Genomic DNA, 44,230 nt, shown 5'->3' on the forward strand with positions numbered 1-44,230 from the left:
TCGTGGTGCTCGATTGCCTGACCTATGCGGGCAACCGCTCGACCATCGCCGGGGTGGAGCAGGCCGAACTGGTGGTAGGCGATATCCGCGACACCGCGCTGGTCGAGAAACTGCTGGCTGAACGCGGCATTTCCACGCTCGTCCACTTTGCCGCTGAAAGCCATGTCGACCGGTCGATCAGCGGGCCGGATGCCTTTATCGACACCAATATCCTGGGCACGAACAGCCTGCTGAAGGCCGCACGCAAGGTCTGGCTGGACAGCGGTAGCGGCGTGCCCCACCGTTTCCATCATATCTCTACCGACGAGGTGTTCGGCTCGCTGGGGCCGCACGATCCGGCCTTCAGCGAAGCGACGCCCTATGCGCCCAATTCGCCCTATTCGGCCAGCAAGGCCGCGTCCGACCATCTGGTGCGCGCCTATCACCACACCTTCGGGCTGGAGGTGACCACCACCAATTGCTCGAACAATTACGGCCCCTACCAATATCCCGAAAAGCTGATCCCGCTGTTCCTGCTCAATGCGCTCCATGGCCGCAACCTGCCGATCTATGGCGACGGGATGAATGTGCGCGACTGGCTGCATGTGGAAGATCACTGCCGCGGGATCGAGGCGGCGCTGCTTCGCGGCAAGCCTGGCGAAACCTACAATATCGGCGGCGGCGAGGAATTGCCCAATATGGCGGTGATCGACCGGATTTGCGCCGAGGTCGACCGCGCCTTTGCCGAGATCGACGGGTTGGCCGAACGCTTCCCCGATGCCCCCGCCGCGCAGCGCCGCCCCACGGCAGAGCTGAAAACCTTCGTCACCGACCGCGCAGGGCACGACCGGCGCTATGCGATCGACGAGACCAAGGCACGCGCCGAGCTGGGCTATGTCCCCGCACATGATTTCGAAAGCGGCCTTGCGGGCACGCTGCACTGGTATCTGGACAACGAGGCCTGGTGGCGGCCGCTGGTGCGGGCGTGATGGGCAAAGTGGCCGGGCAGGGGGAAGAACGATGAAAATCGCCCGCAATGCGGCACTGAATGTCACGGGCGACCTTTCGCCCATTATAACCGCGCTCATCTCTGTCCCGCTGTTCCTCGCAGTGCTGGGGCAGGAACGCTACGGCGTCCTGGTGCTAGTGTGGACGATTACCGGATATCTCGGCTTCCTCGATCTCGGTCTCGGACTTGCGACTCGCTACGAAATGGCAAAGCGCAGCACGGTTTCGGCACAACACCAATTCGATGTACTGTGGACCTCCACGCTTCTCAGCCTTGGACTTGGCCTCCTTGCGGCACTCGCCATGTGTCTTGTCGCCTGGCTGGCTTTTGGAAGCCTCGTCACGATGACCCCGACCATCCGCGCCGAGGTGATGTCGGTACTGCCCTGGATTGGCGTGATTGTGGCGCTCAATATCCTAAACGGCGTAATGTTTGGCGCGCTGAGCGGGCAGGAACGTTTTCTGGCTGTCAGCCTGATGAAGCTGGCAAATTCCGCCCTTTCGCAATTCGTGCCGCTGTTCGCTGTCATGTGGCTGGGCGCAAGCCTTGTCTGGGCCGTACCCGCGTCGGCACTGGGCACTTTCCTTCTGACGTTGATGCTTGTTCCCAATGCCGCCGCCGGTTTCGTGGGCCGCCTGCGCCCGCGCTTCCTGCAAGAGAATGTAAAGCAGCTTTTCAGTTACGGCCTGTGGTCAAGTGGTGCCTCATTCGGGCGGCAGATGCTTTCGAATGGCGACCGCCTTTTCATCGGCTCGCTGATCGGCGCTGCATCCGTGGCGCTGTACACCGTGCCGATGAGCTTGATGCAGCGCGCGGCGACAATTCCCCGCGCGGTTACCGAAGTCATATTTCCTCGCATTGCCAAAGCGCATCCTGACGAACTGGCGCACATGGCCCGAAGGGTCACGGCGGCAAACATGGCGTTTGGAACTATGCTTTCCACTGGGGCGATTCTTGTCATTCATCCCTTTATCAGCATTTGGATCAATCCGCGCTTTGCCGATGAAGTTGGTATCGTGGCCGAACTGGCCGCCATTACCATCTTGTCGCGCACATCGTTTCAAGTCCCCGCCATGATCCTTAACGCATCTGGCCGTCCGCGCATCACGATGACTATCCTGATGTGGGAATTGCTGCCCTTTTTCGCGGGGATTTATGTCGCCACGCTGTATTTCGGGGCGGTAGGGGCAGTCAGCGCGGTGCTGCTGCGCAGCTTCATTGATGCCCTGCTGCTAAGTTGGCGCGCCGGCACACTCGACCGCATGTCCCCGATTCTTGCGCAATCGATCCTAATCGTCGCAGCGGCTCTGACCCTTGCGCGGACGATCCCGCAGATTGACCTCTGGGCGATCCTGGCAAAGTTTGGCTTTATCCTAGCGATTTGCGGCTGGGCACTGTGGATCGCTCCCGACCTTCGAAAGTTGGCAGCAGCAATTGCGCAAAAGACCCGGCCAAAGAGGAGCGTTTGAGCCGTGCCAAGCAAAACCTGTCTGGCAGTTGTCGGGAAGAAGCCCTCATGACCCTCTCCCGCTACATCCTGCACAAGCGGGCTGTCGGGCTGGCCCGCAAGGTGCAGCGCCGGGTGGGGCGTGCCTTGGGTTTTGCTCGGACGCATCAGCCCTTTGTTCCGGCACCCATTCCGCGCATCCTGTGGCTGTACTGGGATCAGGGCTTTGACCAGGCGCCCGGCATCGTGCAGGCCTGCGCCGCGCGCTGGCGGGCCTTGCATCCCGGCTGGGATGTGCGCCTGCTCGACCGGGATAGCATCGAGGGGCTGGTTGCCATGCCCCCCTTGCCCGATGGCATAATGAAGGCGCATTACGCCGATGTCCTGCGCACCCGTCTGCTGGCGACACATGGCGGGGTGTGGGCCGATCCCACGATCTGGGTGTCGCGCCCGCTGGGTGAATGGCTGCCCTTCGCCGCGCAAGCGGGCTTTTTCGCCTTCACCTGGATCGACGGCGACCGCCCCTTTATCGGCCACACCTATCGCCGCACCGTGGGCAACTGGTTTCTGGCGGCCGCGCCCGGCAATCCGCTGGTCAATGCTTGGGACAGGCAGGTGCTGGACTATTGGCAGGGGCGCGGCGCGACGGACAATTATTACTGGCACAACGATGCCCTGGAGTATGTCGCGCGCCGCAATGAAGCTGCTCGTGATGTCTGGCTGCGGATGCCGAAAATGGGGGCCATGCCGCCGCATCTGGTATTCGCCCTGTTCAGCGGGCGGATGGAGCAGGGCAGGGAAAGCGACGTGCAGCAGGCCATCGCCGATGGCACCATTCCACTGCACAAGCTGAGCTGGCGGATGGACGGCCAGTTTCCGGCCATTGCGGCCTTTCTGGAGCAGGCTGAACAAGTGGCGCAGTCTACCGGGAGAGCGCACACATGACGGTGCCAAATCTGTTCATTGTCGGCGCACCCAAATGTGCCACCACCGCGCTGACAAGCTATCTTGTCGCTCACGAACAGGTGGCAAACCTGCCCAAGGAAGTGCACTTTTTCGGGTCTGACCTGGATTACCGGATGCCCGGTGGCCGCTGGAACGAGTCACGCTACCTGAAACGCGCCGAAGAACTGGCCGAAGCGCACAAGATCGTGCTCGATGCATCGGTGTTTTACCTTTCCTCCCAGCGCGCAGCGGCGGAAATCCGCGCCTTCAATCCGGATGCAAAGATCATCATCATGTTGCGCAAGCCAGCCGACATGATCCGCTCGCTCCACCAGCAGATGCTGAAAAGCCGCGACGAGAATATTACCGATTTTGAAGAAGCACTGGCGGCAGAATCTGACCGGCAGGAGGGCCGACGCATCCCTGCCGGCGCCATCGGGGTGAACGGGCTGTTCTACCGCCGGGTGGGATCCTATGCCGACCAGGTCCAGCGCTATATCGACACGTTCGGGCCGGAACAGGTGCTGGTGATCCTGTATGACGATTTTCGCGCCGATACGCGCGGCACCTACGAACGCGCCTGCCGCTTCATCGGCATTGAGCCTGATCCGCAGGTCAATCTTGACCCGGTGAATGAAGCGGCTGTGGTTCGTTCACCGCTGCTGGTAGAACTGCAACGCCGGGTGATCTATCGTTACAATCTTTACGCGGTGGCAAAGAAAGTGCTTCCAGCCGGACTGCGTTCGTCAATATGGAAGATCTGGCAAAACCGCCTCTACCAGAAAGGCCGCGCCGAAGCTCCCGATGCCCGCGTGATGGCGGAGCTGACTGCCGAGTTCGTGCCCGATGTGACCCGGCTGGAGGCGCTGATCGGCCGCGACCTGAGCAGCTGGAAAGTGTGAGGCGCGCGTGATTGTCAGCGACACCTACCGCTTTGCCTTCATCCACATCCCCAAATGTGCGGGCACCACGGTGCGCGCCGCGCTGGAACAATTTGACGAGCGACAGGAGGTGATGACGCGCGGCCTGGATGCGCACCCCACCCGCCCCTTCACCTATGCGCCTGCGCCCGGCGCGCCCTTTGCCGATTTCCACCACCTGACGCTGGCGCAGGTGCAGCGCTGGTTTCCCGCCGAATTGGCGCGCGTTGAAGCCAGCCGTTCCTTTGCCGTGATCCGCGATCCGCACGAACGGCTGATTTCCGCGCTGTCGCAAAGGCTCAAACAGTTTCACGGCCTGGCGGTGGAGGACCTTCCGCCGGCCCGTATTGCCGATGCTCTGGAAGAGGCGCTGGCGCATCTCGATGACCTGCTGGCATCGGGGAATGATCTGCCCTTCGATTTCGTGCACTTTCAGCCGCAGGCCGATTATATCGCATTGGACGGGCGAAGGATCGTGCGGGAGGTTTACGGCATGAACCAGATGGTTCAGTTCCACGCCGCCATGGCCGCGCATTTTGCGCCACATGGCATTGCGATTGCCCCGTTTCACCTGATGCGTGAGAACACCTCCAAAACGCACCGCTTCAAGATGCTGCACAAGGTGATGACCGCCAGCGAAGGCGCGACGCGCGCCGCCAAGGCGATGCTGCCGGCGGCGGTGAAGAGGCGGCTGCGCGGCGCGCTTTACCGGGAGAGGGGAGACGCCTTGCGCGACCTGGTGCAATCGCCCCGTGTGCGCGCCTTTGTGGCGCGCCATTACGCGCACGATCTGCAATTATGGGCGCAAACGCAAAAGGGGCCGGCAAATGGCTGATGGCGATATGCGCGCGCACAAACGCAAGCTTGGCAAAGGGCAACGTGGCACCCGCCTGCTGCGTTCGATCCTCGATCCGCGCGCATGGCTTCATTTGCTCAAGATTGTCAATTATCACAATTACATGCATGTCGCGCCGCTGCGGCACATCACTCTGGGGAGCGATCCGGGCATCAGCCCCGATGCTGTGTTCAGTAATGCCGAACGCATCACGATCGGCAACCGCGTGCTGATCGGATCGCGCTGCCATTTGTGGGCCGGCCCGTCCACCGGGCGGATCATCATCGGGGACGATGTGCTGTTCGGCCCTGAAGTAATGGTGACGGCGGCCAGCTATGATTACAATCACGGATCGCCCGTAACCGACCAACCGATGAACGAGGCGGATATCGTGATCGGCAATGATGTGTGGCTGGCCACGCGCTGCATCATCCTGCCGGGTGCACGCATTGGCGACGGGGCGATCATCGCCGCGGGGGCGATCGTCAAGGGAGAGATACCACCCATGACGATCGCCGCCGGATCACCCGCCCGGGTGGTGGGCGAGCGCAGGATTGCCGGATCAGCCTAGACCTGGGTCAATGCGCCGGCCGGAGCCAGTTCCGCGCGCTTGAGATGCGTGCGGTCATACGGCACGACGGGGGTTTTCAGGTTTTCCAGCAACAGGCCGGCTGGGCGGAAGTCGCTGGCCAGATAATTGCCGAAAAGCGTTTCCGGGTTGCCGCCCGCGCTTGTTCCTGCCGCCCCGCTCAAATTGATCTGCCCGTCGTGGAAGTGGTTGTCCTTGACCACCATGTCCGGATCAGGCACGCCACCGCCAAACCACGCGAAGCCTTCCAGCGCATTGCACGCGGTCAAGGCATAACCGGCAATGTCCCAGTTCGTGCTATCGCTGCGCATTACCAGCTTCTGGTTCACCATGGTGTTGTGAACAAAGACAAGGTGGCCGCCCGTCCAGCCGCCCTTGCCATATTGGCTGAGCGCGGTGGCATCATTGCTGTTCTGGCGCACGATGTTGTTTACAAACATCATGTCATAGGATTGGCCCGGCACGCCGTTCTGCGCAATCGGCCCCAGGAAGAACGCCTGAACCTCTACCCCGTCACAGACATTGCCCCAGAACACGATGTTTTCCAGCAGACCGGTGGCGTGCTGGAAGAAGTCGGAGTGGCGCGCAAAGCGGGTGAACAGGCCAACGGTGGTATTCTTGACGTTGGTGGCGTCAAAGGCGCTGGACGGACGCCCAGCAGTGGAGATGCGCGCAGCCCGCCAGTCCTGCTTGTCAGGATCGGCGGTAAGCGTGGCGCTCCAACCCGGATCGACCGCAGCCAGCTCACTGTTGATCCAATTGACGAGATCGGTGGCGCTGTAACCGTCGCCGACTTCGCGCGTGTAATAGTTGAAACTTGAACCGGTCACGAAGCTGCGCGTTTGCCCGCCCCACTCGAACCAGAAAGTCACGCCATTGGCATCGGCACCACCCGTGCGGCGGATCGTGGCGGTGGATGCGCTGCCGGTATAGGTGACTTCCAGCATGGGGTGATCGACATAATAGAACGCAGTGGAATGGTCGGTAATCACGCAATCAATGCAGGCCCGCACGCCTGCCGCAATGTCATAGGTGATGCTGTTCGCGGTGCAGCCGCGGGCAAGCGATGCACCAATGAACGCGCCGGAAATATGGCTTACCTCGACTTCGGTCATCCAGGGTTTGCTGAGGATGCGTCCGCCGTTTCCATGGATCGGCCCGCCCCGCTGCATCTCGTAACGGCCTTCGGGGCTGGTGCTGGTCAGCCTGCACCCGTCAAGCCAGTGCATCCCGTCGCCCAGCGCCATGGTAGTGCCGGTAAGTTCGGTGACGCGGTGCAGGTCAATGGTCAGGTTTGCGCCACGGAAGCACCAAGGGAAGCTGTTGTTGCGTATCTTGGCGTCGGTGTCGGTGGTGTATTCGGTCCGGCCAATGCTGGCCTCCACGCCTTCGGCCACCTCCACGGTGATATAGCCTTTGTGCGTGGTGCGGCTGCCGCCAGTGTTTTCCAGCATCTCGTAAAGGCCCGGCTCCATAATCGTGATGCGCGGGTTCTTGTCGATCACCGGGTTGGCCTTGCACCACGCCGAAGCGGCATTGAGCGATTGAAACCGCTGGCCGGGGATTTCCGGAAGGCTGGGTGCCACCTGCAATTCGATCAGGTGTTTGGCAGGCTGCGCGGCATAGAGGAACGGTCCGATAACACGGCGCTGCATCGTGGTATCGCGCGGAATGGCTTCGAAATAGACATGGCCGAAACCGTTGCGCCCGTCATGTTGCAGCCAGGCCCACCACCCGAAATAGGTGCGCGGGATGCCGTTCGCGTCGCGGAAGGTCTGAAAAGTTGGGTGCAGCACGTCCGCGCTGTTGCCTTCATAATGCAGCACCACCTTTTCCAGCCCCAGATTGTTCATCAGGGTGCCGTTGTCGTTGGCCATCGCCACCACGCCCACAAGCTGGCGATCGGTGAACCATTGGCGCGGGGGGGTGATGAGGCGGATCGCGGGCTTGGCCGTGACACGCGCCGGATCGGTGGGAGGTGCCAAGGTCGCAAAGCCGCTTCCCTCGATACCCGTCCACGCCACACCCGGCTCAACCACCGTCATCAGCCCGGCACCCGTGCCCGGCGGCAGGCTGGCTGCTCCGCGACTCGCCCCAAATCCAAAGCCAAGGCGCCCCATCAGGCCATGCCCACAATGTCGGTTGCCGTGGTACCACTGGCCCGCACGAAACGCGCCCGCACATCCAGCACAGACCCGGCGGCAAGGTTGCGGAATGTGACATCGTCCGCTGCATTCAGCGCCCGCAGCACCACATCACCCGCAGAGCCGATATAGATTGCCTTGGTCGCCCGCGGTAATTCAGCCACATCGTCCGGGGTAATGGCAAAACATTGCGTGGCAGGGGCCATGGGCGAATCCGCGAAAGCCTGGAAGTCATCCTTGAGCATCGTCATGTTCCAATTCTTGGCTGCAAAAAGGGACTGGATGCCTGTTCGCTGCGAAAGCCTGTAGGAAAGGAAAATCGCACTTTTTGCTATCCTTTGCCGGGCCGGAAGTTTAGGTAAAAGTGTTTCAGACAGATGGGCCATAATATGGCAACGGTGCCTTTCGCGCATAATCCACCCGGCATCAGGCCAGTGTCCTCGGCTCCCGACTCCTCCAAAGGGGCGGTGGCTTTTGCCATCATTTTCTACCTTTTCCTGATGCCCCACCAGTTCAACCCCGAACTGGGTGGTTTCCTGATCACGCCGGCGCGCATTGGCGTCATGCTGGGCGCATTCTGGGCGCTGTCTGCCTATCTGCGCGGTGCGGTGCGGTTCCTTTGGCCCGATGGCCTGATCCTGGGCATGATGGTCTGGACTTACCTGTCGCTTTACGTGACCATGGATGCCGCAACCGCCGTAAGCGGAACGGTCAGCCAGATTCTGGATATTGCGCTGTCCTACTTCGTCGGCCGCGCGCTTATCCGGTCGCCCAGGGATCTGCGCGTCTTTCTCATCATCATCGCTCCTGGTATCGGGATTACCGGCTTCATCATCGCGGCTGAATCCATCCTGGGTTCGCCATTCATGCAGGAAGCGGCCTTTGCGCTGACCGGTATCGGCAGGCCGCCGCAGAACATCTTCCGCTTCGGCTTGCTGCGGTCGCTTGGGCCTTTCCCGCATCCGATCCTTGCCGGTGTCATCATGAGCAGTTTTCTGCCGATCTACGTCTTGTCGGGCCTTCGCGGCTGGCCGAAATGGGTGGGGCTGCTATCGCCATTCAGCGGCATCTTTACATGGAGTTCGGCCGCATTCGTCGCGCTGGCGATCAGCATCGTGCTGATTGCCTATAACTGGCTGGTCGAACAGATTGCCAATCTGAGCTGGCGCATATTCCTGCTCGCCCTATTCGCATCGGCCCTGATGATTGAGATACTTTCCCAGTCCGGGCTGTTCCGCTTCGTGATGCGGTATGCCGCGTTCAACCAGGGGTCCAGCTATAACCGCGTGCTGATCTGGAATTGGGGCACCGAATCGGTGATGAACAATCCGCTGTGGGGCATCGGTTTCAATGATTGGGTGCGGCCGCGCTGGATGAGGGATTCGATCGACAATTACTGGCTTTTGCTTACGATGCAGCACGGCTTCGTAATGCTGTTTCTGTTCCTTGGCGTGGTAACTTATGCGCTGGTAAAGATAAGCACGAATGCCACGCGGCTGCCGCTTGTCGACCGGCGGCTGCTGGTTGGTGTCGGAATCGCTCTGGGCGTTTATTGTGTCGGCATCTTTTCCGTGTCGGTGTGGCTGTCGGCCAAGCTGTGGTTCTTTGCGCTTATCGGGATCGCGGTCAGCCTTGGAACCATGCGAACCGATCAGCCCGGTCCCACTTCTTCGAGGTGAACGCAGGACCGACCCACCTTACAGGTGGGGCAATTGCCTGGTCAGCAACCCCTTCTTCGGATCGTATCCGTGCACCCACAGATGCGGCCACCGTGCAATCACGCGGTAGGCCTCGCCCAGCTTTGCCAGCCGAGTATTGCGCCGGCCCAGCAGCTTGCCGGCAAGATAGCGTTCAACCGCCGCAATCCAGATCAGCCCCGCGCCCACCAGCCAGCCCGGAAATCCCCAATGCTTGCGCACATATTCCATGATCCCGGTGGTCATATAGAGGAGCCGGCGCGGCGATGTACCCTGCCCGTGCGCGATCATATGTTCACCCTTGGCATCGGCAAGCCGCCACAAGGGATAGCCCATCGCACGCAGCCGCTGAAACAGGTCGACTTCCTCGCAATAGAGAAAGAAGCGGCCGTCAAAGCCCTCGGCCCGGTCCCAGGCTGTGCGTGACAGCATCACAAACCCGCCGGAAAGCACATCCACCCGCTCGTCCCGCGAGAGGTCAGGGACGGCGCGCCCCGCAATCGACAGGCCAATCGCTGCGCTTGCCAGTTGACGCAGCGTGGGTATGGCAATCGAATTGCTGGTATCCGGCACGCCCCGCTCATCGTACGACACGCCGCCCCATGCCCCTGCATCGGGATAACGCCGCGCGCCATCCATCAGCGCATCAACCGCGCCTTCCATCATGAAGAAATCGGGGTTGAGGAGAAGCAGATAGGGCGCTCGCGCATGGGGCGCCAAAAGGTTGTTCGCGCGGGCAAAACCGATATTCCCCTGCCCCGCAATGACCCGGACATGGGGGAATGTCTGCGCCACCAGCTCTCCGGTCCCGTCCTCTCCATTGTCCACCAGCAGGATTTCGACCGGGATGCGCTGCGCGCCAAGCGCCACTGCCTCGATGCAGCGCCGGATCGTAGCGCGCGAATTATAGGCCACGATCAGGATGGAAACCTGCGGCGCGTCTGTCGCGGCTTCTGCGCCCGGAGAGGTCGTCATGCTACACCTTGTGATGCGTACGCAGACGATGCGTCAAGCACCCCGGAAAACATCGCGGAAAGCGCCCCGGCATATGTCGCCCCGATGGCCTTGCGCGTGAAACGGCTGGCGCCGCCGCTGAGTTGCCATTGGGCCAGCGCATCCTTGATTCCCGCCTCCTCGCGGGCGAGATGCAGCATGGCGCTCGCAATCTCCGCGGGATCATGCGGGTCGACCGCGATCGCAAAGGGCGCGCCCTCGAAATAGCCCTCTATCGCGCGTCCCCGCGGATAGATCACCGGGCAACCGGCAAACAACGCCTCGACAAATACCATGCCGAAGGTTTCGCGCCGCGAAGGCAGCACCAGCCCGGTCGCCCGGTTCATGCGCGCAGCCATTTCCTCGCGCGGCAAGGGGCCTTCGAAGGCCAAACCCTGCACCGCGCCGGCGGCTGCCCGTGCGGATGCCTGATCGCTTGCCGAACCGCCTCCCACGACCGCAAGCGCGAGTTCCGGCCGTTGCCCTTGCGCGCGGTCGAGCGCACGCGCCATGCCCGCCAGATTCTTGCGGCGATGGCTGGCAAGATGAAAAACCGACAGCAGCGAATCCGGCACGATGCGGGGCGGCAAGAGCGTGTCGAGTTCGGTCGGGCAGGGCAAGATGCACACCGGCCCGTGGCGCTTGCCCAGCAGGTTTTCCACCGCCGCGAGCGACCATGGGGCAAAGGAACACACCAGCGCGGCCTCGTGAAAAATCCGGGCAAACCGCGCGCGAAGGTCCGGGCGCGCCGCCAGGATCTTCGTATCGGTGTCGCCCTGAATGGTGAGCGCGAAAGGAATGCCCAACCGCTGCGATGCCCGCGCAGCCGCGATCCCTTCGACCGTCAGCTTGTGCCCCACCACCAGATCGGCGCCGCCGCTCGCCTCCACGCGCCGGGCAATGACATCGCCCAGCGCGGCAAGCATCGTATGATGCCAAATCCCCTTGCCCGGCGCATGGTATGCCATCGCGATCCCATCAGGGAACGCTTGCTCCTCTATGTGCAGGGCAGGCGTGCCAAAGCCACGGATACACAGCGCTGCCAGACGCGCGGCCCCCACTGGTCGCCGGTTGAGCGAGATGACGCGATTGGCAAATTGCGTGTCGATCAGGTGAACAAGATTGCGGATGGCCGCCGTCTTGGCCGGCACGACCGGATCGGGATAATCGGCCGAAATGTGCACGAGACGAGGCTTCAGCATGGTCACATGAACCTTTCGGGGCAGGCCCGCGCCACCATGCCAAAGACGGGGTGGGCGGGCTTCAGGTCCATGCTGATGACCGTGCCCCGCGCCGTCCGTCCTGCGCTTAATCTTCGCGGCTATAGGAGTAGTAGCGGTACTGATAATTATAGGCCTGGCCGGCCTCCAGCGCGCGGAACTTCGTCAGAATGGCGCCCGCGAAGGTCGCGTTCACATCCTGCAAGCGGCGCACCGCAGCACGAGTCTCGCGCGCATGGGCGCGATTGGCTTCGATCACCATGACCACGGCATCGACAAAGCGCGAGAGCAAGGGCGCATCGGCAATACCCAGCACGGGTGAACTGTCGATCACGATCACATCGTAACGCTGCCGTGCCTTCTGCAGGAATTCGTAAACAAGTGCGGACGAGAGGATTTCCACCGGGAAAGGCGGAATCTCGCCCACCGGCAGGACGTCGAGATTGCCATCGCCCGGCTGGAACACCGCGTTTTCGAGCGCAACGCGGCCATGCAGCACATCCACCACGCCAACATCGGAGCGCGGCCTGTCGAACATTCCGGACAGAGCGGGGCGCCGCAGATCCATATCGATAAGCAGGACCTTGCGGCCAATCGCCGCATATTTCGTCGCAATCGCGGCCGAGGAGGTCGTCTTGCCCTCGCCCGGCTGGGTACTGGTGAACTGGATGACCAGATTGTTGCTCACACCGAGGCGGTAATCGAGCGATGCCCGAATCGATGCATAGGCTTCGCTGATCGGACTGAAGCGGTTCTCCAGCTCTGCCGCGGTTTCGTCGGGCGTGTAGGGGGTTTGCCCCAGCGCAGGCAGACCCAGCTTGTTTTCCACATCCTCGACCGAGCGGAGCCGGTCATCCAGCGTCTCGCGCAGCACCGCCAGGGCAACGGCCAGAGCCAGACCCAGAACCAGCGCAATCAGCAGGTTGCGGGTCAGATTGGGCGAGGAGGGGACGCGCGGAACGGTTGCTTCGTCAAGCAGGCTGAATCGCGAGCTGCGCAGGTTAGCCGCGGCGGAAAGCTGGTTGTAACGATCGAGCAGGCTGGCCAGCTGCGTCTGGAGCGAGGCAACCTGACGGTCGATCTGGTTGAATTCGACCCGGCGGTCCTGCTCTTCCAGCGAGGCATCGGATGCGCGCGCAAGCTCCTGCTGGAGCGCCGCTTCCTGCCGCCGCGCAATTTCGTATTGGCTGCGAATGCTGGCCTTGATCTCGGCGCTCAGCGTCGTGATCGACTGGTTGAGCGTCTGGATTTCGGATAGCAGCTCACGCACGGGCGGGTAATCGTCGCGGTACCTTTCGCGCAGCTCTGCAAGCCGCGTATTGCGGTCATTGAGCTGTGCGCGCAGAGTCTGGATCGCGCCGTTCTGCTGCACTTCGGGAATATCGGTCGCGGGCACATTTGCCACCGCGCGCCAACGCTCCTCCGCTGCGATGCGCGCGGCGCGTGCAGCGGTCAGTTGGCGGTTGACTTCAATGACATTTCCGGCCGCGAGGGTGGGCGCGGTGCCGCTTGCCGTTGCCGTCTCGCCTGCGGCTGTTGCACCACCGGAAATCGGCTGGCCAATAATGCGATTGCCGCGCGCATAGGCAATCGCCTGGCTTTCGGCATCCTGCAATTGCTGGCGAACCGTGGCAATCTGCTCTTCCAGATATTGCCGGGCAAAGGCATTGGCATCGATGGACTGGTCCACGTCATCCTTCATCACCCTTTGCGCATAGGCATTGGCGAGCCGCGCCGACAGGGCCGGATCGGTGGAAGTGAACGAAATTTCAATGATCTGGGTGTTGTTAATCATCGCGGCCGCAACCCCGCCGCGAAGGAAACCCGCCGCCAATTCGCGCCGTCGTTCGGGTGGTGCATCCGCCACATTGCCGACGATGTCCGGATTATCCTGCAAATTCAGTTCGTCGACCACGCGCAGAGCCATGGCGCGGCTCTGTATCCGTTCGGTCAGGGTGCGCATGAATTCCAGGTAGAAGCTGCCCGAATAATAGGGATTGGCAAGCTCCTGGCCCTCCACGATGACCGACGTGGACGGCTCAACCGCGAGTCTTGTTTGCGCCTGATAAAGCGGCGTGGCGAGCAAGGTAACGACAAAGCCAGCCAGCAAGGCCGCGCTCACGATGCCAATCAGGATCAGGCGCTGGCGCCAGATCATCGCGCGAATCATCGCCAGGTTGAACAGGGTTCCCTGTTGGCCTGCCGGACGGACCGTATCGGCACCCGGCATGAAGCGTTCGGTAAAGGCCGTAACGCCGGCGCCCGCAGCGCCAAGCGGTCCTTGCGGAGAATTATGCTGCATGGGGGAGCCTCAACCTACAAGCGGGTGAACAGGGCGAAAAGGGGAAGGGTTCGCAGCAAATCCTGCCAGAACTGCGACAGACCATCGGTCCCTACCACAATCCGGTCACCCGGCATCAGGACGGGGTCCAGCATGGTGCCGGCCTGGATTGCCGAATAACTGAACTTGGCAATTTCCATGCCTTGGGGCGTTTCGCGGAACACCGCAATTTCCTCGCGCGCGGCGACACGATCAGCACCACCGCCCAGCGCAATGCCACCTGACAGCCGGGTTCCGGGCAGGAAGGTGTAAACGCCCGGACGTTGGACGGCACCCTCCACCGTTACCTGGTGGGACGCGTAGGAGACGATATTCACCGTGACGCTGGGATTGCGCAGATACCGCGCGCCAAGTTCGGTCGCGATCTGCTGTTCAAGCTGCGACAGCGTGAGCCCGGCGGCGCGCACTTCCCCGATAAGCGGAAACGACACCGTGCCCTCGGCCGAGATGACCGCATTGTCGAGCGAGAGGTCTTCCTCGCGGAACACGCTCATGCGGATAACGTCGTTGGCGCGCAGCACGTAGGCGGCGGGACGATCGTTCGAGGTGATTTGCTGGTTCGCGGCGGTATCCGCACTGGTCACGGCCATTCCGGGCATCGCCTTGGGGCCGGTGGCACAGGCTGCGGCAAGACCTGCCAGAACACAGACCATTGCCGCTTTCATCAGTCGATCAAACATGGAAAGCGATACCCGCCCTTCGTACCACAAACTGTTGCCGCTCATCGAATAGGGTGTCCCTTGCAACGGCCAAACAGAAACTACGCAATTTTGCTTGGCTGATGTCCAAGCACGTTTGATGCTGCAATGCAATAGGCCCTCCTTGCCCCAAGCCGGCACGGTTCTGTATTGCTACGCATAACCACTTAGGGCAATTCCGTCCTGAGCCCAACCCTTTACTACGCAAGCGATCAGATTGGCTGGAATTCTGCCAACAGGAGCCCTTCCCTTCGTGACCATCCTTGCCGCTATCCTGTATGTTCTGGTTGCCGCTTGTGCGCTTTTTGCTGCGCACAATGCCGGTCGGCTGCACATGGGCGCTGTGGACCGAAGGGTCTGGCTGGTGGTGGCGGCGGCGTTCGGCATATTTGTGGTCCTGCGACTTGCAGGCGTCGAGGAAATCCTGCGCGATCATATGCGCGATATGCTGCGGTCGGGCGGTGTTTACGACGAACGGCGCGATATCCAGAAACCGCTGGCAGCCCTCGCCTTCGTTGTCGTCGGCGCAATGGGATGGCTGGCGCTGCGCAGTTGGCCAGGAACGCGGTCACGGTCGCGCATCTGCATATGGATTGCGTGCTGGGCCACGGCGGGTTTCGCGCCTCTTTACACCTTGCGCATCCTCTCGCTGCACGCGGTCGATGTGTTGCTGTACCGGGGCCCGGTCCGCCTGAATTGGGTGCTGGACGGGGCGCTATCGGTGCTCGCAGGCGGAGCGGCGGTGGCCTATGTCGTCTTCATCCTGCGGGGCGCGCGCCGGCGTCGGGTGAAGGAAGGCCGAGAGCAAGCGCATAGGCGCTGAGCAGCGGGGCGATCTGGTGGCCCCAGTTGAGCTCGGTCTCCACACGCCTCCGGCCAAAGGCGCCCATCGCTGCGCGGCGCGCGGGATCCGCCAGCAGTTCCTCAATCTTGTCTGCAAAATCAATGGGATCGTTGGCTCTCGCATACAGCGAGGCATCTTGCGCGGAAAAGCGCCCTTCGGTCACATCAAATTGCACGATGGGCTTTTCGAGGCTCATATATTCCATGATCTTGTTCATGGTGGACTTGTCGTTCATCGGGTTCACCCGGTCGGGGTTGACGCCAATATCCATGGTAGAGAGCACTTCGAACAGGTCCTGATCGGGCGCGCGGCCGGTGAAGTGAATATAGTTCTCCAGCCGCTTTTGCGCGGTCAGTTCCTTGAGTTTTGCAAGGCTCGGCCCGCCACCGACCAGGACGAACTGGATATCGCGCCGGCCCTTTTCGTGCACCAGATGGGCAGCAGCATCGATCAGCAGGTCAATGCCTTCCTGATCGCCCATCACCCCGACATACCCCACCAGATAGTCCTTGCCGCGCTTCCAGGCGGGCACCGGATCGACCCGTTTGAGGCGCGACAGATCGGGGCCAGAGCGCACCACAAAGACACGTCCCGGATCCATCCCGCCCCTCTCGATGGCAATCTGGCGGTAGGACTGATTGGTCGCCATCGACACATCGGCGCATTTGAACGTCAGCTTCTCGAACAAGACCATCAGCCGCCAGAAGAAGCCGCGCTTGCCGAACTTGGCCTCATACAGCTCCGGGTTGATGTCGTGGTGATCGAAAATGTATTTCACGCCCAGCAGCTTGAACGGCAGCGCCACGAGAAAGATCAGGTCGGGCGGATTGCAGCCCTGGATCACATCGATGCCGCGCGTGAAGTAGATTTTCCACGCCAGAACCGTTTCCCAGAACAGTGCCGCGCCATATTCGAGCAGGAAACCCAGCGCCCCGTCCGCCTCGATGGGAAGCGAATGGCGGTGGATATGGACCCCTTCGATTTCCTCGTAGCTTTTTTCAAAGCCCTTGCCCTTGGGGCAGATGACCGAGACCGTCGCGCCTGCTGCCTTCAGGGTGCGGGCTTCCTGCCACACGCGCCGGTCAAAGGGCAGCGGCAGGTTCTCGACCACGATGAGCACGCTTTTGCCCGCCAGCGGCTGGCCGGGAATGCGCGTGGGGAAGGCAAAATCGTCAGCCGAACCAGTCACGCAATCGCGCTCACATCAACAACCGACACCCCGCCCAGATCGAGCGTATCGACCAGCCGGTTGGTCGCCACCGCCAGCGCGTAATCACCGCTTTCGGCGGTCGCCTTGTCCACCAGCAGGCTTTCGATCGAGGGCAGGAAGGCGAAGGCATAGCCGAGATTGGCGCCGACCAGGTTTTCCGGCTTCAGCCCCGGATCGTAGACATGCAGCTTGTAGCCGGCATCGAGCAGCTTGCGCGCCATGTCCACCGCAGGGCTTTCACGCAGATCGTCGGTGTCCGCCTTGAAAGCAAGCCCCACCAGCAGCACTTTTGCGCCGGGTTCCAGCCCCTGCACGACCTGCTGGAACTGGTGATGCTTGTGCGCCTCATTGCTGCGCAGCAGCGAATCGACCAGATGCGTGTTTGCCCCGATATCGGCGGCAATGTGCTGCAGGGCGCGCACATCCTTGGGCAGGCACGATCCGCCAAACGCCCCGCCCGGCCGTGTGTAATAGGGCGAGATGTTGAGCTTGGTATCGGACACAAAGATTTCGTGCACCTTCCGCGCGGAAATGCCGAGGTTCTGGCACACCCGGCCAATTTCGTTGGCAAAGGCCACCTTCACCGCATGCCAGGTGTTGTCGACGAATTTGGTGATCTCCGCCTCGCGGATGCCGACATGGAAGACCGGTGCGTCGATCCCGTCATGCAGCTTTTCCATATTGGCAGACGGCGTCCCATCCAGCGTGCCGAGCACGATCTTGGGCGGATCGAAATAATCCTTGATCGCGCTCGCCTCGCGCAGAAATTCGGGGTTGTAGACCAGTTCGACAACCTTGGCCGTAGCGTCACCAAAGCGGGCGCGGAAGATCGGCAGGATGATCTGCTCGGTTGTGCCGGGGCGCATGGTGGAACGGTAGGCCAGTGTCAGCGGCGCGGCGCGGTCGGGCTTCAGCGCGCCGGCAATCGCGCGGGTGACCTGTGCGATATAGCTCATATTGTGCGCCCCATCGACGCCGCTGGGGGTGCCCACGCAGACAATGGCGATATCGCAATCGTCCAGTTCATCGCCGATCTCGCGCACCGCTGACAACCGCCCTTCGGCGCGCGCCTTGGCAATCAGATCGGCCAGGCCCGGCTCGTGCACAGGGGAACGGCCCTCATTGATCGCGGCAACCTTGCCTTCGGACACATCCACGCCGACAACCGTGTGCCCTTGCGCGGTAATGCAGCCCGCCGCCGTGCATCCGACATAGCCGAGGCCAAAAATCGCAACTTTCATGCGCTGTGTCCCTTTGCTGCGTCGTGCAGGAAGACGCAGTTCTCCTTGTCCCGCCGCACCAGCGTGTATCCGGCACGCTGCAAACGCTTCACAATCGGCCGCACGCGGGTGAGCGGCGCGGGTGAATCGAATTCGACGCACAACGTGGCGGGATGAATCCCGTCATCGAGCATCCGGCTCAGCACGGGCAGCCAGCTCCCCTCGATATCGATCTTGAGCAAGTCGATCCGGTCATGCCCCAATCGCTGCATGATCGTGGCGATCGTCAGGCATTCAGCCTCGAAATAGTCGGAGGTGTTGTGCAGGTTCTCGATAAAGAAATTGACGTGCCGGGGATCGGCGGGTGCGTGGAAACGCATCACCGCGTTCCGGTCAAGCAGACCCCAGGGGTGGAAATGCACCCGGCCATGGTTTTCCTGTTCGATATAGGCAATCGCACGCGGTGTGGGATCAAAGCTGTGGACTTCCAGACGCTTCTCCTCCGCCAGAGCGAAATCGAAGGTGGCATCCAGTCCCACCCCGCCGCAATAGGCGATGGAGCCGGGCGCAATATCGGCGGGCACCCACCACGCGGCGTGCCCCTGCCCATACAGCTGCAAGGCGCGAGGGGTGGGGCGAATCTGCGTTTCGAGCCAGCGGCGCGAAATCAGGCGATTTGCGCGGCGCCATGCCTGTCCCAGTTTTACCAGCATTGCGTTCCCCATGCCCGACAGCGCCGCCTCCCCATGACTTCAGGCACGGGCCTGGAACCAGCGTTTGGTGACAACCTTGATGTTGAAGCGATCGACATCGTGTTGCCGATCTTCCGGAATACGTCCCATCAGCGCGGCGCAGACCGAAAAGGTGGAATGGCGGCTGTGCACCAGCCATTGGCAGCGCGACAGCGCCCACATATCTGCCAGCGCGGCGCGCGCCTCGGCCACCGGATCGGCAAAGCTGCTGCTGGAGAAATGCAGCGCCGCGCCATCACTCGCCAATGTCTTGGGCAAGGAGAACGCATCGCCGTGGCGCGCCAGCACGGCGTCCTGCGCCTCCTGGCTGTCGGTCGCCAGAAACAGCGCCGCATCGGGATTGGCGCGGCGCAAGGCGTCTATCCGCGCAAGGATGGCGGGCAGCGGGGCCTTGCGGTCGGTGAAGCGGATATGCACCCCGATCACCGGCTTGCCGATGGCGGCAAACAGCGCGTCCACGCTGTCGCGCACCTCTGCCACCGGATTGAAAAACCGGTCGAGATAACGCGCGGCAATCGCATCCTCGCTCTGGCCGGCAAAACGCGGATCGCGCGCCAGCCGCGCGGCCAGGCGCGGCATTTTGGGGAGGTAGGACCAGAACACGGCCACATCCGCCGCCGGATCGGGCGCGGACAGATCGACGCAGAGCTTGCGGTAAACGAACGGGCTGCGGTGCGCCTTGGGAAAATGCGCGCGGATCAGATCCACCGGCTGGCGATCCATCTGCCCCGACCAGATGGCGGGAGCCGCCACATCGGCGCTGTCATAGAGCGAGGGATCGCCGCTTGCGCTGCTCTCGAACAGCAAGGGATACAGGTTTTCGCCTTGCGGCACATACATGCCATCACGCCAGTCGATGCAGGGGACGCGGCCATGCAGGTCGGCATAGACACAGCCGGTGACGCCCGAAAGCATCCGGTTGCCCAGCCCGCCCTTCGCCTTGACGACGAGCGCGCGCGGCAAGGCACCGGGCTGCGCAGGGTGCAATGCCCGCTGCGATGCAGGATCAGCGGCGTTCATGCTGCACCTGCTGCCATCGGCGCGGCTGCTTCGGGATTTTTGCGCCTTTTGCTCATTCGCGCCGAGTCATAGGGGTATTTACCTAGACTGGGCAACGGCTTTGCAGCATAAAATTCGCACCGCATTTCACGCTATTGCGCGGCACACTCCGGGAGTCGCTGCCATTTTTGCCGCAGCGCACAAAAATTGGCCCGATTCGAATTGCCAGCTTATCTAGGCAAAGCTACTGATTGGCCGCCGGAAAGACGCCGGACCAGAAGACCAGAAAGGTTCAGGACGACCTCATGCCTTCCCCTTTGAAGAGAGCAATCATTACTGGCGTCACCGGACAGGACGGCGCTTATCTTTCCAAGCTGCTGCTGGAAAAGGGATATGAGGTGCACGGCGTGAAGCGGCGTTCGTCCAGCTTCAATACCGGCCGAATCGAGGACATCTACCAGGATCCGCATGTCGATAACCGCCGGTTTCACCTGCATTACGGCGATCTGACCGATTCCACCAATCTCATCCGCATCGTGCAGGAAGTGCAGCCGACCGAAATCTACAATCTGGCAGCGCAGAGCCATGTCGCGGTGAGTTTCGAAACGCCCGAATACACCGCCAATGCCGATGCCATCGGCACGCTGCGTCTGCTGGAGGCGATCCGCATTCTGGGGCTCGAAAAGACCTGCCGCTTTTACCAGGCCTCGACCTCGGAATTGTATGGCCTCGTGCAAGAAGTGCCGCAGCGCGAGACAACGCCCTTCTATCCGCGTTCGCCCTATGCCGCGGCCAAGCTCTATGGCTACTGGATCACGGTAAATTACCGCGAGGCATATGGGATGCATGCCAGCAACGGCATTCTGTTCAACCATGAAAGCCCGCTGCGCGGCGAAACGTTCGTCACCCGCAAGATCACCCGCGCCGCCGCTGCCATTTCGCTGGGCCGGCAGGATCGGCTCTATCTCGGCAATCTCGACGCCCAGCGCGACTGGGGCCATGCCGAGGAATATGTGCGCGGCATGTGGCTGATGTTGCAGCAGGACGAGCCCGACGATTACGTGCTCGCCACGGGCGAGACCACCTATGTGCGCGATTTCGTGCGCTGGGCGTTCGAGGATGCGGGCATCCCGATCGAGTTCCGTGGCGAGGGCGTGGACGAGAAAGGCTATGCCCTGTCCGATGGGCGCGTGCTGGTGGAAGTTGACCCGCGCTATTTCCGCCCGACCGAAGTCGACCTGCTAATCGGCGATCCGTCCAAGGCGCACCAGAAGCTGGGCTGGCGGCACGAAACCCCGGTGCGGGAACTGGCGCGCGAAATGGTGTTGGCTGACCTCGAAGTGATGCGCAACGAGCCGATTGCCGGGTTTGACTGATGGCCTACGACCTTTCGGGCAAGCGCATCTATGTCTGCGGCCACAAGGGCATGGTCGGATCGGCCATTGTGCGCCGGCTGGCGGGCGAGGGATGCGAAGTGCTCACCTCCGAACGCAGCGTGGATTTGCGCGAACAGGCGCTGGTGCGCGAATGGTTTGCCGCCAACCGGCCCGATGCGGTGATCGTGGCTGCGGCAAAGGTGGGCGGCATCCTGGCGAACGACACCTATCCGGCCGAATTTCTCTACGACAACCTCATGATCGAGGCCAATGTGATCGAGGCGGCGCGGCAGGTCGGGGTGGAGAAGCTGCTGTTTCTCGGCTCGTCATGCATCTACCCCAAGCTCGCCCCGCAACCGATCCCCGAAGACGCGCTGCTCACCGGCCCGCTGGAACCCACGAACGAATGGTATGCGATCGCCAAGATCGCCGGGATCAAGCTGTGCCAGGCCTACCGCCGGCAATATGGCTGCGACTATATCAGCGCCATGCCGACCAACCTCTATGGCCCCGGCGACAATTTCGATCTCAATTCCAGCCACGTCCTTCCCGCCTTGATCCGCAAGGCGCACGAGGCAAAGCTGGCTGGCGCGCCTTCCATCGAGATCTGGGGCACCGGCACGCCGCGCCGCGAATTCCTGCATGTGGACGATCTGGCAGATGGCTGCATCTTCCTGCTGAAAAACTATTCGGGCGAAAGCCATGTCAATCTCGGTTCGGGTACCGATCTGCCGATTATCGAGCTGGCGCAGATGGTCTGCGAGGTGGTCGGCTTTGCCGGTTCGATCACCAAGGATGAAAGCAAGCCCGATGGCACGCCGCGCAAATTAATGAGCGGCGACATGATCGCCGCGATGGGCTGGCGCCCGCGCATTGCTCTGCGCGACGGGATCGCCGATGCCTACCGGGCTTATCTTTCTACGCTGAATTAGCGGTCAGAGCTGCTTTTTCCGGCAAACGCCCTGCCCTTCGATCAGAAAGCCCGGTCGTGCACCAGCACCTTTACCGTGGCGAAGATGATCTTGATATCGCCCCACAGGCTCCAGCTGTTCAGATATTCCATATCGGCGCGCAGCCGGTCGGTCAGATCGCGCTCGGTATCGGTGGCGCCGCGAAGACCGCGCACCTGCGCAAGGCCGGTAATGCCGGGGCGCAGGCAATGGCGTTGCCAGTATTTACGGTCCACCTGCCAGAACATCTTCTCGCCCGCCTGCGAACCCAGCGCGTGCGGGCGCGGGCCGACAATGCTCATCTCGCCGGCGATTACGTTGAAAAGCTGCGGCAATTCATCAAGGCTGGTCTTGCGCAGGAAACGGCCCACGCGGATGACGCGGTCATCATCCTTTGATGCAGACCGGCGACCTGCCGCATCCGTCTTTTCCACGCGCATGCTGCGGAACTTGTAGATATCGAAAAAGCGGTTGCCGCGCCCCATGCGCCGCTGGCGGAAGAAGACCGGGCCCTGATCATCGAGCTTGATCGCGAGGGCGCACAGCGCCAGCACGGGCGACAGGACGGCGAGCGCAGCCAAGGCAACAACCAGATCGAACAGCCGCTTTACTATGCGCGAACGCAGGCTGAGATGCCCGCGCGACACGACCAGAGCGGTCACATCGGCACCGGGGTGACGCGCAATTGCCAGCGCACCGATCTGGTGCGCGAACTCGCTGATTACTTCGCCGTGCAGGCCCGAACCGCGCAGCACCTCTGACCAGGCAAGCCGATCTTCCTCTGCGCAGCTGACAATGACCATGTCCATATTGCGCAGATACTTGGAGAGCCGATCGAGCGCGAGCGGATCGTCGAGATCAGGTCGCAGGCCATGCTCGGCCGCATTGACGCGGTAAAGATCGGGAATGGTCACGGCGGGGCCGCCGGCGTCAATCAAGAGACGGTTGGTCGCGCTGGGACCCCATTGCGAAATCACATAGCGCGCCACGGCATAACGCAGAAGAACAATGCCAAGCGCCGCGATGCCAAGACCTGCGATCACTACCACGCGGGAAAATTCGGCATTCGCCTTGGCAAAGAAGGCGAAGAAATTGAACATCAGCGCCGAAATCGCCAGCGCTGCCAGCGCACGCCCTGCCGCCATGCGCCACTGGGTCAATCCGTCGCGCGAATAGGTGGCGTTATAAAAGGCAATGGTCTGAAACAGCGGCAGGGTCAGATAAGCTGGCAGCATTTCTTCGTGCTTGAATTGCACGGGCGAATACAAAGCAATGACCAAGGCGAAACTGCCAAGCAGCACCACGACATCCGCCAGCACCATCACCATGTAAAGCTGAAGCCGCCGCCGTTCGAGCGACAGCGCAAGACCTTGTGAAGGAGCGCGAGGATAACGGGGCGCGGGGATATTCGGATCAGCAAGCGCAAGGCTTGAATCCGGCGAATCGACATTTCGTAAAGGTACGGCAGTCAATTCCATTGCTGTGACAATACCCCCAAGTCACCTGAACTAGGTATTTGTCCATATACCCAATTCACTCTTTTGCAACCAGCCGATATTGCATTTGCGAAGACGGTGTCTCAGCAGGGGACGCATTTCCTGCACGGTTCACCTTGGTCCGGTACCCTGAGGGCCTGACAGCGCCGGACCAAATTGGAACAGGCCCGGATCACGAATCGGCGGGAAAGGCCGAAGGTTGCGGCTTCAGCTCTTTTTATGCGCCGCGAACCGCGCAATTCCGGCAAGCGATTGCGCCAGGATCGTTTCGGCTGCCTGGCTGTTCGCCAGCACGGCGCGGTGCAGATCAGCCAGCCGCGTGATCAGCCGGTCCAGCTTGGGCGCGGGCCAGCGCGGCAGCATCGCCTCCATCGCCTTGCGGTTGCCGAACACCCTTTGCTGATTCATCAGCGTTGCCAGATCCATTCCCGGCCGGCGCCGCGCGACCAAGCCCGCCATCTGGGCGGCGCGACGTTCCAGTGCCAGCACCACGCCCAGCGGATTGATACCCACTTCGCGCATCCGCCCAATTTCGGCTGGCACGCGGGCGAGATGGCCGCACAGGACGGCGTCCACCAGCGGATCATAATCGGCATCCTCGCGCACCGCCAGGATGGCGTCGAGATCGCAATCCTCCACCTGCCGCACCGCCAGCGGCGACGCATCAAGATACAGCGCCAGCTTGTCGATTTCGCTTTGCGCAAGCCGGAGATCCATGTCGGCCGCCTGCGCGATCCGTTCGGCAATCTGCGTCCCGCCGCGAAGGCCCGCCGCGCCCATCATGGTGAGGGCGGCGGAGACCACGTCATTGGGTTCGGGCGGATAGAACATCGCCACCAGCGCATCGCGCCGGTCGATCAGCAGCTTTGCGGTGCGCGATTTATCGGTGGCCGAGGTGGCGATGACAAAGACTGGGCAGGCGCCCTTCGCCTCACCCAGATCGGCCATTTCCACGAAGGTTTCGACCGCCTTGGCGGCCTCTTCGCCCGCCACGCGAGCCACGATGTGCCGCGCCCCGCCGAACAGCGAGGTGGATCGCGCCTCGTCGAGCAATCGCGCAGGATCGGCCTTCAGATCAGCACCTGAAAGCTCCACCCGCTCGCCGGCATCGGGCAGCAGGCTGATGGCGCTGGCAAGCGCAGCCGAAGCGCCGCCTTCATCCGGCCCGCAGAAAAACCAGAGCGCGATATCGCTTGCAGAGCGGCGCGCGACCGAGGTGAAATTGGCCTGTGTCGCCTTCATCGTTGCGAGAGGGTAAGCGTCAGGCGCGAGACAATGCGGTCAGCCACCTGGTGCGCCAGATTTTCCAGTGCGGTCTGTTCTGCCGCAATCGTGGCGAATTCGGAACTCACCACATCAATCCCCGCATCAGACCCTGCGGTGGCGTCGAGCACAATTTCGCCGCTCGCCAGATCGACCAGCTGATAGCGCGCGCGCAAGGTGCGCCTTTCGCGCCCGATCGTATCGTCGGTCAGCAGGCCCAGCCCTTCGAGCTGGTCGTCGAGCAGCACGTCGAGCCGGTATTGCGGATTGCTTGCCGCCGCCCCGCCGTGGCCCAGCCGGTCGTTCAGTGCGTTGCGCACCAGAAAGCCCTCGCGCCCCTGAATCGGCGCGACTTCGACAGAGCCCAGCCCCTGTGCCAATGCCCCGCTGGCCCCGCCGGCATAAACGGGCCTCAGGCCGCAGGCGGGCAGCGTGGCAAGCAGGCCGGCCGCCAGCGCAAGGCGGGCTGCCTTCATCATGTGACGATATTCACCAGCCGGTCGGGCACCACGATCACCTTTTTCACGGCAGCGCCATTGATCGAACGCTGCACCTTCTCGCTGGCGAGCGCAAGCGCCTCCAGCTGATCCTTGGGCAGGCCCTTGGCCACGGTGATGGTGTCGCGCAGCTTGCCCATGTGCTGCACCGCCACAGTCACTTCGTCATCGACCAATAGCGCAGGATCGACAGCGGGCCACGCCGCATTGGCAATAAGGCCGGTGCCACCCAGCCCCTTTTCATTCAGCGCGGCCCATGCCTCTTCGGCCAGATGCGGCATCATCGGGGAGACGAGCAGCAGGATGCCCCGGATCGCTTCGTTGCGGTCAGCCGAAGGGGCGGCCTTTTCAATGGCCGACGTGAGTTCGTAGATCCGCGCGACGGCCTTGTTGAAGCTGAGCGCCTCGATATCGGCGGCCACCGCCGCCACGCTCTGATGCAGTTTGCGGCGCAGCGCCTTGTCTTCGCCGCTTGCCGCCGCATCATATTGCCCGAACAGCCGCCACAAGCGCTGCACGAAGCGCGCGCAGCCTTCGATTCCCGCCTCGGACCAAGGCAGGTCGCGTTCGGGCGGGCTGTCGGACAGCATGAACCAGCGCACCGCATCCGCGCCGTAATCGGCAATGATGTCTTCCGGGTCGACGACGTTCTTCTTCGACTTGGACATCTTGATGACCTTGCCGATCTGCACCGGCAAGCCATCGGCCTTGAGCACCGCGCCCTCGCTGCTGCGCTCGACTTCGGCAGGGCTGAAATAGATCTCGCGCACCCCGTCCTTGCGGCTGTAGGTCTCGTGCGTGACCATGCCTTGCGTGAACAGCGAAGCGAAGGGCTCCTTCACCTCGACCGCGCCGATATGCGCCAGCGCCCGCGTCCAGAAGCGGGCATAGAGCAGGTGCAGGATCGCGTGCTCGATCCCTCCGATATATTGCTCCACCGGCAGCCATTGCGCCACTTCGGCGGCGTCAAACGGCTTGTCCGCCGGCTGGCTGGCAAAGCGCAGGAAATACCAGCTCGAATTGACGAAGGTGTCGAGCGTATCGGTCTCGCGCCGCGCCGGTTTGCCGCATTGCGGGCAATCGACATGCTTCCAGGTGGGATGCCGGTCGAGCGGGTTGCCGGGGACCGAAAAGTCCACATCTTCTGGCAGCTTTACCGGCAACTGATCCTTGGGCACCGGGACCACGCCGCAGGCCTCGCAATGGATGAAGGGTATCGGCGTGCCCCAATAGCGCTGGCGCGAGACACCCCAGTCGCGCAGGCGCCACACGGTCTTGCCCTGCCCACGCCCTTCGCCCTCGATCCGGCGGATCACTTCGGCCTTGGCCTGCGCAACGGTGAGGCCGTTCAGGAAATCCGAATTGACGCAGATGCCATCGCCCGTCTCGGCCTCGGTCAGGGGTGCATCGGCCTGATCGGCGCTGGCGGCGATCACACGGGTGATCGGCAGGCCATATTTGCTGGCGAATTCGAAATCGCGCTGGTCGTGCCCCGGCACCGCCATCACCGCGCCGGTACCATATTCCATCAGCACGAAATTGGCGATGTAAACCGGCAAGGCCGCGCCGGTGAAAGGATGCGCGGCGGTGATGCCGGTATCGAAGCCCAGCTTTTCCGCCGTTTCGAGCTCGGCCGCGGTGGTGCCGCCCTTCTTGCATTGCTCGATGAAAGCGGCAGCGCCCGCATTGCTTGCCGCGACGTCCTGCGCCAGCGGATGATCTGCCGCCACCGCCACAAAACTCGCGCCGAAGATCGTGTCCGGCCGCGTGGTATAGACCGGCAGGCTTGCCCCGTTTGACAGGTCGAAGGAAAACTCCAGGCCGGTGCTTTTGCCGATCCAGTTCTCCTGCATCACGCGAACCTTTTCGGGCCAGCCTTCCAGCGTAGACAACCCGTCCAGCAAATCCTGCGCAAAATGGGTGATCTTCAGGAACCACTGGTTGAGCTTGCGCTTTTCCACCAGCGCGCCCGAACGCCAGCCGCGCCCGTCCACGACCTGTTCGTTGGCAAGCACGGTCTGATCAACCGGATCCCAGTTCACCGCGCTTTCGCGGCGATAGACGAGGCCTGCGGCATACAGATCGAGGAACAGCGCCTGTTCGTGCCCGTAATAGCTGGCATCGCAGGTGGCGATTTCGCGGCTCCAGTCGAGCGCGAAGCCCAGCTGCCGCAATTGCCGCTTCATCGTGGCGATGTTGTCGTACGTCCAGCCGGCGGGGTGGACGCCCTTTTCCATCGCCGCGTTTTCCGCGGGCATCCCGAAGGCATCCCAGCCCATCGGATGCAGAACTTCAAAGCCGTTCAGCTTCTTGTAGCGCGCCAGCACATCGCCCATCGTGTAATTGCGCACATGGCCGATATGGATGCGCCCCGATGGATAGGGGAACATCTCCAGCACATAGCTTTTGGGCTTGGTGCTGGCGGAATCGGCCTCGAAACAACGGGCCTCGTCCCAGGCGGCTTGCCAACGGGCATCGGCCTGCCCGGCATCAAACCGGACATCGAAACGCGGATCGGTCATGGCAATATCTTCAGGCTAGAAGGATCAGCCGATGGCCGAGCGACGCAGATCGCGCGCCTTGGTCAGGATGATGTCTTCCAGCCGCTGCACGGTGGCAGCCTGCACCGGCGCATCCACCCAGACGCCATCCTGCAAAATCTGGCGGCTGGCGCCAACCCGCACCGCATCGGCGCGCAGTTCGGCATCAAGGATCGAGACCGATACCTTGACCCGTTCGTTCGGGCTGGACGGATTGGCATACCAGTCGGTCACGATCACGCCGCCAGCGCTGTCAGCCTGCGTCAGCGGCATGAACGCGAGCGTTTCGAGGCTGGCACGCCAGAGATAGGAATTGACCCCGATATTGGTCACCTGCGCCGCGGCCAGATCCGCGACCGGGCGACGATCGCCGCCCCCGCAGGCGGCAAGGCCCAGCACGGCACCGCCCAGTACGACCGCGCGTAAGGCGCCTCGTGCCGAAAAAATGCCGTTCACACCCGTATGTCTGCTGGAAATGGCCATGCGTAATCCCGTAATTGTCCAAAGCGGCGCGCAAAAGCACCCAGAACGCCTCTATAGCCCTCCAGCGCTGCGCGGCAAGGCGCAGTGCGCGTAACGGTGGGAATCTCCCGTCCGGGCGTGAACCCGCGCTGAACTGGTCGCTGCCGCCCGGCCTATCGGAACCGCGCACGCCGCGTTTTGTTGACTGGATGCAACACACGGCAAAAAGCGCGCGATGCGGCGTTTTGCCCTCTGGCCTTTGTAGGGCGGCGGGCCTACGCAAATAGTCGGAGGAATAGCCGGATTCGATTCGGCATGGCTAAGCCTGCGTTCAGGCAAGCCCATGCAGAATGTCTGGCCAGAGGGATGAGCAGGCGCCAAGTTGTGAACAGGACAGCCACCACCAACCATAAGGGCCGATTGATTGCCGCTGCGGCAATATGCGCCTTGGTGGGCGCGCTTCCCAGTGCGGTGATGGCCGTTGGCATGCTGAATGGCGGTGCGTCCGGCGTGGCCACGCCGGGAACGATGGCTTCCTTTACTCCGGCGGATGCCGATCCTGCGCTTACCCGCATGATCGAATCGCGCAGCGTGGGCAGTGGGCGCATGATGCGTTTCACCCCTGCAGGTGCCATCAACGCCCCGGCAGACCGCACCGTGACCGTGGTGGTCCGCGTGGATGGCGAGGCGGCACGCGCCATTTCGGTGCGCAATGCCATCGGCGCCGTGCGGGCCGAAACCCTGGCCGAAGCCGAAAGCGCGATCACGCCCACCCGCTATAATCTTGGCCTTGCCCGCGGCTACCGCAGCTTTGCCCAGGCGCCTGCTTTGTCGCAGCCGCTTTCGGACGCCTCGATCCCCGATCTGTCCACCTATGCCCCCGCTGCGCGCAGCGAGGAGCCGAGCCGGTTTGCCGCTCGTGTCGCGATCGAGGAAGATCGCCGCGCTGCCCCCGTTGCCCCGCAAACGCTTGAATCGCTTGCGGATCAGCGAATCGATGTGGCGGGCAGCTACCGCCTCACGCGCAATCTGGATGTGCGCGCCGGCGTGCGTTACGAACAGGATCGCAACCGCATCGCGCCCGTCCCCAATGTGGACCAGCAGGATAGCCAGGCGGTTTACGTGGGCACGCGTTTCCGCTTCTGATCGCGCGCCCCGGTGCGCCGCCAGTGAAGGAACCCCGCCCCGGCGGGGTTTTTTCTTGCCCGATTCGCGCGCGGCCCTAGGAAAAAGCCTGGGCAAGGGTCGCATCTGATTCGAAAGGGCAAAACCACATGGCACGTGTCGCAATCGTCAGCGGCGGAACAAGGGGCATTGGCCGCGCAATTTGCGAAGCACTGAAGGCCGATGGGATGACCGTAGTGGCCAATTACGCAGGCAATGCGGAAAAGGCGCGCGCCTTTACCGAGGAAACGGGCATCCCCGCCTATCAGTGGGACGTGGGCGATCACGAAGCGACGCTCGCCGGATGTGCCCGCGTGGCCGAAGAGGTTGGCCCGGTGGACGTGCTGGTGAACAATGCCGGCATCACCCGCGACGGCACGCTGCTCAAGATGAGCTATGACGACTGGGCCGATGTGCTCAAGATCAATCTGGGCGGGTGCTTCAACATGGCGAAGGCCTGTTTCCCGCATATGCGCGACCAGAAATGGGGACGCATCATCAATATCGGGTCGATCAACGGGCAGGCCGGGCAATATGGCCAGGTCAACTATGCCGCCGCCAAGAGCGGGATCCACGGCTTCACCAAGGCGCTGGCGCAGGAAGGCGCGCGGTTTGGCGTGACAGTCAACGCGATTGCGCCGGGCTACATCGACACCGACATGGTGGCCGCCGTTCCGGAAAACGTGCTGGAAAAGATTGTCGCCCGCATCCCAGTGGGCCGTCTGGGCCATGCCGACGAAATCGCCCGCGGCGTGTCGTTCCTTGCCTCGGAAGAGGCTGGCTTCATCACAGGCTCCACCCTGTCGATCAATGGCGGGCAGCATATGTATTGAGCGACGGCGTGCCCCCTGTTTCGCACTCGCAAAGGGCTGTATGCCCGGCACAATGAACAGCCTTCCCACCCAGATCACGCTTCGCCTGCGCCTGCGCGCGCTGCTTGAAACCCGGCGTTTCGAACATGCGATCACCGCCGTAATCGTGGTCAACGCCGTCGCCTTGGGGCTGGAAACATCGCCCGCGATGATGGCGCGCTTCGGCGGCGCGATCGTGGCGGTTGATCGGATCGCGATTGCCATTTTCGTCGCCGAACTGGCGATCAAGCTGTTTGTCTACCGGCAGGCATTCTTCCGCAATGGCTGGAACATCTTCGATTTCGTTATCGTGGGCGTCGCGCTGGTCCCGGCCTCGCAGCAATTCGGGGTGCTGCGCGCCTTGCGCATCCTGCGCGCGCTGCGGCTGGTTTCGGTGGTGCCGTCGATGCGCAAGGTGATTGTCGGCCTGTTCAGCGCCATTCCCAGTATCGGCACGGTGATCGTGATGCTGGGCCTGCTGTTTTACATCAGCGCGGTGATGGCTACCAAGTTGTTTGGCCCGACCTTCCCCGAATGGTTCGGCAGCTTTGGTGCCTCGCTCTATTCGCTGTTTCAGATCATGACGCTGGAAAGCTGGTCGATGGGGATTGTGCGGCCGGTGATGGAGGAGCACCCGCTGGCGTGGACATTCTTCGTGCCCTTCATCCTGGTCACAAGCTTCATCGTACTCAATCTGTTTATCGGGGTGATCGTGAACGCCATGTCCGAAGCGGCGGGGGAAGAAGCGCATAGCGAGCGCGAGCAAATCCTGCGCGAATTGCGCGCCTTGGCGGACGAGGTGCGGGCGCTGCGCGAAACGGCGGGCAAATCCGTTTGACATACCCGTCGACGCCCTACCACCCACCGGTCAAGCGGTCGGTAGAAATCGCCGGGCACAAGACATCGGTGAGCCTTGAACCCCTGTTCTGGGAGGCGCTGCGCCAAGCGGCCCACAGCGAGGGCCTTCCGATCAATACCCTGGTCGCACAAATCGATGCGCAGCGCATTGCCGCACCGATACCGCCCGGATTGGCCAGCGCGATCCGCCTGTGGCTGGCGGCGCGCTGGCTGGCAAACGAGGGCGAATGTGGCGGCGATCAGTAGGTCGAGGGCGGATCGCTGGCGGGAAAGCTCTCGTCAATCCGCTGGTCCACCTTCGACCAGCCCTGCTGCGGAGGATTGGTCATTGCTTCCGGCCCGGCATCACGCACCGTCGCGCCGGCCGGCTTCGCGTGCTGCTTGTTGGCAAGGTAATATTTGTAGGCGGCATAGCCTGCTGCGCCCAAAAGGGCTGTCTTGATCAGTGTCATAGGACTTGTCCTTTCTGCCTCTACAACCCACAAGATGGGCAAGGGGTTCCGCCAGCGCGGATCAAAACGGCGCTTGGTTGCCCCGGCCGGACGCAGACAAGCCGTCAGCTTGCCAGTGGCCTTTTGAACAGGATTTTGGATGACCGAGAAGAAGCCGATCCGCAAAGCCGTGTTCCCCGTCGCCGGGCTGGGCACGCGTTTCCTGCCCGCGACCAAGGCGATACCCAAGGAATTGCTTCCCATCGTGGACCGTCCGCTGATCCAGTATGCGGTGGACGAAGCGCGCGAGGCGGGGATCGAGCAGATCATCTTCGTCACCGGGCGCGGCAAGACCGCGATCGTCGAACATTTCGACATCGCCTACGAGCTGGAAACCACCATGGCCGAACGCGGCAAGTCGCTCGATGTGCTGGAGCCGACACGTGCCACGCCGGGCGATATCATTACCGTGCGCCAACAGGTGCCGCTGGGGTTGGGCCATGCGATCTGGTGCGCGCGCGCGATCGTGGGGGACGAGCCGTTTGCCATTCTGCTTCCCGACGAACTGATGGTCGGCCAGCCGGGCTGCATGGCGCAAATGGTGGAAGCGTATAACGACGTGGGCGGCAACCTGATCTCGGTGCTCGAAGTGCCGTGGGAGGAGGTGTCCAGCTATGGCGTGGTCGATCCGGGCGAAAGCACAGGCGCGCTGACCGAAGTCAAGGGCCTGGTCGAGAAGCCGCCGCGCGAGCACGCGCCCTCGAACAAGATCATATCGGGCCGCTACATCCTGCAACCGGAAGTGATGCGCACGCTGGAAAGCCAGGGCAAGGGGGCGGGCGGGGAAATCCAGCTGACCGATGCCATGGCGCGGATGATCGGCCACCAGCCATTCCATGCGGTCACTTTTGCCGGGCGGCGGTTCGATTGCGGCAGCAAGACAGGGTTCGTCGAAGCCACGCTGGCGCTGGCGCTCGAACGCGAGGACATGGGCGCCGAGGTGCGGCGTATTGCCGAGCGGCTGCTGAAGGCCTGAGCGGGCCGATTACGCATAGCAAAAGGCGGCAGTTGACCTGCCGCCTTTTGCTATGCGCCGGTGCTGCCGCGCTGGGCCTCAGTCGCCGCCGCGCCCGCCTTCGCCGCGGCGCAGCTCGGCATATTGCGGCATCATGTAGGGGGTGGGATCGACCGCCACATTGTCCACGCGCACTTCGTAATGCAGATGCGGCCCGGTGGAGCGGCCAGTTGACCCGACATAGCCGATCAGATCGCCCTTGCGCACCATGTCGCCATCGCTAACGGTGTAGGCGGAAAGGTGGGCATAGCGGGTTTGCAGCGAACCGCCATGTTCGATCTGCACATAATTGCCGTAGGAGCTGTACCACTGCGCCATGCTCACCCGGCCATCGGCGGTGGCATAGACCGGCGTGCCGGTGGGCGCGGCAAGATCGATGCCGTTATGCTGGCGGCGGCCGCCCAGCACCGGATGCGTGCGCATACCGTAGGAGCTGGTGAGCGTCATATTGTCGAGCGGCGCGCGCGAGGGGATTGATACGCCGAGTCGCGGAGCGGCGATGATCGTGCCGCTGGTGGTGACCTGTCCGCCATTGGCAAGTTCGCCCCAGCTGGCGAACAGATCGCCAAATTCCTGATCGGGGCTGGCAGAGATGCCGGTATCGGCAGCTTCGATGGCGGCGGAAATGCTGGCGGAAGCGGGGACCAGCGCGTCATTTGCGAATGCCGGCGTTGCACCAAGCGTCAGCGCGGCGGCAAAGCCAAGTATCGATTTGATGATCATGCGATCCCTTTGATTTCCTTGGCCTTGCGGCAACCCGTCAACTGTGCCGAACCCCCCAGTCCGGCCGCTTTACCCGCTTGGGGAACTTTTCCCTTGCTGGCGTGTTGCAAGGGTTAAGGGGTCAAAGGTTAATCAGGCAAGCGCGGTGTAGGCATCGCGCGACAAACCGCCTGCGAGACGCGCTGAGTCGTTGAACGGAGGCTTAACTGCCCCCGAAAAATGCTGTTGGACGAGCGCAATCCAGCTTTCATCGACCGGTTTCCCGCGTTTTTCGCAGATTCTGCCGAAATGGCTTGATCCGGCGCGCACATGGCGGATTTCGTCGTCAAGGATTCGTTCGAGAATGCGTGCGCCGCGTTCATCGCCTGCCGCGCGCACGCGGGCCAGGGTTGAAGGCGTCACATCGAGTGCGCGCGCTTCGAGCACCATCGGCACCACTGCCAGCCGCGCCGCAACATCGCCGCTGGTATCCTGCGCCGCGCTCCACAAACCGTCATGCACCGGCAGGTCGCCATAGTGCACCCCCATCTCGCGCAGATGCCGTGCGATCAGGGTAAAGTGCATCGCCTCGTCCGCGGCCACGCCCAGAAAGTCCGCGATGAAACTCTCGTCCATCTGCGCGCCGAAACGCCCCACCATGTCGAGAGCGAGATCGATCGCCACGAATTCGATATGCGCCAGCGCGTGCCACAGCGCGGCGCGGTTGCGGTGCGAGCCGCCGCGCCCGCGCTTGGGCATTTGCGACGCCGGCGCAATGTGCAGATGCGCCGGCCATTCCGGGCGATCGGGCATGGTCGCGGCAAAGCCGGTGGGCAAGGTGCCGCGCCGCCACGCCCGCACAAGCGAGCGGGTGGCGCGCACCTTCGCCGGTGCGTCTGCTGTCAGCAGCGCGGCGCGAATGGCGTGAGAGAGGTCGGCCAATTGGTTACAGCGCGCGGGCCGCCTCAAGCACTTCGGCCGCGTGGCCCTTCACCTTCACCTTGCGCCAGATGCGGGCGATCCTGCCCGATGCATCCACGAGAAAAGTGCTGCGCTCCATCCCCATATAGGTTTTCCCATACATGCTTTTTTCGGTCCACACGCCCAGCGCATCGGACAGCCCGCCTTCCAGCGGATCGGAGGCCAGCGGCGCGGTGAGCGCGTGCTTGGCGGCAAACTTGGCGTGCTTGGCGGGGGGATCCTTGCTGACGCCCAGCAGCGCCGTGCCCGCCGCCTCGAAATCGGCCTTGAGCGCGGAAAAGTCGATATTCTCGGTCGTGCAGCCGGGCGTGTCGTCCTTGGGATAGAAGTAGATTACCAGCTTTTGCCCGGCAAAGTCGGACGGCTTCACCGTGCCGCCGTCGGGGGTTTCCAGCGCGATATCGGGGATGGAATCGCCCACATCGGGAAAAGTGCTCATGATCCGTCAACCTCCAGTGTCTCGCCAAAATGCACGGCCCATTCGGCCGCAATCGCTTGCCGCGCGGATGTGATCGCCGCAAGCAGGCCGGGGTAATCCGCCTGCCCGCAGGCCCGCGCCAACGCAATACGGGCAGCGGGGGGTGGTTCCTTTGCATCGGGCGCCAGCAGGCGGCTGGATATGAGCACGCGGGCCAGCGTGGAAAAATGCGCGCCGAAATCATCCGGCAGCAGGCCTGCCTCGATCAGCCCGGCAATCGCCACATCCACGCCGGACGCCAGCCCCTTGTGATCGCGCAGCTGCAGATAATGCACAAGGAATTCGCAGTCGACCAACCCGCCGCGCAGCAGTTTGACATCCAGCGGCCCCTTTGCCTGCTTGTGGCGTGCCATTTCGCTGCGCATGGCGAGCACATCGGCTTTGAGCTTTGCCGGATCGCGCGGGGTTTCGAGCACGCTGCGAATTATTTCCGTCAGCTCTGCCCGTGCCTTGGGTGAACCGTAAAGCGGGCGCGCGCGGCACAGCGCCATATGCTCCCACGTCCAGGCATCTTCGCGCTGGTATTGGGCAAAACTTTCGAGGCTGACGGCGAGCGGCCCCTGATTGCCCTGCGGCCTGAGGCGCGTATCCACTTCATACAGCGCACCTTCTGCCGTGGGGACAGACAGCGCGGCGGTGACGCGCGTCGCCAGCCGGTTGAAATAGAGCGAGGTGGTGAGCGGGCGCGGCCCGTCGGATTCGCTGCCGATCTCGCCGCCGGCAAACAGATAGACCAGGTCAAGGTCGGAGGCATGAGTCAACGCCCCGCCGCCCAGCCGGCCCAGACCCAGCACGACGAGTTCAGCGCCCGCAAGGCGCCCGTGTTTCGCCGCGAACTCCTCGACTGCCGCGTCCGCGCCAACCTGCAAGGCGGCTTCGGCCACCCGGCACAGCCCTTCGGCGATTTCGAGCGGGTCGTGCCGCGCTTCGATCAGCTGCACGCCAAGGGCAAAGCGCGCATCGCCCACCACCTGCCGGATGTGGTCGAGCCGCTTTTCGTAATCGCGGTCCTCACACGCTGCCATGCGCCCGGCGAGTTCGGGCACATCGCCGGGAAGATCGAGCGCCGTCGAATCGATCAGCGCGTCGAGCAGCTCCACCCGCCGGGCCAGCGCATCGGCCAACGGCGGGGCCAGCGTGATGATGCGCAACACTTGCTCAAGCAGGCCGGGGCGCTGTTCAAACAGACGAAAAAGGTTAATTGCAGTTGGCAAATGTGCCAGAAGGGTTTCCCATCGTGCCATGGCGCGTTCCGGATCGCTCGCGCCGGCAAAGGCTTCGGCAAGGTCGGGCAGGATCGCATCGAGCGCGAGGCGCGCCTCTGCCCCGCGAAGGGCGCGGATATTGTCCTTCCACCCTTCCACCCGCTCGGCAAAGGCATCGGGCAATCCCGACGCGGCGCGCACGGGTGCCGAGGCGGCCTCGGCATCCTCGCCCAGCAGCGTGTCATAGCGCGCAGCCACCGCGCCGCAGACCTCGCGCAAATCCGCCAGCAGCGCCGCGCCATCGGGCAGGCCATCGAGCCGCGCGACATTGTCCAGCGCGTCTGCCGTATCGGGCAGGCTGTGCGTTTGCCGGTCGGCCACCATCTGCAGGCGATGCTCCACTACGCGGAGCCGGTCATAGGCATCGCCCAGCACGCGCGCATCCTCGGCCGCGATGATCCCCTCGGCCGCCAGCGCATCGAGCGCGGCGCGCGTGCCCTTCTGCCTGACCGAAGTCAGCCTCCCGCCATAGATAAGCTGGTGCGTCTGCGCGAAAAACTCCACCTCGCGAATCCCCCCGCGCCCGCGTTTTACGTCAAAGCCCGGCCCCGGTTCGGTCGGGCCGCGATAGGCGCGGCGGATGCGGCTGGTCAGGCGGCGGATTTCCTCGATCGCGGTGAAATCCAGATTGCGCCGCCACACGAAGGGGCGCAGCTGCTCCAGAAAGCGCTCGCCCGCCGCGACATCGCCGCCCGCCGCGCGCGCGCGGATAAAGGCGGCGCGCTCCCACGCCAGCGCGCTGCTTTCGTAATGCGTCATCGCCGCGCCGAACGATATCGCCAGCGGGCTGACTTCGCTGGCCGGGCGCAGCCGCAGATCGACGCGAAAGACATAACCGTCCGCCGTCTGCTGGCTGAGCATTTCGACCAGCCAGCGCGCATAACGCTGCGCCGCTTCGCCCGGATCATCGCCCGCACGGCGCGGCAGCGTGTCGGGATCGTAGAGCAGGATGGGGTCGATGTCGGAGGAGTAGTTCAGTTCGCCCGCCCCGTGCTTTCCCAGCGCGATGGCGGTGAAGCCTTGCGCATCTGCATCCGCTACGCGGCGGGCGATCGCGGCCCTTATCGCCCGGTCGAGCGCGCGGTCAGCCAGCGAGGACAGCTCCGCCATCACGCGGGCCAGCGGGAAATGCCCCGCCAGATCGCCCACGCCCAGCACCAGCGCCAGACCCAGCCGTTCGCGCCGCAGGGCGCGGGAAACTTCCGGGCCGCCCTCGCCCAAGGCCAGCGTTGCAGCCAGCGCCTCGTCCGCGCGGCCCTGCGCCAGCATCTCGGCCAGGTCGGGCAGGCGTTGGAGAGCGAGCGTAAGGAAAGGCGAATGCGCCCGCACCCGCGTCAGCGCAAAGTCCCAATCGGGAGCGATATCAGAGATGGCTCCACTTCCCATGCCGCCTTCCCTGCCGCCAATCGGTCGTCAGGGCAAGCTTGCCCCCCGCTCTTTCCTTTGCCAGAGCATAGGCGATGCGCTCAGCCCTTGTCCTTGCCATCGCCGGCTCCCTCGCCCTTGCCGGTTGCGCCACCACCGGTGCGCCTTCGCCTGTTGCCTCAAGCGGCGAGATTCCGCTCGAACGCTGGCAGGACTTGTCGCGCACACTTGCCTCCGACGGGTTTGAGGGCCGCGCGCCGGGAACGCCGGGCGAGGAGCTGACGCTGGCCGCGCTGGCGGACGCCTTTGCCACGGCGGGCCTTCAGCCGGGCAATAATGGCAGTTGGTTCCAGGATGTGCCGCTGGTGGAGATCACCGGGCACAGCCATGCGCCCTTGGTGGTGCGCGGGGCAAGCGGTCCCGCCATCGCGCTGGCCTTTTCCGACGACTGGGCGGGCGTCACCTACCGCGAGGCGTCGGAAATCACGCTGCCCGCCAGCGAAATCGTGTTTGTCGGCTATGGCATCAACGCGCCCGAAAAGGGCTGGAACGATTACGCCGGCGTGGACATGAGGGGCAACATCGCGCTCATTCTGGTGAACGATCCCGATTACGCCTCCGAAACGCTCGACGGGCCGTTTGGCGGGCGCGCGATGACCTATTACGGCCGCTGGACCTACAAGTTCGAGGAAGCCGCAAGGCAAGGTGCCGCCGCCGCGCTGATCGTGCATGACACCTTCCCCGCCTCCTACGGCTGGAACGTGGTGCAATCGGGCTGGACCGGGCCGCAATCGCGCGCCCGCACGGCGGATGGCGGGGCGGGCGAGGCGTTGCTCAACGGCTGGGTACAGCTGGAGGCTGCGCGACGCATCATCGCGGCGGCAGGGCAGGATCCGGACGCGCTGATCGAGGCCGCGCGCCAGCCTGGTTTCCGCGCCGTGCCGCTGGGCCTGACCGGCGCAACCAGCTTTGCCAACACGATCCGCCCCTATGCCAGCCGCAATGTGATCGGCATCCTGCCGGGGCGCGAACGGCCGCAGGAATATGTGCTGCACACCGCGCATTGGGACCATATGGGTCGCTGCCCCGCCAATGCGGCAGGCGACGATATCTGCAACGGCGCGATCGACAACGCCGTGGGCACTGCCGCTCTCGCCGCGCTGGCAGAGGCGCATGTGAAAGCCGGGCCGACGCGGCGCACACAGGTCTTTCTGGCGGTGACGGCGGAGGAGGCCGGGCTGCTTGGTTCCGAATATTACGGCGCAAACCCCGTGTTCCCGCTGGAGCAGACGGCGGGCGGCCTCAATATCGATGCGCTTTTCGTTTCGGGCGAAGCACGCGATGTGATCGCCATTGGTGCAGGCAAGAGCGACCTGGACGATTACCTCAGCCAGGCACTCGCCACACAAGGCCGCCGCCTCTCGCCCGACACCGCCCCGCAGGCGGGGCGCTATTACCGCTCCGACCATTTCAGCCTCGCCAAGCGCGGCGTGCCGATGCTCTATCTCAAATCGGGCATTGACCTGATCGACGGGGGCGAGGAAGCGGGCCTTGCCTGGGGCCGAGGTTATGACGCGGTCTATCACGGCCCGGATGACGAGTTTGACGAGAACTGGGATTGGCGCGGCGCGATGCGCGATCTCCAGCTCTATTTCACGCTGGGCCGGATGCTGGGCGACAGCGCCGACTGGCCCAATTGGCGCGCGGGCGACGAGTTCCGCCAGGTGCGCGATGCCGCCTGCGCCGCGGCAAGACAGGGATGCTGACAATGACTTACCGTATGCCCGCCGAATGGGCCGAACAGGAATGGATCTGGATCGGCTTTCCCGCCGCGGCCGATCTGTGGGTGGAAGACCTCGAACCGGCGCAGCAACAGGTCGCGGCCTTTGCCAATGCGATTGCTGAAACCGGGCAGCAGGTGCGACTGGTGGTGCGCGATGACATGGCCGAGGCGCAGGCGCGCGTGCTGGTGTTGCCGCAGGTGGTGATCGAGCAGCATCCCTATGGTGACATCTGGATCCGCGACACGGGGCCACTGGTGCTGCTCAACGAAGCGGGTGAGCGCGCCGCGCAGCGGTTTGGGTTCAACGGCTGGGGCGGGAAATATCTGCTCGATGGCGATGCGGAAACCGGCGCCTCGCTGGTGGCGGCAGGCGCTCTCGATGATCTGGGACAGGCGGACTGGGTGCTCGAAGGCGGCGCGGTGGACTCCGACGGCACCGGCCTTGTGGTGACAACCGCGCAATGCCTGCTCAACCCCAACCGCAACCCGCAGCTGACCAAGGCGGAGATCGCCGAGCGGCTGGAGCGCGACCTTGGCTTTTCCCGCATCCTCTGGCTGGGCAACGGCCTGCTGGGTGACCATACCGATGGCCATGTCGACAATCTGGCGCGCTTTGTCGCGCCGGGGCGTATTGCCATTCCCGAAGGTGCGGGCGAAGATGACCCCAACACCGCCACTTATGACGATGCCGCGCAGCGCGCCGCCGCCTTTGGCCTTGACGTGGTGCGCGTCCCCTCCCCCGGCCTGTTTGGCGCAAGCGACGATGCCGAACCCGCCAGCTACATGAACTTCGTGATCGCCAACCATGTTGTGGTGGTGCCGATCTACGGCGCGGAAAATGACGCGGCGGCGGTGGAAGCCATCGGCGCGCTGTTTCCGGGGCGGAAAGCGGTGGGGCTGATGGCGGACGCCGTGCTGACCGGCGGCGGCAGCTTCCACTGTTGCAGCCAGCACGTGCCGCTGGCGCTGTAATGACACCCAGATCGCGTTAACACTTTGTTAGGGATTTGGGCGGAAAACGGGTGATATGCGCAACGCCATCGCCCTCACCCGCCGCTATGCCGCCGATCCCGCAGACGCGCTGCGCAGCGCGATTGTGCTCGCCTGCGCGGCGGCGCTTATCCTTGCCGGGTCAGCACTGCCTTTCTGATACGAAGCTGTCGAAGTTGACAGCGTGACGATGGCGCTCTTGCGGGATTAACCTCGCCTTATCAGATGTTTATGCGTCTTCGGCAAAGTTGACATTTTGCAGCGGCAAATCGCATTCCAGCGTGATTTCGACAATCAGAAGAGCAAGGGCGGCGGTGCCACAGCGCACTTGCTGTAGGACAGCCCGCCTTTGCCGCCCGCCATCACCGCAAATCAGGCGGCGTTGCCTCAGCCGCGATCAACGCCACCGCTTCGTCGAGGCTCATCACCTTCTGATGTTCCGCGCCCAAAGTGCGCAGGGCAATCGTGCCCTCTTCCGCCTCGCGTTTGCCGACCACCAGCAGGAACGGCACCTTGGCAAGGCTGTGTTCGCGCACCTTGTAATTGATCTTCTCGTTGCGCGTGTCGGTATCGACACGGATACCCGCCGCCGCCAGCTTTTCCGCAACTTGTGCCGCATAGCCATCGGCATCGGACACGATGGTCGCGACCACCGCCTGCGTGGGCGCAAGCCATGCGGGCAGACGGCCGGCGAAATGCTCGATCAGGATGCCGATGAACCGCTCATAACTTCCGAAGATCGCGCGGTGCAGCATCACCGGGCGGTGCTTCTCCCCGTCCTCGCCCACATAGACCGCATCAAGCCGTTCGGGCAGCACCCGGTCGGACTGGATCGTGCCCACTTGCCAGGTGCGGCCAATCGCATCGGTCAAATGCCATTCCAGCTTGGGGGCATAGAACGCGCCTTCGCCGGGCAGTTCTTCCCAGCCATATTCTTGCGTAGCCAGCCCTGCCGCGATCACCGCGTTGCGCAGTTCATCCTCGGCCTTGTCCCACATGGCATCGGTGCCGAAACGCTGCTGCGGCCGCAGCGCCAGCTTGATCGAATAGGTGAAGCCGAAGTCCTTGTAGACCCGGTCGGCCAGCTCGCAAAAGGCGCGCACCTCGCTCACGATCTGGTCTTCGCGGCAGAAGATATGCGCATCGTCCTGCGTGAACTGGCGCACGCGCATGAGGCCGTGCAGCGCGCCATGCGGTTCGTTGCGGTGGCAGCAGCCGTTTTCATACAGGCGCAGCGGCAGATCGCGGTAGCTGGTGATGCCCTGCTTGAAGATCAGCACATGCGCCGGGCAGTTCATGGGTTTGAGCGCCATCCATTGCGCTTCGCCAGAAATCACCGGGCCGTCATCCTCGGTATTGGGAACCTCGTCGGGGATGACGAACATGTTGGCGCGGTATTTGCCCCAGTGGCCGCTCTGTTCCCACTGGCGGGCGTCCATCACCTGCGGGGTTTTCACTTCTTGATAACCCGCCGCATCGATCGCGCGGCGCATATAGGCTTCGAGCGCGCGCCACACCTTGAAGCCGTTGGGATGCCAGAAAACCGATCCGTGCGCCTCTTCCTGCAAGTGGAACAGATCCATCTCGCGGCCCAGCTTGCGGTGGTCGCGCTTGGCGGCCTCCTCCAGCCGGGTAAGGTGCGCATCGAGCTGCTTCTTGTTGAGCCAGCCGGTGCCGTAGATACGCGTCAATTGCGCGTTCTTCTGGTCACCGCGCCAATATGCGCCCGCCACGCGCATCAGCTTGAACGCCTGCGGATCGAGCTTGCCCGTGCTCGGCAGGTGCGGGCCACGGCACATGTCGAGCCAGTCGCTGCCCGACCAGTATACCGTCAGCTCCTCGCCTTCGGGGAGTTCGGCGGCCCATTCGGCCTTGAAGGTCTCACCTTGCGCCGTCCAGCGGTCGATCAGCGCCTGCCGGCTCCACACCTCGCGCTTCAGCGGCTTGTCGGCGCGGATGATCTCGCGCATCTTCTCCTCGATCGCGGGCAGGTCTTCCATGCCAAACGGCGCGCGGCTGGCCGGGGCCATCACGTCGTAATAGAAGCCATCCTCGGTGGCGGGGCCAAAGGTGATCTGCGTGCCCGGCCACAAGGCCTGCACCGCCTCGGCCAGCACATGCGCGTAATCGTGCCTGACGAGTTCCAGCGCGTCTGCCTCGTCGCGCGCGGTAATCAGCGCCAGCTCGCAATCGCCATCGAACGGCCGGGTCAGGTCGCGCAATTCCCCGTCCACGCGTGCGGCCAGCGCGGCCTTGGCAAGGCCGGGGCCAATCGCGGCCGCAACGTCGGCCGGGGTCGAACCCGCCGGCATCTCGCGGGCGGAACCATCGGGCAGGCGGATCGTGAGCATTTCGGACACGGGAGGTAAACTTTCCTTGGGACAGGGGGCTGGCATTACGGGGAGGCCGCGCAGCCTGCAACCCCGGCAAATCCGCGCCGACCAAACCCTTTGCCGGACCAGCTATTTTTAAGTTCGCGTGACAGGCATCTGCGTCTAAGTAATCATGCTTAATTATGCAGCATCAAAATCTCTCCCCTCAGATCCAAGCTCGCCTGCGCGACCCGGCTTATCTCGATATGCATCTCGCTGCCGTCATGGCTATGCGCGAGGTCGGCAAAACCCCATGGTACGATGCCCACTTTCTCTGTTTTTACGAAGCGGCGAAAGTCTATCTGGCAAAGGTGCGCCCCGATGCGATCGACAGCTTTGTCGAGGGATTCGCGCCGCTGCACACGCCGCGCGACTTTCAGGTGCGCGAGGTAGAGGCGCTGTTCAGTGAGGCGGAGCTGGAGCCGATCCGAACAGTTGTGCGCGATTTGTCATCACGCGAGCTTGAGCGGCACGAACTTGAACATTTCGGCCGCCATGTCGTCCACGATCATCCCTATTTTGTCGATTTGCAGCTTCAATTGACCGCGCTGGTCAGCGAGCTTGCCGGGCAGGAACTCGAACCCGGCTACAATTTCCTCAGCCTTTACGGCAATATGGGGAGATGCGGGCTGCACATGGATCAGCCCGTTTCGATGTACACGCTCGACATCTGCATCGAGCAGGACGTCGAATGGCCGATCTGGTTCAGCGAGCTGGTGGACTGGCCCGACAGGGAAATCCTGGCTAATTTCGACGAGGAAGCGATAAAGCGCCAGCTCCGTTTCACACCCTATGTTCTCAAACCCGGCAATGCGATCCTGTTTTCGGGCAGCAGCCAATGGCATTACCGCGACGCCATGCCGCGGCCCGGTTTCTGCCACCTGCTGTTCTTTCACTATTTCCCCAAGGGCTGTCTTGATCTGGTCGAATCGAGTAACTGGCCTCGCCTGTTCGACATTCCGGAACTGGAAGCGCTGATCGATGTGTTCCGCCAGACCTATCCCGACGCGGTGGATTTCAAACCCTCTTTCGCCTGAAGCGCACGGCGGGTCATGACGACGTTCCGTCATTTCGCGTTCGCAGGCCAGCGCATCGCCTTTCGCCACACGCCCCGAACCAACGGCGGAACCGGCAGCGGCACCGACCCGGCCGTGGTCTTCCTGCCCGGCTACATGTCCGACATGGCGGGCGGGAAGGCGACCGCCGTGTTCGATTGGGCGCAAGCCACCGGGCGCGAGTGCCTGCTGCTCGACTATTCGGGCTGCGGGGAAAGTTCGGGCGATTTTGCTGATGGCACGCTCAGCCGCTGGCGGGACGAGGTGCTGGCGCTGATCGGCGCACAGGTGGCGGCGGACCGGGTGATCCTTGTCGGCTCCAGCATGGGCGGCTGGCTGATGCTGCTGGCAGGGCTAGGGTCTAAACCCAATCAGCCTCTTGAAATTCAGTGCGTGTATTGATTCAGAGTGTCTCCGCTGAAGCAGGAGACCTT

Annotated in this window: 40 protein-coding genes and 1 pseudogene (1 of these 41 cut by a window edge); 20 read left to right on the forward strand and 21 right to left on the reverse strand. The window is 63.1% G+C overall.

Translation table 11 applies throughout. From position 1 onward, the window contains the following. The 6 genes in view from rfbB to WFP39_RS04910 are tightly spaced (at most 47 nt apart) and all read left to right on the forward strand, a layout consistent with a single transcriptional unit that may run on beyond the window. On the forward strand, window positions 1-968 hold the 3' portion of the coding sequence (rfbB, locus tag WFP39_RS04885) for a dTDP-glucose 4,6-dehydratase (RefSeq protein WP_336918022.1). The gene continues 88 nt to the left of window position 1, outside the view; only the last 968 of its 1,056 coding nucleotides appear in the window; its start codon lies beyond the left edge, outside the window; its stop codon occupies window positions 966-968. 31 nt (window positions 969-999) lie between these two features. After that, the gene (locus tag WFP39_RS04890; protein ID WP_336918024.1) at window positions 1,000-2,457 is read left to right on the forward strand and encodes an oligosaccharide flippase family protein; all 1,458 of its coding nucleotides are present in this window, start codon (window positions 1,000-1,002) and stop codon (window positions 2,455-2,457) included. A 47-nt stretch (window positions 2,458-2,504) separates the two neighbouring features. Then, complete coding sequence (locus WFP39_RS04895) at window positions 2,505-3,380, forward strand: capsular polysaccharide synthesis protein (protein ID WP_336918026.1); 876 nt, start codon at window positions 2,505-2,507, stop codon at window positions 3,378-3,380. Then, window positions 3,377-4,282 carry a sulfotransferase gene (locus WFP39_RS04900; RefSeq protein WP_336918028.1) on the forward strand — a complete coding sequence of 302 codons (906 nt, stop codon included), beginning with the start codon at window positions 3,377-3,379 and terminating at the stop codon, window positions 4,280-4,282. Before WFP39_RS04895 ends, WFP39_RS04900 begins: the two co-directional genes overlap by 4 nt. 7 nt (window positions 4,283-4,289) lie before the next feature. After that, window positions 4,290-5,135 (forward strand): sulfotransferase family 2 domain-containing protein, encoded by an 846-nt coding sequence (locus WFP39_RS04905; RefSeq protein WP_336918029.1) that lies wholly within the window; start codon window positions 4,290-4,292, stop codon window positions 5,133-5,135. Next, entirely contained in the window at window positions 5,128-5,706 is a 579-nt protein-coding gene (locus WFP39_RS04910) for an acyltransferase (protein ID WP_336918031.1), read from the forward strand. Before WFP39_RS04905 ends, WFP39_RS04910 begins: the two co-directional genes overlap by 8 nt. On the opposite strand, the gene WFP39_RS04915 is transcribed toward WFP39_RS04910, so the two are convergent. Together WFP39_RS04915 and WFP39_RS04920 are read right to left on the reverse strand one after the other, a co-directional pair. Further along, window positions 5,703-7,844 carry a hypothetical protein gene (locus WFP39_RS04915; RefSeq protein WP_336918032.1) on the reverse strand — a complete coding sequence of 714 codons (2,142 nt, stop codon included), beginning with the start codon at window positions 7,842-7,844 and terminating at the stop codon, window positions 5,703-5,705. The two genes, WFP39_RS04910 and WFP39_RS04915, sit on opposite strands and share 4 nt — an antisense overlap. Continuing rightward, window positions 7,844-8,119, reverse strand: a complete 276-nt coding sequence (locus WFP39_RS04920; RefSeq protein ID WP_336918034.1) for a spike base protein, RCAP_Rcc01079 family — start codon at window positions 8,117-8,119, stop codon at window positions 7,844-7,846. The genes WFP39_RS04915 and WFP39_RS04920 overlap by 1 nt, the downstream gene beginning before the upstream one ends. Before the next feature lie 216 nt (window positions 8,120-8,335). Here WFP39_RS04920 and WFP39_RS04925 point away from each other — a divergent pair, with 216 nt between their 5' ends. Then, complete coding sequence (locus WFP39_RS04925; protein ID WP_336918035.1) at window positions 8,336-9,547, forward strand: hypothetical protein; 1,212 nt, start codon at window positions 8,336-8,338, stop codon at window positions 9,545-9,547. A gap of 18 nt (window positions 9,548-9,565) precedes the next feature. Here the strand turns inward: WFP39_RS04925 and WFP39_RS04930 are convergent, their stop codons facing one another. The 4 genes from WFP39_RS04930 to WFP39_RS04945 form a co-directional block, all read right to left on the reverse strand. Beyond that, window positions 9,566-10,540 carry a glycosyltransferase family 2 protein gene (locus tag WFP39_RS04930; protein ID WP_336918036.1) on the reverse strand — a complete coding sequence of 325 codons (975 nt, stop codon included), beginning with the start codon at window positions 10,538-10,540 and terminating at the stop codon, window positions 9,566-9,568. Continuing rightward, window positions 10,537-11,760: a glycosyltransferase gene (locus WFP39_RS04935; RefSeq protein WP_336918038.1), complete on the reverse strand. Its 1,224-nt coding sequence runs from the start codon at window positions 11,758-11,760 to the stop codon at window positions 10,537-10,539. Before WFP39_RS04935 ends, WFP39_RS04930 begins: the two co-directional genes overlap by 4 nt. Before the next feature lie 106 nt (window positions 11,761-11,866). Beyond that, a complete protein-coding gene (locus tag WFP39_RS04940; protein ID WP_336918039.1) occupies window positions 11,867-14,080 on the reverse strand; it encodes a GumC family protein in 2,214 nt (737 codons plus the stop codon). A 14-nt stretch (window positions 14,081-14,094) separates the two neighbouring features. Next, window positions 14,095-14,844 carry a polysaccharide biosynthesis/export family protein gene (locus WFP39_RS04945; RefSeq protein ID WP_336918041.1) on the reverse strand — a complete coding sequence of 250 codons (750 nt, stop codon included), beginning with the start codon at window positions 14,842-14,844 and terminating at the stop codon, window positions 14,095-14,097. A 226-nt stretch (window positions 14,845-15,070) separates the two neighbouring features. On the opposite strand from WFP39_RS04945, the gene WFP39_RS04950 reads away from it, so the two are divergent. Continuing rightward, window positions 15,071-15,640, forward strand: a complete 570-nt coding sequence (locus WFP39_RS04950; protein ID WP_336918042.1) for a hypothetical protein — start codon at window positions 15,071-15,073, stop codon at window positions 15,638-15,640. Here WFP39_RS04950 and WFP39_RS04955 read toward each other — a convergent pair. From WFP39_RS04955 to WFP39_RS04970, 4 genes are read right to left on the reverse strand one after another with little or no spacing between them, the layout of a single operon-like run. Beyond that, window positions 15,576-16,850: a glycosyltransferase family 4 protein gene (locus tag WFP39_RS04955; protein WP_336918043.1), complete on the reverse strand. Its 1,275-nt coding sequence runs from the start codon at window positions 16,848-16,850 to the stop codon at window positions 15,576-15,578. The two genes, WFP39_RS04950 and WFP39_RS04955, sit on opposite strands and share 65 nt — an antisense overlap. Then, window positions 16,847-18,112: a nucleotide sugar dehydrogenase gene (locus WFP39_RS04960; RefSeq protein WP_336918045.1), complete on the reverse strand. Its 1,266-nt coding sequence runs from the start codon at window positions 18,110-18,112 to the stop codon at window positions 16,847-16,849. The genes WFP39_RS04955 and WFP39_RS04960 overlap by 4 nt, the downstream gene beginning before the upstream one ends. Next, the gene (locus WFP39_RS04965) at window positions 18,109-18,804 is read right to left on the reverse strand and encodes an FkbM family methyltransferase (protein ID WP_336918046.1); all 696 of its coding nucleotides are present in this window, start codon (window positions 18,802-18,804) and stop codon (window positions 18,109-18,111) included. The genes WFP39_RS04960 and WFP39_RS04965 overlap by 4 nt, the downstream gene beginning before the upstream one ends. 39 nt (window positions 18,805-18,843) lie before the next feature. Next, window positions 18,844-19,863: an O-fucosyltransferase family protein gene (locus WFP39_RS04970; protein ID WP_336918048.1), complete on the reverse strand. Its 1,020-nt coding sequence runs from the start codon at window positions 19,861-19,863 to the stop codon at window positions 18,844-18,846. A 284-nt stretch (window positions 19,864-20,147) separates the two neighbouring features. On the opposite strand from WFP39_RS04970, the gene gmd reads away from it, so the two are divergent. After that, window positions 20,148-21,218 carry a GDP-mannose 4,6-dehydratase gene (gene gmd / locus WFP39_RS04975; protein WP_377923229.1) on the forward strand — a complete coding sequence of 357 codons (1,071 nt, stop codon included), beginning with the start codon at window positions 20,148-20,150 and terminating at the stop codon, window positions 21,216-21,218. Beyond that, window positions 21,218-22,150: a GDP-L-fucose synthase gene (gene fcl / locus WFP39_RS04980; RefSeq protein WP_336918050.1), complete on the forward strand. Its 933-nt coding sequence runs from the start codon at window positions 21,218-21,220 to the stop codon at window positions 22,148-22,150. The genes gmd and fcl overlap by 1 nt, the downstream gene beginning before the upstream one ends. A gap of 41 nt (window positions 22,151-22,191) precedes the next feature. On the opposite strand, the gene WFP39_RS04985 is transcribed toward fcl, so the two are convergent. From WFP39_RS04985 to WFP39_RS05005, 5 genes are all read right to left on the reverse strand, one after another. Continuing rightward, window positions 22,192-23,646 carry an exopolysaccharide biosynthesis polyprenyl glycosylphosphotransferase gene (locus WFP39_RS04985; protein WP_336918051.1) on the reverse strand — a complete coding sequence of 485 codons (1,455 nt, stop codon included), beginning with the start codon at window positions 23,644-23,646 and terminating at the stop codon, window positions 22,192-22,194. Window positions 23,647-23,871: 225 nt separating this feature from the next. Then, a complete protein-coding gene (holA, locus tag WFP39_RS04990; protein WP_336918052.1) occupies window positions 23,872-24,906 on the reverse strand; it encodes a DNA polymerase III subunit delta in 1,035 nt (344 codons plus the stop codon). Further along, window positions 24,903-25,403, reverse strand: a complete 501-nt coding sequence (gene lptE, locus WFP39_RS04995) for an LPS assembly lipoprotein LptE (RefSeq protein ID WP_377923230.1) — start codon at window positions 25,401-25,403, stop codon at window positions 24,903-24,905. Before lptE ends, holA begins: the two co-directional genes overlap by 4 nt. Then, the gene (gene leuS / locus WFP39_RS05000) at window positions 25,403-27,946 is read right to left on the reverse strand and encodes a leucine--tRNA ligase (RefSeq protein WP_336918054.1); all 2,544 of its coding nucleotides are present in this window, start codon (window positions 27,944-27,946) and stop codon (window positions 25,403-25,405) included. The genes lptE and leuS overlap by 1 nt, the downstream gene beginning before the upstream one ends. A gap of 24 nt (window positions 27,947-27,970) precedes the next feature. Next, window positions 27,971-28,447 carry a DUF3576 domain-containing protein gene (locus WFP39_RS05005; RefSeq protein ID WP_336918055.1) on the reverse strand — a complete coding sequence of 159 codons (477 nt, stop codon included), beginning with the start codon at window positions 28,445-28,447 and terminating at the stop codon, window positions 27,971-27,973. Between the two features lie 363 nt (window positions 28,448-28,810). On the opposite strand from WFP39_RS05005, the gene WFP39_RS05010 reads away from it, so the two are divergent. The 4 genes from WFP39_RS05010 to WFP39_RS05025 all read left to right on the forward strand — a co-directional run bounded on the left by WFP39_RS05010 (window position 28,811) and on the right by WFP39_RS05025 (window position 31,545). Further along, entirely contained in the window at window positions 28,811-29,572 is a 762-nt protein-coding gene (locus WFP39_RS05010; protein ID WP_336918056.1) for a hypothetical protein, read from the forward strand. 128 nt (window positions 29,573-29,700) lie between these two features. Further along, window positions 29,701-30,423, forward strand: a complete 723-nt coding sequence (gene phbB, locus WFP39_RS05015) for an acetoacetyl-CoA reductase (protein ID WP_336918057.1) — start codon at window positions 29,701-29,703, stop codon at window positions 30,421-30,423. Window positions 30,424-30,475: 52 nt separating this feature from the next. Continuing rightward, window positions 30,476-31,279, forward strand: a complete 804-nt coding sequence (locus WFP39_RS05020; protein ID WP_336918058.1) for an ion transporter — start codon at window positions 30,476-30,478, stop codon at window positions 31,277-31,279. Beyond that, window positions 31,276-31,545: a ribbon-helix-helix domain-containing protein gene (locus WFP39_RS05025; protein WP_336918059.1), complete on the forward strand. Its 270-nt coding sequence runs from the start codon at window positions 31,276-31,278 to the stop codon at window positions 31,543-31,545. Before WFP39_RS05020 ends, WFP39_RS05025 begins: the two co-directional genes overlap by 4 nt. Here the strand turns inward: WFP39_RS05025 and WFP39_RS05030 are convergent. Beyond that, window positions 31,539-31,751 carry a hypothetical protein gene (locus tag WFP39_RS05030; RefSeq protein ID WP_336918060.1) on the reverse strand — a complete coding sequence of 71 codons (213 nt, stop codon included), beginning with the start codon at window positions 31,749-31,751 and terminating at the stop codon, window positions 31,539-31,541. The genes WFP39_RS05025 and WFP39_RS05030 overlap by 7 nt on opposite strands. Before the next feature lie 139 nt (window positions 31,752-31,890). On the opposite strand from WFP39_RS05030, the gene galU reads away from it, so the two are divergent. Continuing rightward, window positions 31,891-32,766 carry a UTP--glucose-1-phosphate uridylyltransferase GalU gene (gene galU, locus WFP39_RS05035; RefSeq protein WP_336918061.1) on the forward strand — a complete coding sequence of 292 codons (876 nt, stop codon included), beginning with the start codon at window positions 31,891-31,893 and terminating at the stop codon, window positions 32,764-32,766. Window positions 32,767-32,844: 78 nt separating this feature from the next. Here galU and WFP39_RS05040 read toward each other — a convergent pair whose 3' ends face one another. The 4 genes from WFP39_RS05040 to glnE form a co-directional block, all read right to left on the reverse strand. Next, a complete protein-coding gene (locus WFP39_RS05040) occupies window positions 32,845-33,528 on the reverse strand; it encodes a M23 family metallopeptidase (RefSeq protein ID WP_336918062.1) in 684 nt (227 codons plus the stop codon). Between the two features lie 132 nt (window positions 33,529-33,660). Continuing rightward, window positions 33,661-34,449, reverse strand: coding sequence for a ferritin-like domain-containing protein (locus WFP39_RS05045; protein ID WP_336918063.1), 789 nt, complete (start codon window positions 34,447-34,449; stop codon window positions 33,661-33,663). Window positions 34,450-34,453: 4 nt separating this feature from the next. Next, on the reverse strand, window positions 34,454-34,927 hold the full coding sequence (locus WFP39_RS05050) for a peroxiredoxin (protein ID WP_336918064.1): 474 nt from the start codon (window positions 34,925-34,927) through the stop codon (window positions 34,454-34,456). Further along, window positions 34,924-37,617, reverse strand: coding sequence for a bifunctional [glutamate--ammonia ligase]-adenylyl-L-tyrosine phosphorylase/[glutamate--ammonia-ligase] adenylyltransferase (glnE, locus tag WFP39_RS05055; RefSeq protein ID WP_336918066.1), 2,694 nt, complete (start codon window positions 37,615-37,617; stop codon window positions 34,924-34,926). The genes WFP39_RS05050 and glnE overlap by 4 nt, the downstream gene beginning before the upstream one ends. A gap of 74 nt (window positions 37,618-37,691) precedes the next feature. Between glnE and WFP39_RS05060 the strand changes: the two genes are divergently transcribed. Genes WFP39_RS05060 through WFP39_RS05070 form a run of 3 tightly spaced genes read left to right on the forward strand, consistent with a single transcriptional unit; the run spans window position 37,692 to window position 40,529 of the window. Continuing rightward, window positions 37,692-39,362 (forward strand): M28 family peptidase, encoded by a 1,671-nt coding sequence (locus WFP39_RS05060; RefSeq protein ID WP_336918068.1) that lies wholly within the window; start codon window positions 37,692-37,694, stop codon window positions 39,360-39,362. A gap of 2 nt (window positions 39,363-39,364) precedes the next feature. Further along, on the forward strand, window positions 39,365-40,351 hold the full coding sequence (locus tag WFP39_RS05065; protein ID WP_336918069.1) for an agmatine deiminase family protein: 987 nt from the start codon (window positions 39,365-39,367) through the stop codon (window positions 40,349-40,351). 55 nt (window positions 40,352-40,406) lie between these two features. Next, the gene (locus WFP39_RS05070) at window positions 40,407-40,529 is read left to right on the forward strand and encodes a hypothetical protein (RefSeq protein WP_336918071.1); all 123 of its coding nucleotides are present in this window, start codon (window positions 40,407-40,409) and stop codon (window positions 40,527-40,529) included. A gap of 202 nt (window positions 40,530-40,731) precedes the next feature. On the opposite strand, the gene thrS is transcribed toward WFP39_RS05070, so the two are convergent. Beyond that, entirely contained in the window at window positions 40,732-42,729 is a 1,998-nt protein-coding gene (gene thrS / locus WFP39_RS05075) for a threonine--tRNA ligase (RefSeq protein ID WP_336918072.1), read from the reverse strand. A gap of 155 nt (window positions 42,730-42,884) precedes the next feature. Between thrS and WFP39_RS05080 the strand changes: the two genes are divergently transcribed. Both WFP39_RS05080 and WFP39_RS05085 read left to right on the forward strand, forming a co-directional pair. Beyond that, window positions 42,885-43,778 (forward strand): hypothetical protein, encoded by an 894-nt coding sequence (locus WFP39_RS05080; RefSeq protein ID WP_336918074.1) that lies wholly within the window; start codon window positions 42,885-42,887, stop codon window positions 43,776-43,778. A gap of 15 nt (window positions 43,779-43,793) precedes the next feature. Beyond that, window positions 43,794-44,153 (forward strand): annotated as a pseudogene (locus WFP39_RS05085) (alpha/beta fold hydrolase); the annotation flags it as partial. Between the last annotated feature and the right edge of the window lie 77 nt (window positions 44,154-44,230).

Source organism: Alteraurantiacibacter lauratis, assembly GCF_037154155.1.
Lineage (GTDB): Bacteria > Pseudomonadota > Alphaproteobacteria > Sphingomonadales > Sphingomonadaceae > Alteraurantiacibacter > Alteraurantiacibacter lauratis.

Excerpts from the sequence above, each read along its gene's own strand:
- WFP39_RS04890 (WP_336918024.1), top strand. The coding sequence starts at position 1,000 with ATGAAAATCGCCCGCAATGCGGCACTGAATGTCACGGGCGACCTTTCG.
- WFP39_RS04895 (WP_336918026.1), top strand. The coding sequence starts at position 2,505 with ATGACCCTCTCCCGCTACATCCTGCACAAGCGGGCTGTCGGGCTGGCC.
- WFP39_RS04900 (WP_336918028.1), top strand. The coding sequence starts at position 3,377 with ATGACGGTGCCAAATCTGTTCATTGTCGGCGCACCCAAATGTGCCACC.
- WFP39_RS04910 (WP_336918031.1), top strand. The coding sequence starts at position 5,128 with ATGGCTGATGGCGATATGCGCGCGCACAAACGCAAGCTTGGCAAAGGG.
- WFP39_RS04915 (WP_336918032.1), bottom strand. The coding sequence starts at position 7,844 with ATGGGGCGCCTTGGCTTTGGATTTGGGGCGAGTCGCGGAGCAGCCAGC.
- WFP39_RS04920 (WP_336918034.1), bottom strand. The coding sequence starts at position 8,119 with ATGACGATGCTCAAGGATGACTTCCAGGCTTTCGCGGATTCGCCCATG.
- WFP39_RS04930 (WP_336918036.1), bottom strand. The coding sequence starts at position 10,540 with ATGACGACCTCTCCGGGCGCAGAAGCCGCGACAGACGCGCCGCAGGTT.
- WFP39_RS04935 (WP_336918038.1), bottom strand. The coding sequence starts at position 11,760 with ATGCTGAAGCCTCGTCTCGTGCACATTTCGGCCGATTATCCCGATCCG.
- WFP39_RS04940 (WP_336918039.1), bottom strand. The coding sequence starts at position 14,080 with ATGCAGCATAATTCTCCGCAAGGACCGCTTGGCGCTGCGGGCGCCGGC.
- WFP39_RS04945 (WP_336918041.1), bottom strand. The coding sequence starts at position 14,844 with ATGAGCGGCAACAGTTTGTGGTACGAAGGGCGGGTATCGCTTTCCATG.
- WFP39_RS04960 (WP_336918045.1), bottom strand. The coding sequence starts at position 18,112 with ATGAAAGTTGCGATTTTTGGCCTCGGCTATGTCGGATGCACGGCGGCG.
- WFP39_RS04965 (WP_336918046.1), bottom strand. The coding sequence starts at position 18,804 with ATGCTGGTAAAACTGGGACAGGCATGGCGCCGCGCAAATCGCCTGATT.
- WFP39_RS04970 (WP_336918048.1), bottom strand. The coding sequence starts at position 19,863 with ATGAACGCCGCTGATCCTGCATCGCAGCGGGCATTGCACCCTGCGCAG.
- gmd (WP_377923229.1), top strand. The coding sequence starts at position 20,148 with ATGCCTTCCCCTTTGAAGAGAGCAATCATTACTGGCGTCACCGGACAG.
- fcl (WP_336918050.1), top strand. The coding sequence starts at position 21,218 with ATGGCCTACGACCTTTCGGGCAAGCGCATCTATGTCTGCGGCCACAAG.
- WFP39_RS04985 (WP_336918051.1), bottom strand. The coding sequence starts at position 23,646 with ATGGAATTGACTGCCGTACCTTTACGAAATGTCGATTCGCCGGATTCA.
- holA (WP_336918052.1), bottom strand. The coding sequence starts at position 24,906 with ATGAAGGCGACACAGGCCAATTTCACCTCGGTCGCGCGCCGCTCTGCA.
- lptE (WP_377923230.1), bottom strand. The coding sequence starts at position 25,403 with ATGAAGGCAGCCCGCCTTGCGCTGGCGGCCGGCCTGCTTGCCACGCTG.
- leuS (WP_336918054.1), bottom strand. The coding sequence starts at position 27,946 with ATGACCGATCCGCGTTTCGATGTCCGGTTTGATGCCGGGCAGGCCGAT.
- WFP39_RS05005 (WP_336918055.1), bottom strand. The coding sequence starts at position 28,447 with ATGGCCATTTCCAGCAGACATACGGGTGTGAACGGCATTTTTTCGGCA.
- phbB (WP_336918057.1), top strand. The coding sequence starts at position 29,701 with ATGGCACGTGTCGCAATCGTCAGCGGCGGAACAAGGGGCATTGGCCGC.
- WFP39_RS05020 (WP_336918058.1), top strand. The coding sequence starts at position 30,476 with ATGAACAGCCTTCCCACCCAGATCACGCTTCGCCTGCGCCTGCGCGCG.
- WFP39_RS05030 (WP_336918060.1), bottom strand. The coding sequence starts at position 31,751 with ATGACACTGATCAAGACAGCCCTTTTGGGCGCAGCAGGCTATGCCGCC.
- galU (WP_336918061.1), top strand. The coding sequence starts at position 31,891 with ATGACCGAGAAGAAGCCGATCCGCAAAGCCGTGTTCCCCGTCGCCGGG.
- WFP39_RS05040 (WP_336918062.1), bottom strand. The coding sequence starts at position 33,528 with ATGATCATCAAATCGATACTTGGCTTTGCCGCCGCGCTGACGCTTGGT.
- WFP39_RS05050 (WP_336918064.1), bottom strand. The coding sequence starts at position 34,927 with ATGAGCACTTTTCCCGATGTGGGCGATTCCATCCCCGATATCGCGCTG.
- glnE (WP_336918066.1), bottom strand. The coding sequence starts at position 37,617 with ATGGGAAGTGGAGCCATCTCTGATATCGCTCCCGATTGGGACTTTGCG.
- WFP39_RS05060 (WP_336918068.1), top strand. The coding sequence starts at position 37,692 with ATGCGCTCAGCCCTTGTCCTTGCCATCGCCGGCTCCCTCGCCCTTGCC.
- WFP39_RS05065 (WP_336918069.1), top strand. The coding sequence starts at position 39,365 with ATGACTTACCGTATGCCCGCCGAATGGGCCGAACAGGAATGGATCTGG.
- WFP39_RS05070 (WP_336918071.1), top strand. The coding sequence starts at position 40,407 with ATGCGCAACGCCATCGCCCTCACCCGCCGCTATGCCGCCGATCCCGCA.
- WFP39_RS05080 (WP_336918074.1), top strand. The coding sequence starts at position 42,885 with ATGCAGCATCAAAATCTCTCCCCTCAGATCCAAGCTCGCCTGCGCGAC.